Origin of the sequence: Streptomyces sp. RGM 3693 (assembly GCF_050471125.1) — a bacterium.
In the GTDB taxonomy this organism is placed as follows: domain Bacteria; phylum Actinomycetota; class Actinomycetes; order Streptomycetales; family Streptomycetaceae; genus Streptomyces.
The window spans coordinates 801233-858903 of record NZ_JBMPPQ010000003.1 but is presented as its reverse complement, the minus strand read 5'-3'; the positions used below and the strand labels follow the sequence as shown (position 1 = coordinate 858903).

The following is a 57671-nucleotide window of genomic DNA, read 5'->3' as shown; positions in this document are numbered from 1 at the left end:
GCCGACCGGCCCGGCTCCGCGCTCACCGAGGGCGAGATCGGCGGCGCGGGCAAGCTGGCCATGGTCTTCTCCGGGCAGGGCAGCCAGCGCCCCGGCGCGGGCCGTGAACTCGCCGCCCGCTTCCCCGCGTTCGCCCAGGCCCTCGACGAGGTGACCGCCGCCCTCGACCCGCACCTGGAGCGTCCCCTCAAGGACGTCCTGTTCGCCCCGGAGGGCAGCCCCGAGGCCGCGCTGCTGAACCACACCGAGTGGACCCAGCCCGCGCTGTTCGCCGTCGGGGTCGCGCTCCACCGGCTGCTGGGCACCTGGGGCATCCGCCCCGACGTGCTGCTGGGCCACTCCATCGGCGAGATCACCGCCGCGCATGTCGCGGGCGTCCTCTCGCTGTCCGACGCGGCCCGCCTGGTGACCGCCCGGGGACGGCTGATGCAGGCGCTGCCCGCCGGCGGCGCGATGATCTCCCTCCAGGCCACCGAGGACGAGACCGCGCCGCTGCTCGCCGGACGCGAGCACGAGGTCTCCCTCGCCGCCATCAACGGCCCGCACAGCGTCGTGGTCGCCGGAGATCTGGCCGCCGCCGAGGAGATCGCCGCCCACTTCGCCGCCCAGGGCCGCAAGACCAAGCGCCTGACGGTCAGCCACGCCTTCCACTCGCCGCTCATGGAGCCCGCGCTCGACGGGCTGCGCGAGGCCGCGGCCGAGCTCACCTACCACGCGCCGGACGTGACCGTCATCTCCGGCCTGACCGGACGGCCCGCCACCGACGACGAACTGCGCTCCGCCGACTACTGGGTCGCGCACGCCCGCGGCGCCGTCCGCTTCGCCGACACCCTGCGCGCCGCGCACGACCGCGGCGCCGGCACCTTCCTCGAACTCGGCCCCGACAGCGTGCTGTCGGCCGCCGCCCAGGACGCCCTCGGCGACGCGGCGGACGCGCACATCGTCCCGCTGCTGCGCGCCGGGCGCGGCGAGGAGCGCTGTGTGGCCACCGCCCTGGCCCGCCTGCACGTGCGCGGCACGGCCGTCGACTGGCCCGCGTACCTCGCCGGCACCGGAGCACGCCCGGTCGATCTGCCCACCTACGCCTTCCAGCACGAGCGCTACTGGCCCGAGCCGGCCCCGGTCCGCCTCGCGCAGAGTGCCGCCGACCCCGCGGACGCCGAGCTGTGGGGCGCCGTCGAACGCGGCGACGCCGCAGAGCTGGCCACCCTCCTCGGGCTGCGCGACGAACAGCACGCCTCCCTGTACGCGCTGTTGCCCGCACTGTCCTCCTGGCGCCAGCACCGGCACGAGAAGGCGCTGCTGGACTCCACCCGCTACCGCGTCGGCTGGCGCCCCGTGACGGCGGCCGCCGCACCCGTACTCGACGGCACCTGGCTGCTCGTCACCGCCGACGGCATCGACAGCGACGAGATCCTCCGCGCGCTGCGCGGCCACGGCGCCCAGTTCGAGACCCTCACCCTGGACGACGCCTGCCGCGACCGCACCGAACTCACCGCCCGGCTCGACGCCGTACGGGCGCAGGACTGCGCCTTCGCCGGCATCCTGTCCCTGCTCCCGCTCGCCGACCGGCCCGGCACCGAGGTCGGCGCCGAGCTGCCCACCGGACTGGCGCTGAGCCTCGTCCTGACCCAGGCACTGGTCGACATCGACCTCGCCGCCCCGCTGTGGACGCTGACCCGCGGCGCCGTCACCACCGGCTCCGAAGACCCGCTCGCCAACCCCCTCCAGGCCGCGGTCTGGGGACTGGGCCGGGTCGCCGCCCTGGAGCACCCGCAGCTTTGGAGCGGCCTGATCGACCTGCCGGCCGACCTCGACGCCCCCGCCACCCAGCACCTCGTCAGCGCGCTGGCCGCACGGGGCGGCGAGGACCAGATCGCCCTCCGGGCCACCGGGGCGCTCGGCCGGCGCCTGGTGCGCCACCCGCAGGCCGAACTGCCCCCCACCGACGCCTTCACCGCGAGCGGCACCGTGCTCATCACCGGCGGCACCGGAGCGCTCGGCGCCGAGGCGGCCCGCTGGCTCGCCCGCAGCGGCGCCGACCACCTCCTCCTCACCAGCCGCCGCGGCCCCGACGCCCCGGGAGCCGCCGAACTGGCCGTAGAACTAGAGGAGTTGGGGGCCAAGGTCACCATCGCGGCCTGCGACACCGCCGACCGCGGCGCGCTGGCCGCACTCCTGGACTCCGTACCCACGGAGCACCCGCTGACCGGCGTCGTGCACGCCGCCGGCGTCGGCCAGAACGCCTCCCTGGCCGAAACCCCCCTGGACGCCGCGGCCGAGGCGATGGCCGCCAAGATGCTCGGCGCGGCTCACCTCGACAGCCTCCTGGACGGCCACGACCTGGACTTCTTCGTCCTGGTCTCCTCGATCGCCGGAGTGTGGGGTAGCGCCGGACAGAGCGCCTACGCCGCCGCCAACGCCTACCTCGACGCCCTCGCAGAGCACCGCGCGGCCCGCGGCCTGCCCGCCACCTCGGTGGCCTGGGGCCCCTGGGCCGAGGCCGGAATGGCCACCCACGAGGCCGTCACCGACGCACTGCACAAGCGCGGCCTGCGCTTCCTCGCGCCCGCGAACGCCCTCACCGAACTGCGCCGCGCCGTCGTCGACAAGGACGTCACCGTCACGGTCGCCGACATCGACTGGGAGCGCTACCACCCCGTCTTCACCGCCACCCGCCCGAGCGCCCTCTTCGACGAACTGGCCGACGTCCAGGCCCTCGCCCGCACGGAGGACGCGAGCGCCGCGCCCGAATTCGCCGCGCGCCTACGGGGCCTCGACGAGGACGAGCAGACGCGGCTGCTCGCCGACCTGGTACGTGCCGAGGCGGCCATCGCCCTCGGCCACGACTCCGCGGACGCCATCTCGGAGCGGCGGGCCTTCCGCGACGCCGGCTTCGACTCGCTGACCGCCGTGGAACTGCGCAAGCGGCTGGCCGCCCTCACCGGCCTGGCCCTGCCCGCCACCCTCGTCTTCGACTACCCGACCCCCACCGTCCTCGCCCGCCACCTGCGCGCGGAACTCCTGGGCACCGACGGTGACCAGGCCGCTCCGGCAGCCGTGGCCGCATCGGCATCGGGCCGCTTCGACGAGCCCATCGCCATCGTCGGCATGAGCTGCCGCTTCCCCGGCGGCGTCCGTTCCCCGCGGCAGCTGTGGGACCTGGTCAGCGACGGCGTCGACGCCATCACCGACTTCCCCGTCAACCGCGGCTGGAACACCGGCCTCTACCACCCCGACCCGGACAACCCCGGCACGACCTACTCCACCCAGGGCGGATTCCTGCACGACGCGGGCGAGTTCGACGCCTCCTTCTTCGGCATCTCGCCGCGCGAAGCGCTGTCGATGGACCCCCAGCAGCGGCTGCTGCTGGAGACCACCTGGGAGGCGTTCGAGCACGCCGGCATCGACCCCACCCACGTCCACGGCACCGCCACCGGAACGTTCATCGGCTCCACCTACCAGGAGTACGGCCTCGGCGTCGAAGACGGATCCGCCGGCCACCTGGTGACCGGCACCAGCCCCAGCGTGCTCTCCGGGCGCCTGGCCTACCTCTTCGGCCTCGAAGGACCGGCGGTCACCGTCGACACCGCCTGCTCCTCGTCCCTGGTCGCCCTGCACCTGGCCTGCCAGTCCCTGCGCAACGGCGAGAGCTCCCTGGCCCTGGCCGGCGGCGCGACCGTCATGACCAACCCCAACCCGTTCGTCGCGTTCAGCCGGCAGCGGGCCCTGGCCGGCGACGGCCGCTGCAAGGCGTTCTCCGACGGCGCGGACGGCATGACCCTCGCCGAAGGCGTCGGCATCCTCGTACTGGAGCGCCTCTCGGACGCCCAGCGCAACGGACACGAGATCCTCGCCGTCGTCCGCGGCTCGGCCATCAACCAGGACGGCGCGTCCAACGGCCTGTCCGCCCCCAACGGCCCCTCCCAGCAGCGCGTCATCCGCCAGGCCCTGGCCAACTCGGGGCTGGCCCCGAAGGACATCGACGCCGTCGAGGCCCACGGCACCGGCACCGCCCTCGGCGACCCCATCGAGGCGCAGGCCCTGCTCGCCACCTACGGCCAGGACCGCGACCCGCAGAGCCCGCTGCTGCTGGGCTCCGTGAAGTCCAACATCGGCCACACCCAGTCGGCTGCCGGCGTCGCCGGCGTCATCAAGATGGTCCTGGCCCTGCGCCGGGGAGCGCTGCCGCGCACCCTGCACGCGGACACCCCCTCCAGCCACATCGACTGGACCCCCGGCACCGTCGCCCTGCTGCACGAGCCCGCCGACTGGCCCGAGGGCGAGCGCCCGCGCCGCTGCGCGGTCTCCTCCTTCGGCATCAGCGGGACCAACGCCCACACCATCCTCGAAGAAGCCCCCCGCCCGCAGGAGGCGGCCCCCGAGCGGCCGGTGGCCCCGGCCGGCGACGCCATCCCCTGGATGCTGACCGCCCGCACCCCGGGCGCGCTGCGCGCCCAGGCAACCAACCTCGCCGCCCACCTCGACGACGACCAGGCACCCGGCGCCCTCGACGTCGGCCACTCGCTGGTGACCGCGCGGACCCTCTTCGACCACCGCGCCGTCGTCATCGGCACCGACGAGCAGACCCGGCGCGCGGCCCTCGACGCCCTCGCCACCGGCGGCTCCGCGCCCGGCGTCGTCCAGGGCACGGCCGACACCGACGGCAGGACCGTCTTCGTCTTCCCCGGCCAGGGCTCCCAGTGGGTCGGCATGGGAGCGCGACTCCTCGACGAGTCCCCGGTCTTCGCCGAGCGCCTGACCGAATGCGCCACCGCCCTCTCGGAGTTCGTCGACTGGTCCCTGCTCGACGTGCTGCGCCAGGTTGACGGCGCGCCGACGCTGGACCGCGTCGACGTCGTACAACCCGCCTCCTTCGCCGTCATGGTCTCGCTCGCCGCACTGTGGACCTCGCACGGCATCACCCCCGACGCCGTGGTCGGCCACTCGCAGGGCGAGATCGCCGCGGCGGCCGTCGCCGGGGCGCTCTCCCTTCAGGACGCGGCCCGCGTCGTCGCGCTGCGCAGCCAGGCAATCGCCCGTGGACTGGCGGGATCCGGCGGCATGATGTCGGTCCCGCTGCCGGCCACCGACGTCGAACAGCGCCTCGCCGCGTACGAGGACCTGTCGATCGCCGCGGTCAACGGCCCCCGGTCCACCGTCGTCTCCGGCGCCACCGCGCCGCTGGACGCCCTACAGGCCGAGCTGGTCGCCGAGGACATCCGGGCCAAGCGCATCGCCGTGGACTACGCCTCGCACTCCGCGCAGGTCGAGCTGGTGCGCGACGAACTGCACCGCGTCCTCGCGCCGGTGCGCCCGCGCCCCGCGCAGGTGCCCTTCTTCTCGACGGTGACCGGCGACTGGCTGGACACCACCGGCATGGACGCCGACTACTGGTACACCAACCTGCGGCAGACCGTCCGCTTCCAGCCCGCCATCGGCGAACTCCTCGCCCAGGACCACCGTTTCTTCATCGAGGTCAGTTCCCACCCCGTACTCGCCATGGGCATCCAGGCGACCGCCGAGGAAGCCGGCGGCGCGGCCGCGGTGCTCGGCACCCTCCGGCGCGACGTGGGCGGCACCGACCGCTTCCTGACCTCCCTCGCCGAAGCCTTCGTCCGGGGCGCGGGCGTCGACTGGTCCACCGTCTTCGCCGGCACCGGCGCCCGCCGGGTGTCGCTGCCCACGTACGCCTTCCAGCGCGAGCATCTGTGGGCGATACCCGACCGGTCCCAGGACCGACCCGAAGCGGACCCGGTGGACGCGGAGTTCTGGACGGCGGTGGAAGAGGACGACGTCGACTCCCTCGCCTCCCGCCTGCGCCTGGACCGCGCCGCCCTGGAGCCCGTCCTGCCGGCCCTGTCCGACTGGCGCCGACGCCGCCGCGACCTGGCAGCCGTCGACTCCTGGCGCTACCGCGCCACGTGGCAGCCGCTGACCGCCCTCCCCACGGCGGCCCTGACCGGCACCTGGCTCGTCGTCACCACCGCGGACACCGCCGGCGACGACGTCACCGGCGTCCTCACCGCGCACGGCGCCGAGACCCGCACCCTCGTCCTGGACGACGCCTGCCTGGACCGCGCCACGCTGACCGCGCGCCTGGCCGACCTCGACGGCGCGGCGGACCTCGCGGGCGTGGTGTCCCTGCTGGCCGCCGCCGAGGGCGCGAGCCCGCACCAACCGGCGCTCAGCCGCGCGACGGCGCTGTCCGTCACGCTCGTCCAGGCACTCGGCGACGCCGGCATCGACGCGCCGCTGTGGTGCCTGACCCAGGGCGCCGTCTCCACCGGCCGAGCCGACCGGCTCACCCGCCCCGACCAGGCCCAGATCCTCGGCCTCGGCTGGACGGCCGCCCTCGAACACCCACAGCGCTGGGGCGGCCTGGTCGACCTGCCCGAGGAACTGGACCGGCGGGCCGCCGAGCGCCTGGCCGCGGTCCTGACCGGCCGTACCGGCGAGGACCAACTCGCCGTCCGCGCCTCGGGCGTCCTCGCCCGCCGCGTCGTCCGCGCCACCCCCGCGGACCCGGCTCCGGCCCGCCCCTGGACGGCGAGGGGCACCACCCTCGTCACCGGCGGCACCGGCACCCTCGCCCCGCACCTGGCCCGCTGGCTCGCCCAGCAGGGCGCCGAGCACGTCGTGCTCACCAGCCGCCGCGGCCCGGCGGCCCCCGGATCCGGCGAACTCGTCCGGGAACTGGCCGAGCTGGGCTGCGAGGCCAGCGTCGTCGCCTGCGACCTGACCGACCGCGACGCGGTCGCCCGGATGCTGGAGGCGCTCGCCGCCGAGGGCCGCACGGTGCGCACCGTCGTGCACACCGCCGTCACCATCGAGCTGGCGACGCTGGACGAGACGACTCTCGACGACTTCGCGAAGGTCATGGACGCCAAGGTCAACGGCGCCCGGCACCTGGACGAACTCCTCGGCGACGACCTCGACGCCTTCGTCCTGTACTCCTCCACCGCCGGCATGTGGGGCAGCGGCGCCCACGCCGCCTACGTCGCCGGCAACGCCTACCTCAACGCCCTGGCCGAACACCGCCGCGCCCGCGGCGCCCGGGCCACCGCCGTCTCCTGGGGCATCTGGGCCGACGACCTCAAGCTCGGCCGCGTCGACCCCGGCCAGATCCGCCGCAGCGGACTGGTCTTCATGGACCCCGACATGGCCCTGACCGGCCTGCGGCAGGCCCTCGACGACGACGAGACGCACCTGGCCGTCGCCGACGTGGACTGGGAGCGCTACTACCCCGTCTACACCTCCGCGCGCCCCACCCGGCTCTTCGACGACGTGCCGGAGGTCCGGCGGCTCGTGGACAACACCGACCAGGCCGCCGCATCCGGCAGCGAGTTCGCCGACCGGCTGCGCGGGCTGGCCCCCGTCGAGCAGGAGCGGCTCCTGCTGGACCTGGTCCGCGGCGAGGCCGCCACCGCGCTCGGCCACGCCTCGCCCGACGTGCTCTCCGAGCAACGCGCCTTCCGCGACGTCGGCTTCGACTCGCTGACCGCCGTCGACCTGCGCAACCGGATCGCCACCGTCACCGGTCTCGCCCTGCCGAGCACCATGGTCTTCGACCACCCCAACCCGCGCGCCCTCGTCGCCTTCCTGCGCGAGTCCCTCGCCGGGTCCGCGACCGGCACCGGCGCCCCGACCGCGTACACCGCCACCGTCGACGACGAGCCCCTGGCCATCATCGGCATGAGCTGCCGCTACCCCGGCGGCGTCGGATCGCCGGAGGACCTGTGGCGGCTGGTCGTCGAGGGCGGCGACGCCATCGGTGAGTTCCCCACGGACCGTGGCTGGGACGCCGAGGGCCTCTACGACCCCGACCCGGACCGGGCCGGCCACACCTACTCGACCCGGGGCGGCTTCCTGCACGACGCCCCCGAGTTCGACGCCGGCTTCTTCGGCATCTCGCCCCGCGAGGCCCTCGCCATGGACCCCCAGCAGCGCCTGCTGCTGGAGACCTCCTGGGAGGCCATGGAGGCCGCCGGCATCGACCCGGCCACCCTGCGCGGCAGCAGCACCGGCACCTTCATCGGCGCCAGCTACCAGGACTACGGGGCCTCCGGCGCGAGCCCGGAGAGCGCCGAGGGACACCTGATCACCGGCACCATCTCCAGCGTCCTGTCCGGCCGCCTCTCCTACACCTACGGCTTCGAGGGCCCGGCCGTCTCCCTCGACACCGCCTGCTCCTCCTCCCTCGTCGCCCTGCACCTGGCCTGCCAGTCGTTGCGCAACGGCGAGAGCTCCCTGGCGCTGGCCGGCGGCGTCAGCATCATGTCCACGCCCGCCGCGTTCGTCGGCTTCAGCCGCCAGCGCGCGATGGCGCCCGACGGCCGCTGCAAGGCGTACTCCGACCAGGCCGACGGCATGAGCCTGGCCGAAGGCGTCGGGCTGGTCCTCGTCGAACGGCTCTCCGACGCCCGCCGCAACGGGCACCAGGTCCTGGCCGTCATCCGCGGCTCCGCCGTCAACCAGGACGGCGCCTCCAACGGCCTGACCGCCCCCAACGGCCCGTCCCAGCAGCGCGTCATCGGCCAGGCACTGGCCAACGCCAAGGTGGACCCCGACGGCATCGACGTCGTCGACGGCCACGGCACCGGCACCGCGCTCGGCGACCCCATCGAGGCGCAGGCCCTGCTCGCCACCTACGGCCAGGGCCGCGACCCCGAACACCCGCTGCTGCTGGGCTCGGTGAAGTCCAACATCGGCCACACCCAGATGGCGTCCGGCGTCGCCAGCGTCATCAAGATGGTCATGGCCATGCGCCACGGCACCGTGCCGCACAGCCTGCACATCGACCGGCCCTCCTCGCACGTCGACTGGAGCACCGGCGCCCTGCACCTGCTCACCGAGCCGGTGCCCTGGCCGAGCACCGGGCACCCGCGCCGCGCGGGCGTCTCCTCCTTCGGCCTGAGCGGCACCAACGTCCACACCATCCTCGAACAGGCCCCGGAGGAGCAGCCCGAGGAGACCACCGACACCGCACCCGCCCGCCCCCTCGACGCCACCGCCGTTCCGCTGGTCCTGTCCGGACACACCGAAGCGGCCGTGCGCGCCCAGGCCGGCCGACTGCTGTCGCACCTCGCCGACCACCCCGACCTGCCGCTCACCGACCTCGCCCGCTCCCTCGCCACCACCCGGTCCGCGCTGGAGCACCGCGCGGCCGTCGTCACCGACGACCCCGACGCGCTCGTCCGGGCGCTGACCGCGCTGCGCGACGCGACCACCGACGGCGGGCTGCTCACCGGCCGCCCCGACCACGGCCGGCTGGCCTTCCTCTTCACCGGCCAGGGCAGCCAGCGCCCCGGAACGGGCCGCGAGCTCTACGACCACCACCCGGTCTACGCCGAGGCGCTGGACGCCGTCCTGGCCCGCTTCGACCTCGAACTCGACCGTCCGCTGCGGGAGATCCTCTTCGCCGCCCCGGACACCCCCGAGGCCGCGCTGCTGGACGACACCCGCTACACCCAGCCCGCGCTCTTCGCCCTCGAAGTGGCGCTGTTCCGCCTCGCCGAGTCCTGGGGCCTGCGCCCCGACTACGTCGCGGGCCACTCCATCGGCGAGTTCGCCGCCGCGCACGCCGCCGGCGTCCTCTCCCTGGAGGACGCCTGCACCCTGGTGGCGGCCCGCGGCCGGCTGATGGCCGAACTGCCCGCCGGCGGCGCCATGACCTCCGTCGAAGCCACCGAGGACGAGGTGACCGCCGCGCTCGCCCCCTACGAGGGCCGGGCCACCATCGCCGCCGTCAACACCCCGACCTCCCTGGTCGTCTCGGGCGACGAGGACGCGGTGGGCGCCGTCGCGACGCACTTCGAGGAGCAGGGCCGGCGCACCAAGCGGCTGCGCGTCAGCCACGCCTTCCACTCGCCGCACATGGACCCGATGCTGGCGGACTTCGCCCGCGTCGTCCGCGGCGTCACCTGCCACGAACCGACCGTGCCGCTGGTGTCCACCGTCACTGGCACCCTCCTCACGCACGACGAGCTCGCCGCGCCGGAGTACTGGACCGGGCAGGTCCGCGGCACCGTCCGCTTCGCCGACGCCGTGCGGTACCTCACCGACCACGGCGTGACGACCTTCTTCGAGCTCGGCCCGGACGCGGTGCTCAGCGGCGCGGTCCGAGAGGGCACCGACGAGGAGACCCGCGCCACCGCCGTCCCGGCCCTGCGCCGGGACCGGCCCGAGGCCCCGACCCTGGCCACGGCAGTGGCCCAGCTGCACCTGCACGGGGTACGGGTCGACTGGGACGCCTTCTTCGCGGGCCGCGCAGCCGGCCGGATCGACCTGCCCACCTACGCCTTCCAGCGCGAGCGCTACTGGCCCGAGGCGCACGCCGCAACCACCGCAGCCGGCCAGCCCGCCGACGCGGCGGACACCGAGTTCTGGTCGGCGGTGGAGCGCGCGGACCTCGCGTCCCTGGGGTCCGCACTGGACCTGGACGACGACACCCTCACCACCGTCGTGCCCGCCCTCTCCGCCTGGCGGCGCCGCAGCCGGGAGCGTTCCACCGTCGACGGCTGGCGCTACCGCACCACCTGGAAGCGCCTGACCGTCCCGGCGGCCGCCGCACGTCCCACCGGGACCTGGCTGGTGCTCGCACCGGCCGATGGCGAGTCGGCCTGGCTCGACCCGATCGCCGACGTCCTCGGCGCCGACGCCGTACGCCTCGTCGTCGCCGCCCCGGACCGCCGGGACCTGGCCGGACGACTGGCCGAACTCGGCTCGGAACACGGCGAGTTCACCGGCGTGCTGTCGCTGCTGGCCACGGCCGGCGACGGGGCCGCCGCCGACGCTGCCGACGCCACGACCGCCGGCCTGCTGCTGACGACGACCGCGGTCCAGGCCCTGGGCGACGCGGGCATCGAGGCCCCGCTGTGGTGCGTGACCCGCACCGCCGTGGCCGTGGACCGGGCCGAACACCCGGCCCGCCCCGTCCAGTCCGCCGTCTGGGGCCTGGGCCGGGTCGCCGCCCTGGAGCACCCGCAGCGTTGGGGCGGTCTGATCGACCTGCCCGACGCGCTCGACGCCAGCACCCTGCGCCGCTTGGCCGCCGTCCTCGCCGACAACGGCGGCGAGGACCAGCTCGCGCTGCGTACCACCGCGGCCTTCGGCCGTCGCCTGGCCCAGCACCGGGCCGAACCAGCCCCCGACGCGGGCACCTTCAGCCCCACCGGCACCGTGCTCGTCACCGGCGGCACCGGCGCCCTGGGCGGCCACGTCGCCCGCTGGCTGGCCGCGGCGGGCGCCCCGCACCTGCTGCTGGTCAGCCGCCGCGGCGCGGACGCCCCCGGCGCCGCGGAACTCGCCGCGGAGGTCGAGGAACTCGGCGCCCGGGTCACCCTCGCGGCGTGCGACACCGCCGACCGCGACGCGCTCGCCGCCGTCCTGGCCGCCGTTCCCGAGGACCAGCCGCTGACCGCGGTGTTCCACACCGCCGGCACCGTCGACGACGGCACCCTGGACACGCTCACCCCCGAGCAGTTCACCGCCGTCCTGCGCGCCAAGGTCACCGCCACCCACCACCTCCACGAGGCCACCCGCGAGAGGGAGTTGAGCGCGTTCGTGCTCTTCTCCTCCGTCGCCGGCACCCTCGGCGCACCCGGCCAGGGCAACTACGCCGCCGCCAACGCCTACCTCGACGCCTTCTCCGAACAGCGCCACGCCCTCGGCCTGCCCGCCACCTCGGTGGCCTGGGGCCCCTGGGCCGAGACCGGCATGGCGGCCGACGGCACCGGCGTCCAGGAGCGGATCCGCCGCGGCGGCTTCACCCCCCTGCCGCCCCGCCTCGCCCTCGCCGCCCTGCGGCGGGCGATCGAGCACGGTGTCCCGACGCTGACCCTCGCGGACATCGACTGGCCGCGCTACACGGAGGTGTTCACCGCCCTGCGGCCCAGCCCCTTCGTCGGCGACCTGCCGGCACTGCGCCGGGCCACGTCGCCGGCCGGGACGTCGCAGGCCGCACTGCCGGAACCGGCCCTGCGCCAGCGGCTGGTCGGACTCTCTCCGACCGCGCGCCCCGGCTTCGTCCTGGACCTGGTGCGCACCCGGGTCGCGGCGGTCCTCGGGCACACCGGCACCTCGGACATCGGCGCCGACCGCGCCTTCAGCGACCTCGGCTTCGACTCGCTGACCACCGTCGAACTGCGCAACACCCTCACGGCCGGCACCGGCCTGAAACTGCCCGCCACCCTCGTCTACGACCACCCGACCCCGACCGCACTCGCCGAGTTCCTGCTCGCCGAACTCCTCGGCACACTGCCGGCTTCGGACCTCGACACCCCCGCGCCGGCCGGCCGTGCCGCGGACGACGACCCCATCGTCGTCGTCGGCATGAACTGCCGCTTCCCCGGCGGCGTCCGGTCGCCGGAAGACCTCTGGCGGCTGCTGAGCGACGGCGAGGACGCCATCGGCGGGTTCCCCGCGGACCGCGGCTGGGACCTCGACGCGCTCGCCCAGGGCGCCTCCGCCACCCTCGAAGGCGGGTTCCTGGAGGGCGTCGGCCTCTTCGACGCCGGCTTCTTCGGCATCTCGCCCCGCGAGGCGCTGGCCATGGACCCGCAGCAGCGGCTGCTGCTGGAAACCTCGTGGGAGGCGTTCGAGCGGGCCGGCATCGACGCGACCGCGCTGCGCGGCAGCCGCACCGGCGTCTTCGTCGGCACCAACGGCCAGGACTACACCGCCCTCCTGCGCCAGGCCAGCGGCACCGCCGACCTGCGCGGCCACGTCGCCACCGGCAACACCGCCAGCGTCATGTCCGGCCGCCTCTCTTACACCTTCGGCCTGGAGGGCCCGGCCGTCACCGTCGACACCGCCTGCTCCTCCGCGCTGGTCGCCCTGCACCTGGCCGCCAACGCGCTGCGCAACGGCGAGTGCACGCTGGCTCTGGCCGGCGGCGTCTCGGTGATGTCCAGCCCCGGCGCCTTCACCGAGTTCACGATGCAGGGCGGACTGGCCCCCGACGGACGGTGCAAGCCCTTCGCCGACGCGGCCGACGGCACCAGCTGGTCCGAGGGCGTGGGTGTCCTCGTCCTGGAACGGCTCTCCGACGCCCGCCGCAACGGCCACGACGTCTGGGGCATCGTGCGCGGCACCGCCGTCAACCAGGACGGCGCCTCCAACGGGCTGACCGCGCCCAACGGACGGGCCCAGCAGCGCGCCATCCGCCAGGCCCTCGCCGACGCCCGCCTCGCCCCCGCCGACGTCGACGTCGTCGAGGCCCACGGCACCGGCACCACCCTCGGCGACCCCATCGAGGCGGGCGCCCTGATCGCCACCTACGGTCCCGACCGGCCGCAGCCGCTGCTGCTCGGTGCCGTGAAGTCGAACCTGGGCCACACCCAGGCGGCCGCCGGCGTCGCCGGCACCATCAAGATGCTCCTGGCGATGCGCCACGGCGTGCTGCCCAAGACCCTGCACGTCGACGCCCCGTCCTCGCACGTCGACTGGACCGACGGCACGGTCGCGCTCGTCACCGAGCAGCAGGACTGGCCCGAGACCGGGCACGCCCGACGGGCCGGCGTCTCCGCCTTCGGCGTCAGCGGCACCAACGCCCACGTCATCCTCGAACAGGCACCGGTCACCGACGTGCCGGTGGCGCCGGAGCCCACCACGACGCCGGGCCTGGTGCCCTGGCCGGTGTCGGGCAAGTCCGCGGCAGCCCTGGCGGCCCAGATCGAGCGGGTCTCGGCACTGACCGACGCCGCACCGCTCGACGTCGGCCACTCCCTGGCCACCGGCCGTACGGCCTTCGCGCACCGCGCGGTCCTCGCGACCGACGGGGCCGAGGTGCGGGAACTCGCCCGCGGCGTCTCCCACGGGAGCGACGGGAAGGTGGCGGTGCTGTTCTCCGGCCAGGGTGCGCAACGGGTCGGCATGGGCCGGGAGTTGTACGACCGGTTCCCGGTGTTCGCGGCGGCGTTGGACGAGGTGCTGGCGCACTTCGACGACGCGCTGCGGGAGGTGATGTTCGGCTCGGCGGACGGCCTGGACGAGACGGGCTTCACCCAGCCGGCGTTGTTCGCCGTCGAGGTGGCGCTGTTCCGCCTGGCGGAGTCGCTCGGCGTGCGGCCGGACTTCGTCGCCGGGCATTCGATCGGTGAGCTCGCGGCGGCGCACGTCGCCGGGGTGCTGTCCCTGGACGACGCCTGTGTGCTGGTCGCGGCCCGTGCGCGGTTGATGCAGGCGCTGCCTGCGGGCGGCGCGATGGTGGCCGTCCGGGCGACCGAGCGCGAGGCCGGTCCGCGGCTGGTGGACGGCGTGTCGATCGCGGCGGTCAACGGCCCCGAGGCGGTCGTCCTCGCCGGCGACGAGAGTGAAGTCCTGTGCGTCGCCGCCGAGTTGGCGGCCGAGGGACACAAGACCCAGCGCCTCGCGGTGAGCCACGCCTTCCACTCGGCGCTGATGGAGCCGATGTTGGCGGACTTCCGCCGGGTGGCCGAGGGGCTGTCGTACGAGGCCCCGCAGATCCCCGTCGTCTCCAACGTGACGGGCGAGGTGGCCACCACGGAGCTGCTGTGCTCGCCGGACTACTGGGTGCGGCACGTGCGCGAGACGGTGCGCTTCGCCGACGGCGTGCGCGCACTCGAAGCCGAAGGCGCCACGGTCTTCCTGGAGTTGGGCCCCGACGGCGTGCTGGCCGCGATGGCCCAGCACACCCTGGACGGCGACGTCACCGTCGTGCCGGCGCTGCGCAAGGACCGGCCGGAGGAGACCGCACTGCTCACCGCGCTCGCCCAGCTGTACGTCGTGGGCGTCGGGGTCGACTGGTCCGGGATCTTCACCGGTACCGGCGCCCGCCGCGTGGACCTGCCCACCTACCCCTTCCAGCCGGAGTGGTTCTGGCCGGAGATCGCGACCGCACAGGAACGACAGGACGTCCCGCAGGACTCCGAGGACGCCGAGTTCTGGGACGCGGTGCAGCGTGCGGACCTCCCGACGCTCGCCGACGACCTCCAACTGGACGACGACGCCCTGTCGACCCTGGTGCCCGCGCTGTCCGCCTGGCGCCGCAAGCGCGTCGAACGCTCGACCGTCGACGGCTGGCGCTACCGGGTCACCTTCACCCCGCTGGCCGGCACCGCGCCCGGCACCCTCACCGGACGGTGGCTGGCGCTCGTCCCGACCGGCGGCACCGACGACGTGTGGACCGCCGCGGTCCTCGCGGCCCTCGGTGAGACGGCCGTCGTCGTCGAGGCGGACCCGAACGACCCGGCCGCACTCACCGAGCCGCTGGCCGAAATCGCCGCTCAGAACGCCGGGTTCGCGGGTGCGCTCTCGCTGCTGGCCGCCCCGTACGTCGACGCCCTGCCCACCGGCCCGGCCTGGCCGACCGAGGCGGTGGCGGCCCTGGCGGACGCCGGGATCGACGCCCCGCTGTGGTGCGTCACCCGCGACGCGGTCACGGTGGGCCGCGCGGAGACCGAGGTCAGCCCCGCCCAGGCGACGGTGTGGGGGATCGGCCGGATCGCCGCCGTGGACCACCCGGACCGCTGGGGCGGCCTGGTCGACGTGCCGCGGGTGCTCGACCGGCGCGCCACCGAACGGCTCCGCACCGCCCTCGCGGGCATCGGTGACGAGGACCAGGTGGCGCTGCGGCCCGCCGGCCTCTTCGGGCGCCGGCTGGTGCGCGTCGCCCCCGACGCCCCGACGGCCCCGTGGCAGCCGACCGGTACGGTCCTGATCGTCGGCCCGGCGGCCGGCACCGGCGGACACTGCGCCCGCTGGCTCGCCGAACAGGGCGCCCAGCACCTGCTGCTGGTCGACCCCACCGCATCGGACCCCGCACCGGCGCGCGCCGCACTCGACGCCCTGAGCGTCCCCGTGACGGTGCTCGACTGCGGCCCGTCCGACGGCGAGGCCCTGCTGACCGCACTCGCCGCGCTGCCGGCCGAGGCACCGCTGACCGCCGTCGTGCACACCGACGAGCCGTCCGACGCCGAGGAGCCCGACGCCGCCCTGGCCGCGCTGCGCGCCGACGTGGCGAGCCTGGCGGAGGTGGCCGAGGCGGCGAGGGGCGACCGTCCCCTGGACGCGTTCGTCCTCTTCTCCTCCATCGCCGCCACCTGGGGCGCCGGCGGTCGGGCCACCGAGGCCGCGGCCGGAACCCAACTCAACGAGATGGCAAGGGTGTTGCGGCAGCGGGGACTGCCCGCCGTGACGGTGGCCTGGAGCGGCTGGGCCGACGTCGCGTCCGACAGCCTGGCCGCCCACCTGCGGGTCAACGGGCTGCCCCCGATGGACTCCGCACGGGCCCTGACCGCGCTCGCCAGCTCGTTCGGCACCGACACCTCCGCGGTGACGATCGCCGACGTCCAGTGGGACCGGTTCGTGCCCGCCTTCACCCGCAACCGGCGCAGCGCCCTCTTCGCGCAGCTGCCGGAGGCCCGGGCCGCGCTGGCGCAGCCGGACGCCGCCGAGGCGGGCCCGGCGGGCACCGCGACCGGCCTCCGGGCCGAACTCGCCGCCCGCCCCAACGCGGAACGGACCGAGGTCCTGCTGGCCCTCGTCCGGGCCCGGGTCGCCGCGGTGCTCGGGTTCGCGGACGCCGACGCCGTACCCACCGGCCAGCCGTTCCGGGACCTCGGCTTCGACTCGCTGACCGGCGTGGACCTGCGCAACCAGCTCGCCACCGCCACCGGTCTGGCGCTGCCCGCGACCCTCGTCTTCGACTACCCCACGGCCGAGGCGCTCGCCGACCACCTGCGGGCCGAACTCCTCGGCGAGGACACGGCGCAGCACGGCGCGGCGCTGCGGGTGGGGTCCGCCGCCACGACCGACGACCCGATCGTCATCGTCGGCATGAGCTGCCGCTACCCGGGCGGGGTCGGCTCGCCCGAGGACCTGTGGAAGCTGGTCACGGACGAAGTCGACGCCATCGGGGGCTTCCCGACGGACCGCGGCTGGGACCTGGAACGGCTGCTGCACGGCGACCGGGACGGCCGCGGCCGGACCGTCACCGGCGAGGGCGGCTTCCTCTACGACGTGGCGGACTTCGACCCCGGGTTCTTCGGGATCGCACCGCGCGAGGCCATGGTGATGGACCCGCAGCAGCGCATCCTCCTGGAAGCCACCTGGGAGGCCCTGGAGCGCGCCGGCGTCGACCCCGCCGGACTGCGCGGCGGCGACACCGGGGTGTTCGTCGGCGGTGGCTCGGGCGACTACCGGCCCGAGGCCGGCCAGTTGGGCCACGCGCAGACCGCGCAGTCGGCGAGCCTGCTCTCCGGCCGGGTGTCCTACACCTTCGGTCTGGAAGGCCCCTCGGTCAGCGTCGACACGGCCTGCTCGTCGTCCCTGGTGGCGCTCCACCTGGCCGCCCAGGCCCTGCGGGCGGGGGAGTGCTCCCTCGCACTGACCGGCGGCGTGACGGTGATGTCCAGCCCGGTGAACTTCGTCGAGTTCGGCGAGATGGGGGCCCTCGCGCCCGACGGCCGCTGCCGGCCCTTCGCCTCCGCGGCGGGCGGCACCGGCTGGTCCGAGGGCGTCGGCGTCCTCGTCCTGGAACGGCTCTCCGACGCCCGGAGCAACGACCACCAGGTCCTCGCGGTGCTGCGCGGCTCGGCCGTCAACCAGGACGGCGCCAGCAACGGCATCACCGCACCCAACGGCCCCTCGCAGCGCCGGGTCATCCAGCGCGCGCTGGCCAACGCGGGTCTGGCGCCGGCCGACGTGGACGCCGTGGAGGCGCACGGCACCGGCACCACCCTGGGCGACCCCATCGAGGCGCAGGCCCTCCTCGCCACCTACGGGCAGGGCCGGGACGCCGAACTCCCGCTCCGACTGGGCTCGTTGAAGTCCAACATCGGCCACACCCAGGCGGCCGCCGGCGTCGCCGGTGTGATCAAGATGGTGCTGGCGATGCAGCACGGCGTGCTGCCCCGGTCCCTGCACATCGACGAGCCCTCGACGCACGTCGACTGGACCACCGGAGCCGTCGAACTGCTGGACCAGGCCGCCGAATGGCCGCGTACCGGACGCCCGCGCCGGGCCGGCATCTCGGCGTTCGGCGCCAGCGGCACCAACTCCCACGTGATCATCGAGGAGCCCGCGGAGGTCGCGGCGGACGCACCCGCGCGCCCCGAGGAGGCCGGCGGCCCGCTGCCGGTCCCGGTGACCGGTGCCGTGCCGGACGCACTGCGCGCCCAGGCCCGACGGCTGCACGCCTACGCGACCGCCCGGCCCGACCTCACCGTCGCCGAGCTCGCGCTGTCCACGGCCACCACCCGGTCGGTCTTCGCCCACCGGGCCGCGGTCCTCGCCGAGGACCGCGAGGGGCTGCTCACCGGCCTGGCCGCGCTCGCCGACGGCCTCGACACGCCCCAGGTCCTGCGCGGCCAGGTGGCGGACCGCCGGGGCAAGCTCGCGGTGCTGTTCTCCGGCCAGGGCGCGCAGCGCGTGGGCATGGGGCGCGAACTCCACGCCCGCTACCCGGTGTTCGCCGAGGCCCTGGACGCCGTGACGGCCCGCCTGGACGGGGAGCTGGACCTGCCGCTGCGGGACGTGATGTTCGGGGAGGCGGAGCTGCTGAACGAGACGCGCTTCACCCAGCCCGCCCTGTTCGCCGTCGAAGTGGCGCTGTTCCGACTGGTCGAGTCGTGGGGCATCCGCCCGGACTTCGCCGCCGGCCACTCCATCGGCGAGATCACCGCCGCGCACGTCGCCGGGGTCCTCTCCCTGGACGACGCCTGCCGACTGGTGGCCGCCCGGGCCCGGTTGATGAACGCCCTGCCCACCGGCGGCGCCATGGTCGCCGTGCAGGCCACCGAGGAGGAGGTCCGGTCGCACCTGGCCGACGGCGTGTCCGTCGCCGCGGTCAACGGACCGCGGTCGGTGGTGCTCTCCGGCGACGAGGCCGCGGTGCTGGGCATCGCGGAGAAGTTCACCGTCGACGGCCGGAAGACTACGCGTTTGCGGGTCAGTCATGCGTTTCACTCCGTGCACATGGATGCCATGCTCCAGGACTTCCGACGCGTCGCCGGAAGCCTCACGTACCACGCCCCGGCGATCCCGCTCGTGTCCAACGTCACCGGTCAGGCGGCCACCGAGCAGCAGGTGTGCGACCCGGACTACTGGGTCCGCCACGTCCGCGAGGCGGTCCGCTTCGGCGACGGGGTGCGCACCCTGGCCGAACGCGGCGTGACCGCCTTCCTGGAACTCGGCCCCGACGGCACGCTCTGCGCCATGGCTCAGGAAACCCTGGAAGCCCTGCCCGGGCAGCCGGTCACCGTCCCGGCGCTGCGCCGGGACCGCGGTGAACAGGAGTCCGTGGTCGGCGCCGTGGCCCGGCTGTACGTCGGGGGAACCGCCCCCGACTGGGCCGCCCTGCTCGGCCCGGCCGCGCCCCGCCGCACCGACCTGCCCACCTACCCCTTCCAGCACCAGCGGTACTGGCCGGCCACCCAGCCGGCCACCGACCCGGCCGCACCGTCCGCCGCGGACGACGGCTTCTGGTCGGCGGTGCGCGAGGCCGACTTCGCCGCGCTGGAGACGACGCTCAACGTCGACGGGGACGCCCTGGCCAAGGTGCTGCCCGCGCTCGCGGACTGGCGCCGCCGGCGGGACGAGGAACACACCGTCGACGGCTGGCGGCAGCAGATCACCTGGCAGCCGCTGACCCCGCAGGCCGCCCCCACCGCGGCCGGCACCTGGCTCGCCGTCCTCCCGGCCGGCCACGCCGACGACCCCTGGGTCGCCGACGCCGTCGCCGCCCTGGGCCCGGACACCGTGCGCCTGGAAGCGCCCGGCCCCGACCGCGCGGACCTCGCCGCGCGACTGCGCGAACTCGGGCAGGAGGGCACCGAGTTCACCCAAGTGGTGTCCCTGCTCGCGCTCGTCGACGCACCCGCACCGGGCGCGGCGGCCCCGGCGGGCCTGGCCCTGACCACCGCCCTGATCCAGGCGCTCGGCGACGCGGACCTCACCGCACCCCTGTGGTGCGTCACCCGCGGCGCGGTCGCCGCCACCCCCGCCGAACCGGTGCCCGGGCTCGCCCAGGCCGCGGTCTGGGGTCTGGGCCGGGTCGCCGCCCTGGAGTACCCGCAGCGCTGGGGCGGTCTGATCGACCTGCCCGACACCCTCGACGGCCGGTCCGCGGCCCGCTTCGCGGAGGTCCTCGCGGCACCGGGCACGGAGGACCAGATCGCGATCCGGCCCTCCGCCGCCCTCGGCCGCCGGCTGGTGCCCGTACCGGCCGGACGCGACGCGCGGGAGTGGGACCCCACCGGCACCGTCCTGATCACCGGCGGCACCGGAGCCCTGGGCGCCCAGGTGGCCCACCGGCTCGCCGCGGCCGGCGCCCGGCACCTGCTGCTGCTCAGCCGCCGGGGCGCCGCCGCGCCCGGCGCGGACGGACTGTGCGCCGAACTGAACGCGCTGGGCGCGGAGGTGACCCTCACCGCCTGCGACGTCGCCGACCGCGACGCGCTCGCCGAGGTCCTCGCCGCGATCCCCGACGAGGCCCCGCTGACCGGTGTGATCCACACTGCGGGCGTCCTGGACGACGGCGTCCTCGACAGCCTCACCCCGGACCGCTACGAGGCCGTGTTCCGCGCCAAGGCCGCCTCGGCCCTGGCCCTGCACGACCTCACCCGGGACCTGGACCTGGCCGCGTTCGTCCTGTTCTCCTCGTCCTCGGGCACGGTCGGCAACGCCGGCCAGGCCAACTACGCGGCCGCCAACGCCTACCTGGACGCGCTCGCCGAACACCGCCGGGCCCAGGGCCTGGCCGCGACCTCGCTCGCCTGGGGCGTGTGGGGCGGCGGGGGCATGGCGGCGGACCACCGGGCCGCCGACGTGGCCCAGCGCACCGGCATCCGTCCCCTCGACCCGGACCTCGCCGTCGTGGCGCTGCGCCGGGCCGTCATGGACGGACGCCCCACCGAGGTCGTCGCCGACCTCGACCGCGACCGGTTCCTGCGCTCCTTCACCGCGGTACGGCCCAGCCCGCTGCTCGGCGAGCCGACCGGCACCGAGCACCGGACGGTGGAGGACGGCGGCGACGACGCCACCGGCGACGCGCTGCGCGCCCAACTGGCCGACCTGCCGCCCGCCAAGCGCGCCCGGGTCGTCCTCGACCTGGTCCGCCGCCGCGCCGCGGCGGTCCTCGGACACCCCACGGTCGACGCCGTGGGCGCCGACCGGGCGTTCCGCGACCTCGGCTTCGACTCGCTCAGCGCCGTCGAACTGCGCAACCAACTCGGCGCCGCGACCGGACTCGCCCTGGCCACCACGCTCGTCTTCGACCACCCCAACCCCAACGAACTGGCGGACCACATCCTGGGCCGGCTCGTCCCCGACGCCGAGCCGGGGCAGGAGACGGCCGACGACGAGGCGGACGCCGCGGGCGTCCGGGCCCTGTTCACCTCCGTCCCCATGAAGCGACTGCGCGAGATCGGCGTGCTCGACCCCCTGCTGAAGCTCGTCGCCGAACAGGCCGCGGCCTCCGACGACGCGGCCGCCACGACGGCGGACGACGCCTACGACGCATCGATCGACGCCATGGACGTCGCCGACCTGGTACAGGCGGCGTTCGACGGCGACTCCTCCCACGAGCGTGGACAGAGCTGAAAGAGCGGACCATGACCACATCCAGTGAAACCGTCGTCGCAGCCCTCCGCGCCTCGCTGAAGGAGGCCGAGCACCTGCGCCGGCAGAACCACAAGCTCGTCGCCGCGGCCACCGAACCGATCGCCATCGTGGCGATGGCCTGCCGGTACCCGGGCGGCGTGGCGTCGCCCGAGGACCTGTGGGAACTGCTGGCCGCGGGCAAGGACGCGATCGGCGCCTTCCCCACGGACCGCGGCTGGGACCTGGGCGCCCTGCGGGACGCCGGCGTTGACGCCCGCGGCAACGCCGTCAGTCAGGAAGGGGGTTTCCTCGACGGCGTGGGGGACTTCGACGCCGACTTCTTCGGCATCTCCCCGCGCGAAGCCGTCACCATGGACCCACAACAGCGGCTGCTGCTGGAAACCTCGTGGGAAGCCATCGAGCGCGCCGGCATCGCCCCCACCACGCTGCGCGGCAGCCGCACCGGCGTGTTCATCGGCACCAACGGCCAAGACTACGCCCACCTGCTGATCCGTTCGCTGACCGACGCCACCGGGGACATCGGCACCGGCATCGCCGCCAGTGCCACGTCCGGCCGGCTGTCCTACACGCTGGGCCTGGAAGGCCCCGCGGTGACCGTCGACACGGCCTGCTCCTCGTCCCTCGTGGCCCTGCACACGGCGGCCCACGCCCTGCGGGCCGGTGAGTGCACGCTGGCCCTGGTCGGCGGCGTGAACGTGATGGCGTCGCCCGGTTCCCTGATGGAGTTCAGCCGGCAGGGCGGCCTGGCGGCGGACGGCCGGTGCAAGGCGTTCGCCGACGCCGCCGACGGCACCGGCTGGTCGGAGGGCGCGGGGGTCCTCCTCGTGGAGCGCCTGAGCGATGCCCGCCGCAACGGGCACCCGGTCCTCGCCGTCGTCCGCGGCTCGGCCGTCAACCAGGACGGCGCCTCCAACGGCTTCACCGCGCCCAGCGGCCCGGCCCAGCAGCGGGTGATCCGGCAGGCCCTGGCCGGCGCCGGGCTGTCGACCGGCGACGTGGACGTGGTCGAGGCGCACGGCACGGGCACCGCCCTGGGGGACCCGATCGAGGCCCAGGCGTTGCTGGCCACCTACGGCCAGGGCCGTGACCCCGAACGCCCCCTGCTGCTGGGCTCGGTGAAGTCCAACCTCGGCCACACGCAGGCGGCCGCGGGGGTGGCTGGGGTCATGAAGGTGGTCCTGGCGATGCGGCACGGCGTGCTGCCCCCGACCCTGCACGTCGACGAGCCGTCGTCGCACGTGGACTGGTCGTCCGGCGCGGTGCAGCTGCTGACGGAGCCCCAGGGGTGGCCGGCCGGCGACCGGCCCTGGCGGGCCGGGGTGTCGTCGTTCGGGATCAGCGGCACCAACGCCCACGTCATCATCGAACGGGCCGTCCCCGACGACGCGCCACGGCCGGAACCCGGCACGGCGCCCACCGACGTGCCGTGGCTGGTGTCGGCCAAGTCCGAGCAGGCACTGGCGGCACAGGTCGAACGGATCACGTCCGGCCGCGGTACGGCGTCGCCGCTGGACGTGGGCTTCTCGCTCGCCTCGGGGCGCTCGCCGTTCGCGCACCGCGCGGTGCTGCTCGCGTCCCCCGACGGCGCGCTGACGGAGGCGGCGCGGGGCCGGGCGGAGGCGGATCGCCCGCTCGCCGTGCTGTTCTCGGGGCAGGGCGCGCAACGCGTCGGGATGGGCCGGGAACTCCACGGCCGGCACCCCGCGTTCGCGGCGGCCCTGGACGCGGTGCTGGCGCAGTTCGCAGACGAACTGCCGGACCTGCGCCCGGTGATGTTCGGGGACGTCGACGGACTGGACGGGACCGGGTTCGCCCAGCCCGCGCTGTTCGCCGTCGAGGTGGCGCTGTTCCGGCTGGTGGAGTCCTGGGGGATCCGCCCGGACTTCGTGGCCGGGCACTCCATCGGGGAGATCACGGCGGCGCACGTGGCCGGGGTGATGTCCCTGGAGGACGCCTGTGCGCTGGTGGCGGCGCGGGCGCGGTTGATGCAGGCGTTGCCGGCCGGCGGGGCCATGGTGGCCGTCCGGGCGTCCGAGGAGGAGGTGCGGCCGCGGCTGGTGGACGAGGTGTCGATCGCGGCGGTCAACGGCCCCGAGGCGGTCGTCCTCGCCGGTGCGGAACCCCAGGTGCTGCGGATCGCCGCGGAGCTGGCGGCCGAGGGACGCAAGACGCAACGCCTCGCGGTGAGCCACGCGTTCCATTCGGCGTTGATGGACCCGATGTTGGCGGACTTCCGGCGGGTGGCCGAGGGGCTGTCGTACCAGGCTCCGCGGATACCCGTGGTGTCCAACGTGACGGGTGAGGTCGCCGCCGCGGAGCTGCTGTCCTCGCCCGACTACTGGGTGCGGCACGTGCGGGAGACGGTCCGCTTCGCGGACGGCCTGCGGACACTGGCGGCCGAAGGCGCTTCGGTCTTCCTGGAGTTGGGCCCGGACGGCGTCCTGACGGCGATGGCGCAGCACAGCCTGGACGAGGCCGCGCTGTGCGTCAGCGCCCTGCGCGCGGACCGGCCCGAGGAACGCGCCCTGCTGACCGCGCTGGGCCGGCTGCACGTCGCGGGCGTGCCGGTGGACTGGGCGGCGTGGTTCGCTGGCACCGGCGCCCGCCGCGTGGACCTGCCCACCTACTCCTTCCAACGCGAGCGCTACTGGCCCGCGCCCGCCGCGTCGGCCGGGGACGTGACCGCCGCCGGCCTGCTCCCCGCCGCACACCCCCTGCTGGGCGCGGCGGTGCCGCTGGGGGGCTCGGGCGGGCTGCTGCTCACCGGCCGGCTGTCCCCGCGCACCCACCCCTGGCTGCTGGACCACGTGGTGGACGGCGCGTGCGTCTTCCCCGCCGCCGGCTTCGTCGATCTCGCCGTCCGCGCGGGCGACCAGATCGGCTGCGACCACGTAAACGCCCTCACCCTCACCGAGCCGCTCGTCCTGGCCGGCGACGACGCCGTGCTCCTCCAAGTGTGGCTCGGCGCCGCCGACCCGGACGGCGGGCGCGAGGTCCGGGTGTCCTCGCGGGCCGCGGGCACGTCCGACCGGCCGTGGACGGACCACGCCCACGGCACGCTGACGCCCGCGGCACCGACCGCCGGACGAACGGCGCACGGGACGGCGGCGTTCGACGCCTCGGCATGGCCGCCGGCCGGCGCCGCAGCGACGGACCACGACGAGGGCGTCGAGCACGGCCCGGTGTTCCGGACCCTCCGCGCCCGGTGGACCCTCGACGACGAGACCTTCGTCGAGGCCGCGCTGCCCGACGAGGTGGCCGACGCGGCGGACTTCGGCCTGCACCCGGCGTTGCTGGAAGCCGTGACGCAGGCGGTCGCGCCCGACGGGGACCTCGCACCGTCGGCCTGGCACGGGGTCGAACTGCACGCCAGTGGGGCCTCGGACGTGCGCATCCGCCTGACGAGGACCGGCCCGGACACCTACGCCGTCGCCGTCGCCGACGCCGCGGGTGCCCCCGTCCTTTCGGCGGACTCCCTGGTCCTGGCCGCCAGGAAGCCCCTCGCGCGACCCGCCGACAGCGGTGCGGAGGAAGGGGCGCTGCTGCGGCTGGACTGGGTACCGGCCGCCCCGACACCCGCCGCCGACGAGGTGCGCAGCGTGACGCTGGGCACCGGCGGACTGGCGTCGCTGGCGGACGTGCCCGAACTCGTCGTCGCCCCGGTGTCGGGCGCCGGCGACGACGTCCCCGGCACCGTCCACGAACGGACCGCGTGGGCGCTGGGGTTGATCCAGGCATGGTTGGCGGACGACCGGTTCGCCGCCGCCCGCCTGGTGTTCGTGACCGACGGCGCGGTGTCCGGTGACGATCTGGTCGCCGCTGCGGTGTGGGGCCTGGTGGCCTCCGCGCAGTCGGAGCACCCGGACCGTTTCGCCCTGGTGGACACCCCGGACGCGGCCCTCCCGGCCGCGCTGCCGGGGCTGCTGGCCGCCGGCGACGCCCAGTTCCTCGTGCGCGACGGCACGGTGCACCTCGCCCGGCTCGCCCGGCTGGCCGCACCCGACGACACCACCCCGCACCTCCCCGCCTGGGACCCGGACGGCACGACGCTGATCACCGGCGGCACGGGCGGCCTGGGCGGCCTCCTCGCCCGGCACCTCGTGGCCGAGCACGGGACCAAGCACCTCGTCCTGGTGAGCCGCAGCGGCGAGAGCGCACCGGGTGCCGCCGCGCTGCGCGCCGAATTGACCGCCCTCGGCGCCGACGTGACGATCGCGGCCTGTGACACCGCCGACCGGGCCGCGCTCGGCCGGGTGCTCGACTCCCTCACCCATCCGCTGGCCGCGGTGATCCACACGGCCGGTGTGCTGGACGACGGCGTGGTCACCGCACTGACCCCGGAACGGCTGTCGGGCGTGCTGCGCCCGAAGGCGGACGCGGCCTGGCACCTGCACGACCTCACGCGGGGGACGGACCTGGGGGCGTTCGTCGTCTTCTCCTCGATCTCCGGCGTGATGGGCGGCGCCGGACAGGCCAACTACGCCGCCGGCAACGTCTTCCTCGACGCCTTGGCCCGGCACCGCGCCGCCCGGGGCCTGCCCGCCCAGTCCCTCGCCTGGGGCGCGTGGGGGCAGGCGAGCGGCATGACGGGGGCACTGTCCGACGCGGACATGCAGCGGATCGCGGCCACCGGCGTGCCGCCGCTCACCGCCGAGCAGGGCCTGGCACTGTTCGACGCCGCCACCGCGACGGACGAACCCCACCTCGTCCCGGTCGGCCCGGTCGCCGCCGGCACCCGGGTGCGCGGCGCCGTTCCGCCGGTCCTCCGGAGCCTGATCAAGGGTGCCCGGCGGACCGCCGCGAACTCCGCCCCCGGCGCCGAGGCCCCCGCCGTGCTCGCCCGGAACCTGGCGCAGGCACGGCCGGAGGACCGGGTCCGGTTGCTGACCGACCTCGTGCGGACCGAGGCCGCCGCCGTGCTCGGGCACGCCTCGGCCAAGGCGGTGGACGCCCGGCGGGAGTTCCACGACCTGGGCTTCGACTCGCTGACCGCCGTCGAACTGCGCAACCGGCTGGCCACCGCGACCGGTCTGCGGCTGACCGCCACCCTCGTCTTCGACTACCCCACCCCCCTCGCCCTCTCCGAACACCTCGTCGCGCAGCTCGTGGACGAAGCCCGGACCGCGGCGGGCCCGGCCCTGCTCACGGAACTCGATCGGCTCGACGCCGCACTCGCGGCCGGCGCGCCCGACTCCCGCACGCGCACCGCCGTCGCCAACCGCCTGTCGCAACTGCTGGACAGGTGGCGGGGGGCCGCGGTGCAGGAGAACGGCTCCGGGGTCACCGAACGTCTCGAATCCGCCAGCGCGGTGGAAATCCTCGCCTTCATCGACAACGAACTCGGGCGTCACAGCGACCGCTGAACCCGGCCCCCATTCACACGGAAGGTTCCTCGTCATGCCGAACGACCACGAGCTCGTTGACTACCTGAAGTGGGTCACCAACGACCTGCACCAGACCCGAGAACGGCTCCGGGAGGCCGAGTCCGCCCAACAGGAGCCGCTCGCCATCGTCGGAATGTCCTGCCGTCTGCCGGGCGGCGTGCGTTCGCCGGAAGACCTCTGGCAGCTGCTCAGCGAGGGGCGCGACGGCATCGCGGAGTTCCCCGCCGACCGCGGCTGGGACCTGAGCTCGCTCACCGGCGGGGGCAGCGGCAGCAGCACGACGGCCGAAGGCGGCTTCGTGGACGCCGCCGCGTTCGACGCCGGCTTCTTCGGCATCTCGCCCCGCGAGGCCATGGCCATGGACCCCCAGCAGCGGATCCTGCTGGAGAGCGCCTGGGAAGCCCTGGAGCGGGCCGGCATCGACCCGGTGTCCCTACGCGGCACCGACACCGGTGTCTTCGTCGGCACGAACGGCGTCGACTACACCAACGTCGTGCTGAACTCCCGTGAGGACGTCGAAGGACACGCCAGCACCGGCCTGGCGGGCAGCGTCCTGTCCGGGCGGCTGTCCTACACCTTCGGTCTGGAGGGCCCGGCCGTCACGGTCGACACGGCCTGTTCCTCCTCGCTCGTCTCCCTGCACCTGGCGGCCCACGCACTGCGCTCCGGCGAGTGCGGGCTCGCCCTCGTCGGTGGCGTGACGGTGCTGTCGTCACCGATGAGCTTCGCCGGGTTCAGCCGACAGGGCGGACTGGCCGCGGACGGCCGGTGCAAGGCGTTCGCCGAGGCGGCCGACGGCACCGGCTGGTCCGAAGGCGTGGGCCTGCTGGTGGTGGAGCGGCTGTCCGACGCCCGCCGGAACGGACACGAGATCCTCGCCGTCGTGCGGGGCTCGGCCGTCAACCAGGACGGCGCCTCCAACGGCCTGACGGCGCCCAACGGCCCCTCCCAACAGCGGGTGATCCAGCAGGCACTGGCCAACGCCGGACTGTCGCCCGACGACGTGGACGCCGTCGAGGCCCACGGCACCGGCACCACCCTCGGCGATCCGATCGAGGCCCAGGCACTCCTGGCGACCTACGGCCAGGGCCGTGACCCCGAACGCCCGCTGCTGCTGGGCTCGGTGAAGTCCAACCTCGGCCACACGCAGGCGGCCGCGGGCGTGGCGGGGATCTTGAAGGTGGTCCTGGCGATGCGGCACGGGGTGCTGCCGTCGACCCTGCACGTGGACGCACCGTCGTCGCACGTCGACTGGTCGTCCGGCGCGGTGCAGTTGCTGACGGAGCCTCAGGAGTGGCCCAAGGCCGGCCGGCCGTGGCGGGCGGGCGTGTCGTCGTTCGGGATCAGCGGCACCAACGCCCACGTCATCATCGAGCAGGCACCGGTCGCCGGGGAGGGCGACGACGAGGACGGCGCGGAGCTGCCCGCAGCGCCGGTCCTGGCGCCGTCGACCGTGCCATGGCCGGTCTCCGCGCGCACCGAGGACGCACTGGCCGCGCAGCTGGAGCAGGTCACCGCGCTGACCGATGCCTCCCCGGTCGACCTGGGCTTCTCGCTGGCCACCTCCCGCGCACACCTGGAGCGTCGCGCGGTGCTCCTGGCCGGGGACGACGGGACGTCCGAGGTCGCGCGCGGCCTCGCCCAGGACGTCGACGGGAAGGTGGCGGTGCTGTTCTCCGGCCAGGGTGCGCAACGGGTCGGCATGGGCCGGGAGTTGTACGACCGGTTCCCGGTGTTCGCGGCGGCGTTGGACGAGGTGCTGGCGCACTTCGACGACGCGCTGCGGGAGGTGATGTTCGGCTCGGCGGACGGCCTGGACGAGACGGGCTTCACCCAGCCGGCGTTGTTCGCCGTCGAGGTGGCGCTGTTCCGCCTGGCGGAGTCGCTCGGCGTGCGGCCGGACTTCGTGGCCGGGCATTCGATCGGTGAGGTCGCGGCGGCGCACGTCGCCGGGGTGTTCTCGCTGGCGGACGCGAGTGCGCTGGTCGCGGCCCGGGCGCGGTTGATGCAGGCGCTGCCTGCGGGCGGCGCGATGGTGGCCGTCCAGGCGGCCGAGGCCGAGGTGCGGCCACGGTTGGTGGACGGCGTGTCGATCGCGGCGGTCAACGGCCCCGAGGCGGTCGTCCTAGCCGGCGACGAGAGTGAAGTCCTGTGCATCGCCGCCGAGTTGGCGGCCGAGGGACACAAGACCCAGCGCCTCGCGGTGAGCCACGCCTTCCACTCGCCCTTGATGGAGCCGATGCTGGAGGAGTTCCGGCAGGCGGTTCAGGGGCTGTCGTACGAGGCTCCGCGCATCCCGGTCGTCTCGAACGTGACGGGCGAGGTCGCCGCCGCGGAGCTGCTGTGCTCGCCGGACTACTGGGTGCGGCACGTGCGGGAGACGGTGCGCTTCGCCGACGGCGTGCGCGCACTCGAAGCCGAGGGCGCCACGGTCTTCCTGGAGTTGGGTCCGGACGGCGTGCTGGCCGCGATGGCCCAGCACACTCTCGACGGCGACGTGACCGTCGTGCCGGCGCTGCGCAAGGACCGGCCGGAGGAGACCGCGCTGCTCACCGCGCTCGCCCGCCTGCACGTCACGGGCGTGCCGGTGGACTGGGCCGCGTGGTTCGCCGGCACCGGCGCCCACCGCGTGGACCTGCCCACCTACCCCTTCCAGCACGAGCGGTACTGGCCCCGGCCCGCCGTCTTGGCGGGGGACGTGACCGGTGTCGGGCTGCTCCCGGCGCACCACCCCCTGCTGGGCGCGACGCTCACCCTCGCGGACTCCGACGAGGCCGTGTTCACCGGCCGGTTCTCGCTGCGGACCCACCCCTGGCTGACCGACCACGCCATCGGTGACCACGTCCTCTTCCCGGGCGCCGGCTTCCTGGAGCTGGCCCTGCGTGCGGGAGACCAGGTCGGCTGCGGCCGGGTCGAGGAGTTCGTCCTGCTCGCCCCGCTGGTGCTGACGGCGGAGAACGCCGCCCAGGTCCAGGTGCTGATCGGCGCCCCCGACGAGCGGGGCACCCGGACGATCTCCGTCCACTCGCGCGCCGACGACGCGCCCGACCAGCCGTGGATCCAGCACGCCAACGGCACCCTGACCACCACGGAACGCATCGCGGACTTCGGAGCCCCGGTCTGGCCGCCCCACGACGCGGTCGCCGTCGACCTGGAGGGCTTCTACGACGGCACCGGGTACGGCCCGGCCTTCCAGGGCCTGCGCTCGGTGTGGCGCCGGGAGGACGAGGTGTTCGTCGAGGTCGCACTGCCGGCCCAGGTCGCCGACGACGCGGCGTCCTACGGCATCCACCCGGCGCTGCTGGACGCGGTGCTGCAGACCCACCGGATGGCCGGTGTCGGCGGCGACGACGACCAGCTCCTGCCGTTCGTCTGGCAGGGCGTGTCGCTGCACGCCGGCGGCGCCTCGGTGCTGCGGGCCCACGTGGTGAAGACCGGTGACGACGCGGTGTCCATCGCCGCCGTCGACGTCGAGGGCGCCCCCGTCCTGTCCGCCGAGGCACTGGTACTGCGCGGTCAACTGGCCGGTGCGGCAGCCCCGGTGGCCGCCCGGCGCACCGCGGAGCAGGACGCGCTGCTGTCGCTGGACTGGGTGGCCGCCCCCGAGGTGCAGCCGGCCGCCGTCCGTTGTGTGGCCCTGGGCGCCGACGACCTCGGCGGCGTGGGTGCCTCGGTCGCCTCCCTGGCGGAACTGACCGGCGACGAAGACCTCGTGGTCGTCCCCGTGTCCAGCACGGGCGAGGACGTGCCCGCCGCCGCGCACGCGCTGACCGCCACGGTGCTGGGCCTGCTCCACGAATGGGAGGAGCAGGTCTCCGGCTCCGCCCGCCTGGTGTTCCTCACCCGGGGCGCCGTCTCCACCGCCGAGGGCGAACCCGTGCGGGACGTGGCCGCGGCCGCGGTGTGGGGCCTGGTGCGCTCGGCACAGACGGAGAACCCGGGGCGGATCGCCCTGTTGGACGTCGACGACAGCGACGGGGACCTCGCCACCCTGCTCGCGGAGCTGCCCGGCCTGCTGGCCACCGAGGACGCCCAGTTCGTCCTCCGCGACGGAGCCATCAAGGTGGGGCGGCTGGCACTCCTGGGCAGCGATGCGGGACTGCTGCCGCCCGCCGGGCCGTGGCGCCTGGACAGCGCGGCCCGTGGCAACCTCGCCAACCTGGTGCTCGCGCCGTGCCCGCAGGCCCTGGAACCGCTCACCGAAGGACAGCTCCGCATCCAGGTCCAGGCCGCCGGCGTGAACGCCCGGGACGTGGCCAACGCCCTCGGCGAGCACCGGGACGCGGCCGCGCCGCTGGGCGTCGAGGCCACCGGTGTGGTGACCGAGACCGGACCCGGAACGAGCCGGCTGCGCCCGGGGGACCGGGTGATGGGCCTGGTGCCCGGCGGCCTCGGGCCGGTGGCCGTCGCCGACGAGCGGCTGCTGACCCGCGTTCCCGACGGCTGGACGCCCGAGCAGGCCGCTTCCGCACCACTGGCCTTCCTGACCGCCCACCACGCACTGAAGGACCTCGCCGGGCTGCGGCCGGGCCAGTCGGTCCTCGTGCAGGTGGACGCCGACGGAGTCGGTCCGGCGGCGGTCCAACTGGCACGCCACCTCGGCGCCGAGGTGTTCGCCACCGCCGACGAGGGCCGGGCGACCTCCCTGCGGGAGCTCGGCGTGGCGCCCGACCGGATCGCCCCGGTCCTGACCACCGACGTCGAGCAGCGCTTCCGGGCGGCCACCGCGGACCGCGGCATGGACGTGGTGCTGACCGACCTGACCGGCGAACCCGCTGCCGCCGCACTGCGGTTGACGGCGCCCGACGGCCACTTCCTGCACCTCGGCGCCGACGCCGACGACCCCGGGTCCGACGCCCAGGTGCGCCACCACAGCGTCGACGTGGCCGCAGCGGACCCGGAACGCGTCCAGGCGGCGTTCGACGAGCTGCTGGCCCTGTTCGACCAGGGTGTGCTGCACCCGCTGCCCGTCACCGTCCGGGACGTCCGGCGGGCTGTTGGAACGTTCGACGCGGTGCACCGCGGCGAGCACTCCGGCAAGGCCGTGCTGACCATGCCGCGTGCCTGGGCCCCGGACGGCACCGTCCTGATCACCGGCGGCACCGGCGGCCTGGGCCGCGAACTGGCCCGTCACCTGGTGACCGAGCGAGGCGTGCGCCACTTGCTGCTGCTCAGCCGCAGCGGCCCCGACGCCCCCGGCGTGGACGCCCTGCGCGAGGAGTTGGCCGCCCACGGCGCCGAGGTCGAGGTCCGCGCCTGCGACGTGGCCGACCGCCAGGACCTCGCCGCCGCCGTGGCGTCGGTGCCCGCCGCGCACCCGCTGACCGCCGTGGTCCACACCGCCGGCGTCCTCGACGACGGCGTGGTGACGTCGCTGACGCCCGAGCGGTTGGCGGCCGTGCTGCGTCCGAAGGTGGACGCCGCCTGGCACCTGCACCAGGTCACCGAGGACCTCGACCTGGCCGCGTTCGTGCTGTACTCCTCGATCGCGGGCGTCACCGGCGCCCCCGGCCAGGGCAACTACGCCGCGGGCAACGTCTTCCTCGACGCGCTCGCCCGCCTCCGCACGGCCAACGGCCTGCCCGCACAGTCCCTCGCGTGGGGTGCCTGGGCCCCGGGCAGCGGCATGACCGCCGACCTGACCGAGGCCGACCTCCAGCGGAGCGCCGTGTACGGGGCCAAGCCGCTCACCGTCGAGCAGGGCATGGCGCTGTTCGACGCGGCGGGGGCGTGCGACGCGGCCCACCTCGTCGCACTGGGACGGACCGCCGGCCCGCTGCGCATCGACGGCCCCGTGCCGCCCGTACTGCGCGGCCTGGTCGCCACCCGCCGGCGCGCCGCCGGCCAGCCCGCCGCCGACGCGGCGGGCGGCCTCACCGGGCGGCTCGCGGACCTGGACGAGGACGAGCGGACGGCCACCCTGGTCGACCTGGTGCGGACCGAGGCGGCCGCCGTGCTCGGGCACGCCTCGCCGGAGGGCATAGAGACCCACCGGGAGTTCCTGGAGCTGGGCTTCGACTCGCTGACCTCCGTCGAACTGCGCAACCGGCTCGCGGCGGCCACCGGGCTGCAACTGCCCGCGACCGTGGTCTTCGAGAACAAGACCACCGAGAAGCTCGCGACGTGGCTGGGCGGCGAACTCGGCACCCGGCCGGCCGGGGTCGCCGCACCGGGTGGTGCCGGGGGTGCCCGCTCGGGCGCCGGCGAGCAGGAGGACTGGCTGGTGCAGCGCTTCCTCACCTCCATCAGGGAGGACCGGATCGCCGAGGCCCGGCGCCTGGTGTCGGCCATGGGCGGGGTCGGCCCGTCGTTCGAGAACACCGCGGAACTGGAGGACCTGCCGCTGCCGACCACGCTCGCCGAGGGCTCGGCGTCGCCGCGGCTGATCTGCATCAGCACACCCACCGCCAACGGCGGCGTCCACGAGTACGCCAGGTTCGCCGCCCGCTTCCGCGGCCGACGGAACGTCATCGCCCTGCCGCTGGTCGGCTTCGCCCCGGGGGACCCGCAGCCGGCCACGGCCGAGTGCGCCGCCCGGTCGATCGCGGAGAGCGTGCTGCGCGCCAGCGACGGCGAACCCTTCGTCCTGGTCGGCCACTCCTCCGCCGGCGCGTTCTCCTACGCGGCCGCGGGCGTGCTGGAGAGCACCTGGGGCATCAAGCCCGCCGGCCTGGTGCTGCTGGACACCCTCAGCATCCGGCACGAGGAGAACGAGGACATCGACTACGGCGGTCTGCTGAAGGCGAACTTCCTGGCCGCGGAGGCGACCCAGGTGCGGATCCTCAAGCCCAACCTGTCCGCGATGGGCAGGTGGATGCACCTGCTGAACAGCATCCACGTGCCGCAGATGTCCGCCCCCGTGCTCAGCATCCAGGCGTCGCGGCTCTACCCGGGCATCGCGGCCGGCGGCGAGGGGCTGAGCCAGATGATCCCGTCGGCCGAGATCGTCGAGATCGACGCGGACCACCTGTCCATCGTCCGGGCCGACGCCCCGTCAGCTGCGAAGATCGCGGACGACTGGCTGGCGGCGACCTTCGACGCGTGACGGCGGCGCCGTGACACGGCAACGGCGGGCGGCCCCCTGGGCCGCCCGCCGTTGCCGTGCGCTGACTACCAGGTCACCGGCAGCTCACTGAGCCCGCCGGACAACCGGCCGGCCCGCACCGCCAACTCGTCCTCCGGGTGCGCCAGCCGCAGGCCGGGCAGCCGGGTGAACAACTGCGTGAAGACCGTGTTCAGCTCGATGCGCGCCAGGGGCGCGCCGATGCAGTGCCAGATGCCGTGCGCGAACGTCAGATGCGGGTTGGGGGACCGGGTGACGTCGAACTGCTCCGGCTCGTCGAAGGCCCGCTCGTCGAAGTTGGGGAGGCTGAAGTCGAACAGGACCAGGTCCCCGGCCCGGATCGTCTCCCCGGCGACCGTCAGGTCCTCGGTGGCGTAGCGCGGCAGGATCGAGCCGCCGGCCTTCGCCGCCCGCAGCACCTCCTCGACGGCGCGCGTCATCACGTCCGGGTCCGCCAGCGCCGCCGCCCGCTGCTCGGGGTGGGCCGCCAGCAGCACCACGCCGTGGTCCATGATGGTCACGACGCTGTCCAGCCCCGCGAACAGCAGGCCCACGGCCAGGTGCGTCACGCGCTCGTCGGACAGCCCGCCCGCGATCAGGCGGGTGATGATGTCCTCGCCGGGCTCGACCCGCTTGCCCCCGACCAACTCCGCGACGAACGCGTAGAGGTCGCGCTGCATGCGCCGCACGCCCTCGCGGTCACCGAGCACGGCCGTCTCGGCCAGCAGCGCCGTGAGCGGTTCGCGGCTCTGCGGGGGCACGCCGATGATGTCGCAGAGCACCGTCGTCGCCACCGGCACGGACACGCCGCCGTGCACGTCGGCCGGTGGCGTGCGGCCGGTGAAGTCGTCGAGCACGGCGTCCACGACCGCCGCCACCCGCGGTTCCATCTCGAGCATCCGCCGGGCGGCGAACATCGGGGCCAGGAGCTGGCGGGACTCGGTGTGCGTACGGCGGGCGGACTCGGCGTCGGTGTCGGTGATCATCAGGTCCAGGAACGGGTTGCGCACGTACTGCGCCGCGTTCGCCGGGTCCGGATGCGAGTGGCCGATGCGCTCGTCGTGCAGCAGTTCCTTGAGCAGGGTGTGGCGGGTCACCAGCCACCCCTCGTCCCCGGCGGGGGTGCGCACCCGGCAGAGCGGTCCCTGCTCCTGGAGGTCGCGCAGGAGGGGGCTGACGCGCAGTAAGCCGGGCGGTGCGAGGTCGAGGGACGGCAGATCACGGTGGGGGACTGTCATGAGTGGATCCCTTTCACAGGTGCAGTGGTGCGCCGCGCACGCTGCGTGCGCGCGCGACGCCGCGACGCTAGTGCCCCAGACACCCGGAATCCCTTAGCCCTGTTTTCACCACCGCGGCGCGGACCTGGCGTCCTGCCGGCGAGACTACGGAAACCCGCAGTCCGCCTCGGGTGAGGATGACCGTGAACAGTGGGTCAGACGTGAGTGTCGACGCTCTGGGCCCCAGAACCGGCATTCCACGAGGGGTTGGCATTCTGATGTCGAACGAGGCGAAGCTTCGCGAGTACCTCAAGCGCGCGATCGCGGACCTCCAAGAGACTCGCCAGCAATTGGACGAGACGGAGCAGAGGCAGCGCGAGCCCATCGCGATCGTGTCGATGGCCTGCCGCTTCCCCGGCGGCGTGCGGTCGCCGCAGGAACTGTGGGAGTTGCTCCACGGCGGCGTCGACGCGATGGCCGCCTTCCCCGGGAACCGCGGCTGGGACCTCGACGGGCTCCACGACTCCGATCCGGCCCGCCAGGACACCACGTACGCCCACGAGGGCGGATTCCTCTACGACGCCGGCGAGTTCGACCCCGGCTTCTTCGGGATCGCCCCGCGCGAGGCGCTCGCCATGGACCCGCAGCAGCGGCTGCTGCTGGAGACCGCGTGGGAGGCCGTGGAAAGCGCCGGCATCGCCCCGCAGTCCCTCGCCGGCAGCCACACCGGCGTGTTCGTCGGCACCAATCACGCCGGCTACGACGCGGACAGCACCCGGCGGACGGAGGAGACCGGCGGACACCTGCTGACCGGCAACCTCATCAGCGTCGCCTCCGGCCGGATCTCCTACGTCCTCGGCCTCGAAGGCCCCGCCCTGACCGTGGACACCGCGTGCTCGTCGTCACTGGTGGCGCTGCACCTGGCGGCGCAGTCGCTGCGGCGGGACGAGTGCGACCTGGCGCTCGTCGGCGGCGCGACCGTCATGTCCACCCCGCAGATGTTCGTGGACCTGGCCCGCCAGCGCGGCCTGGCCCCCAACAGCCGCTGCAAGCCGTTCGCGGCGGCCGCCGACGGCACGGCCTGGGGCGAGGGCGTCGGACTGGTGGTCGCCGAGCGGCTCTCCGACGCGGTGCGCAACGGCCACCCCGTGCTCGCGGTGCTGAAGGGCTCCGCCGTCAACCAGGACGGCGCCTCCAACGGGCTCACCGCCCCCAATGGCCCGTCCCAACAGCGCGTCATCCGCCGGGCACTGGCCGACGCCGGGCTCGGCTCCGGCGACGTCGACGCCGTGGAGGCGCACGGCACCGGCACCCGGCTCGGCGACCCCATCGAGGCGCAGGCCCTGCTCGCGACGTACGGACAGCAACGCCCCGCCGACCGCCCCGTGTTGATCGGCTCCATGAAGTCCAACATCGGGCACACCCAGTCGGCCGCCGGCATCGCCGGCGTCATCAAGATGGTGCTGGCGATGCGCCACGGCGTGCTGCCCCAGACCCTGCACACGGACGCGCCCACCCCGCACGCCGACTGGAGCGAGGGCAACGCCAAGCTCCTGGCCGAGCCCGAGCCCTGGCCGACGGTGGACCGCCCGCGGCGCGCCGCCGTCTCCTCCTTCGGCATCAGCGGCACCAACGCGCACGTCGTGCTGGAACAGGCACCCGAGCCCGAGCCGGCGTCCGAGCCCGCGCCGGCGCCGGCCGCCCGGCCCGGCGTGCTGCCCTGGATCCTGTCCGCGCGGACCGGCGAGGCCCTGCGGGCCCAGGCGGCGGTGCTCGGTCGCCACGTCCGCGCCCGCGGCGCCCTCGAACCGGCCGACGTCGCCCACTCCCTGGTCACCACCCGGTCCCTCATGGAGCACCGCGCCGCCGTCGTCGCGGGCGACCGGGACGCCTTCCTCCGCGGCCTGGACGCCCTCGCCGAGGGCCGCACCGCGGCGGGGCTGGTGACCGGCGTCGCCGCCCAGACGCCCGCCGCGTTCCTGTTCACCGGCCAGGGCCCCCAGCGCCTGGACATGGGGCGCGAACTGCACGCCGCGTACCCCGCGTTCGCCGCGGCCTTCGACGCGGTGTGCGCCGAGTGCGACCCGTACCTGGAACGGCCGTTGCGCGACATCGTCTTCGCCGAGGAGGGCACGGACGACGCCGCCCTGCTCGACCGCACCGACTACACCCAGCCCGCGCTCTTCGCCTTCGCCACCGCGCTGTTCCGGCTCCTCGAATCCTGGGGCGTCACGCCGCAGTTCGTCGCCGGCCACTCCGTCGGCGAGCTGACCGCCGCCCACGTCTCCGGCATCCTCTCCCTCCCGGACGCCGCGAAGCTCGTCTCGGCCCGCGGCGCCCTCATGGCGACGCTGCCGCCGGGCGGCGCCATGGTGGCGGTCCAGGCCACCGAGGAGGAGATCTGGGCCTCCCTCGCCGGCAAGGAGGACCGCGCCACCATCGCCGCGGTCAACGGACCCCAGGCCCAGGTCATCGCCGGTGACGAGGATGTCGTCGCCGACGTCGCCGCCCACTGGGAGGGCCAGGGACGCCGGGTCAAGCGGATCAAGGTGCGGGTCGCCGGCCACTGCCCGCGCATGGACAGCATCCTGGAGGACTTCCGGAGCGTCGCCGCGACCCTGGAGTACCACGCCCCGCGCATCCCGGTCGTCTCCACCGTCACCGGGGAACTCGCCGTCGGCGACGACCTGCGCACCCCCGACTACTGGGTCCGGGAGATCAGGGAGGGCGTCCGCTTCTGCAACACCGTGCGCACCCTGGAGGCCGAGGGCGTCACCGCGTTCGTCGAACTCGCCCCCACCAGCGTGCTCACCACGATGGTCCAGGACTCCCTGACCACCCTCGAACGGCCTCTCCTGCTGTCCCTCCTGCGCGGCGGCCACCCCGAGGCCCAGGCACTGACCGAGGGCGTCGCCGCCCTGTCCGCGCACGGCGTCCCCGTCGACTGGACCGCCCTGCTCGGCCCGCTCGGCGGCCACCGCGTCGAGCTGCCGACCTACGCCTTCCAGCGTCGCTGGTTCTGGCTGGACGCCGCCGACGAGGCCGCTGCCGGACCCGACGCCGCCGACGCCCCAGAGGCCGGCGAGGCCGGATTCTGGGAAGCCGTCGAACGCGAGGACCTGGAAGGACTCTCGGCCGTCCTGGCCCTCGACGGCAGCACGGTCGACTCGCTCGGCAGCCTCCTGCCCACGCTCTCGGCGTGGCGCAGGCAGCGCAGGACCCAGGCGGTGGCGGACGGCTGGAGCTACCGGATGGAGTGGACCCCCGTCACCTCCCGCACCGGCTTCACCGCCACCGGCAACTGGCTCGTCGCGCTGCCCGACGGCGTCGCCGACGACCCGTGGACCGGCCGGCTCCTGGACGCGCTGCGCGAACAGGGCCTGCACACCGAGGTGCTGGTGCTCTCCGGCACCGAGGACCCGTCCGAGCCCCTCGCCTGGCCCGACGGCCCCGTCGACGGCGTGCTGTCGCTGCTGGCCCTGGACGAGCGCCCGCACCCCGACCTGACGTCCGTGCCCCGCGGCCTGGCCGCCACCACCGCCCTGCTGCGCGCCGTGGAGAGCTCCGGCAAGCAGATCCCGCTGTGGTGCGCGACCCGCGGCGCCGTCGCCGTCGACGACCGCGACGCGCTCACCAACCCGCTCCAGGCACAGGTGTGGGGCTTCGGCCGGGTGGCCGCGCTGGAGTACCCGCGGATCTGGGGCGGACTCGTCGACCTCCCCGAAACCCCGGACGCCCGGGCCGTCTCCGGCCTCCTCGACGTGCTCGCCGGCGCGGAGGACCAGGTCGCGATCCGCGCCGCCGGGACCTTCGCCCGCCGCCTGGCCCGGATCGCCCCCGGCGGCGACACCGGCGCCGGATGGACCGCCCGCGGCACGGTGCTGATCACCGGTGGCACCGGTGCGCTCGGCACCGAACTCGCGCGCTGGTTCGCCGACGCCGGGGCGGAACACCTGGTGCTCACCAGCCGCCGCGGCCTGGCGGCCCCCGGCGCACCGGAACTCGCGGCCGAACTCACCGACCGGGGAACCCCGGTCACCATCGTCGCCTGCGACGCCGCCGACCGCGACGCGCTGGCGGCCGTCCTCGCGGACATCCCCGCCGAGACGCCCCTCACCGGTGTCGTGCACGCCGCCGGCGTCATGGACGCCGGCATGCTGGACGCGCTGACCCTCGAACGCTTCGAGGCCGTGCTGCGCCCGAAGGCCACCGCCGCCCTGAACCTGCACGAACTCACCCGGGACCTCGACCTGGAGCTGTTCGTCCTGTTCTCCTCGATCGCCGGCTCCCTCGGCAACGCCGGACAGGCCAACTACAGCGCCGCCAACACCTTCCTCGACGCGCTCGCCGAACACCGGCGCGCGCAAGGACTGCCGGCCACCGCGACGGCCTGGGGCGCCTGGGCGGACCTCGGCATGGCGACGCAGAGCAACGTCGCCGACCGGGTGAGCCGCGACGGACTGCTCCCCATGGCCCCGGCCTCCGCGCTCGCCGCCCTCCGCCAGGCACTGGCCCAGGGGCTGACGAACGTGACCGTGGCCGACGTGGACTGGGCGGCGTACGCCCCCGCCCTGACCGCGGTCCGCCCCAGCCCGCTCCTCGCCGACCTGCCGGAGGCGCGCCGCGTCCTGGCCGCCACGCCCGAGGCCGCACGCGCGGACTCCTCCCCGTTGAGCGGCCGGATCGGCGCACTGCCCGCCGCCGAGCGGGAACGGGTGCTGCTCCAGACGGTCCAGGAAGAGGCCGCGAAGACCCTCGGACTGGACACGCCGGACGCCATCGACGCGCGGCGGGCGTTCCGGGACGTGGGCTTCGACTCGCTGATGTCGGTCGAACTGCGCAACCGCCTGGCCACGGCGACCGGCCTCGCCCTGCCCACCACCCTGCTGTTCGACCACCCCACGCCCAGCGCGGTCACCGCGTACCTGCTCGCCGAGATCCTCGGCACGGTACAGACCACGGCCGTCGTGGAACGGACCGTCGCCGCCTTCGACGAGCCGGTGGCGATCGTGAGCATGGCCGGCCGGTTCCCCGGCGGCGTGCAGTCGCCCGAAGACCTCTGGGAGCTGCTGGCGGAGGGCCGGGACGCCATCTCCGTCCTCCCCGACGACCGCGGCTGGAACCTCGACCGGCTCTACCACCCCGACCCCGACCACCCGGGCACGAGCTACGCCCGCGGGGGCGGCTTCCTCTACGGGGCGGCCGACTTCGACGCCGAGTTCTTCGGCATCTCGCCACGTGAGGCCCTCGCCATGGACCCGCAGCAGCGGCTGCTGTTGGAGGCGTCCTGGGAGGTCCTCGAACGGGCCGGCCTCGACCCGGAGACCCTGCGGGGCAGCAGCACCGGCGTCTTCGTGGGCACCAACACCCAGGACTACCGCTCGGTGCTGAACGCCGGTCGGGAGGACGTCACCGGCCACTCGCTCACCGGCAACTCGATGAGCGTGGTCTCCGGCCGGGTGTCGTACACCTACGGCTTCGAAGGCCCGGCGGTCACCGTGGACACGGCGTGCTCGTCGTCGCTGGTGGCCCTGCACATGGCGGTGCAGTCGCTGCGGTCGGGCGAGTGCTCGCTGGCGCTCACCGGCGGCGTGACGGTGATGGCGACGCCGGAGACCTTCGTGGAGTTCTCCCGGCAGCGCGGTCTGTCCGAGGACGGCCGCTGCAAGCCGTTCGCGGCGGCGGCCGACGGCACCGGCTGGGCCGAGGGCGTCGGACTGCTGCTCGTGGAGCGACTCTCGGACGCCCGGCGCAACGGGCACCAGGTGCTCGCCGTCGTCCGCGGCTCGGCGGTCAACCAGGACGGCGCGTCCAACGGGCTGAGCGCCCCCAACGGCCCCTCCCAGCAGCGCGTCATCCGCCAGGCACTCGCCAACGCGGGCGTGGCCGCGTCCGACGTGGACGCCGTCGAGGCGCACGGCACCGGCACCCGGCTCGGCGACCCCATCGAGGCCCAGGCCCTGCTCGCCACCTACGGACAGGACCGGCCGCAGGACCGTCCGCTGCTGCTGGGGACCTTGAAGTCCAACTTCGGACACACCCAGGCCGCCGCCGGCGTGGCCGGCATCATGAAGATGGTCCTGGCCCTCCGCCACGGCGTGCTGCCCCGCACCCTGAACGTCGACGCGCCCACCCCGCACGTCGATTGGACCGCGGGCGCCGTCGACCTGCTCACCGAGCCGCTGCCGTGGCCCGCGGCGGACCGCCCGCGGCGCGCCGGCGTCTCCGCGTTCGGCGTCAGCGGCACCAACGCGCACGTGATCCTGGAAGAGGCCGAACAAGCCGAAGAGGCCGAAGCCGAGGCACCGTCCGTCGCCCCCGCGACGGCGGTACCCCTGCTGCTCTCCGGCAAGTCCGACGCCGCGCTGCGCGGCCAGGCGGCTCGGCTGCTGGCCCACCTCGACCGCGCGCCCGAAGCACGGCTCGCGGACCTCGCGTTCACGCTGGCCGGACGCACGGCCTTCGCGCACCGCGCGGCCGTCGCCACCGACAGCCACGAGACCGCGGTGCGCGCCCTGGCCGCCCTCGCCGAAGGCACCGACGACGGCGCGCTGACCACGGGCACCGCGCACGACGGCAAGGATGCCGTGCTCTTCTCCGGCCAGGGCTCGCAACGCCTGGGCATGGGGCGGGAGTTGTACGGCACCCAGCCGGTCTTCACGGAGGCGTTCGACGCGGTGTGCGCCGCCTTGGACGAGCACCTGGAGCGTCCCCTGCGCGACGTCGTCTGGGGCGAGGACGCGGACCTGTTGAACCAGACCGCCTACGCCCAGGCCGCACTGTTCGCCGTCGAGGTGGCGCTGTTCCGCCTGGTGGAGTCCTGGGGCGTGCGGCCGGAGTACGTCGCCGGACACTCGGTCGGGGAGATTGCCGCCGCCCACGTGGCAGGCGTGTTCTCACTGGCCGACGCCTGCGCCCTGGTGGCGGCCCGCGGACGCCTGATGCAGGCGCTGCCGGCCGGCGGCACCATGGCGGCGATCCGGGCCACCGAGGACGAGGTCCGCCCGCGGCTCACCGACGACGTCGCGATCGCGGCCGTCAACGGCCCGTCGTCCGTGGTCGTCTCGGGGACCGAGGACGCCGTCGAGGCGGTCCGCGCGCACTTCGCCGGCGAGGGCCGCAAGACCAGCCTGCTGCGGGTCTCGCACGCGTTCCACTCGCCGTTGATGGACCCGATGCTCGCCGACTTCCGCGCCGTCGCGGAGAACCTGACGTACGACGAGCCGCACCTGACCGTCGTCTCCAACGTGACCGGCGCCCCGGCCACCGCGGACGAGCTGCGCACCCCCGACTACTGGGTCACCCACGTCCGCGAGGCCGTGCGGTTCGCCGACGGCATCCGCGCCCTCCACGACGACGGCGTGACGCGCTTCCTGGAGCTGGGCCCCGACGGCACCCTCGCCGCCATGGCCCGCGAGTCGCTGCCGGACGCGACCACGGTCGTCCCCGCGCTGCGCAAGGACCGCCTCGAGGAGCCGACGCTGCTCGCGGCGCTCTCCCAGCTCCATGCGCAGGGCACGGCGGTCGACTGGGCCGCGCCCTTCACCGGCACCGACGCGCACGCCGTCGACCTGCCTACGTACGCCTTCCAGCACCGGCGCTACTGGCCCGTCCCCGACCGCACCGGTACCGGCGACCTCAGCGCGGCCGGCCTCGACGCGGCCGGGCACCCGCTGCTGAGCGCCGCCGTGGAGCTCTCCGACGGCGCCGGACTGCTGTTCACCTCACGCCTGTCGCTCCAGTCGCACCCGTGGCTGGCCGACCACGCGGTGAACGGTGCGGTGCTGCTGCCCGGAACGGCCTTCGTCGAACTGGCCGTCCGCGCCGCCGACGAGGCGGGCTGCGACCGGATCGAGGAACTCACCCTGGCCGCCCCGCTCGTGCTGCCCGAGCACGGCGGCGTGCAGCTGCAACTGCACGTCGGGCCCGCCGACGAGGCCGGCGGCCGGCCGGTCACCATCCGGTCCCGTCCGGAGGGCGACGGCGACCGGCCGTGGACCCAGCACGCGAGCGGCGTGCTGACGCCCGGCGAGCACGCCGCCCACGCCGGCTACGACTTCCGGGCCGATTCCTGGCCGCCCGCCGACGCCGAACCCGTCGACCTGACCGGCCTCTACCCGCACCTGGCCGCGAGCGGATACGACTACGGACCGCACTTCCAGGGCCTGCGCGCCGCATGGCGCCGGGGCGACGAGGTGTTCGCCGACGTCGCCCTGCCGGACGTCGCCGAGGGCGACGCGTCCGCGTACGGTCTGCACCCGGCCCTCCTGGACGCGACCCTGCACGCCTGGGCCCTCGACGGCCTGGACCGGGGCGTGCTGCCCTTCTCGTGGGAGGGCGTCACGCTGCACGCCTCCGGTGCCGCGGCCGTGCGCGCCCGGATCGTCCAGCACGGCGGCGACACGCTGTCCGTCGAGGTCGCGGACACCTCCGGCGAGCCGGTCGCCTCCATCGGCACCCTCGACCTGCGGGCGCCCGCCGCCGACCAGTTGGCGGGCACCGCGGACCGGATCGGGCGCGACGCGCTGTTCCGGATGGCGTGGAACCCCGTCCGGCTGCCCCCGGCCGGCGCCGCGGAGTCCGTGGCCCTGCTCGGCTCCCTGCCCGGCGCACCGTTCGACGGCTACCCGGACCTGGCAGCCCTGGCCGAGTCCGGTCCGGTGCCGGGCGCGGTGGTGGTGCCGGTGACGGCCGGCGCCGGCGACGTGGCGGAGGCGGCGCACGCCACCGCCGGCCAGGCGCTGGACCTGGTCCGGTCCTGGTTGGCGGACGACCGGTTCGCCACCTCGCGGCTGGTGTTCGTCACGCGCGGTGCGGTGGACGGCACGGACCTCACCCAGGCCACCGTGTGGGGCTTGGTGCGGTCGGCGCAGGCGGAGCACCCGGGCCGGTTCGGCCTGGTGGACCTCGGCCCCGATGCGGACCCGGCGGTGCTGCCGCTGGCCCTGGCCGCGGACGAGCCGCAGCTCCTGCTGCGCGACGGCGCGGTGCTCGCGGCGCGGCTGGAGCGGGCGCCGGCGGCACAGGCGCGGACCGACGCCCCCTGGGACACCGCAGGAACGGTGTTGATCACTGGTGGTACCGGTGGTCTGGGGCGGGTGGTGGCGCGGCATGTGGTTGCCGAGCACGGGGTGCGGAGTCTGCTGTTGGTGAGTCGGCGGGGTCCGGATGCCGAGGGTGTCGAGGAGTTGGTGGCGGAGCTCGGGCGGTTGGGTGCCGAGGTTTCCGTGGTGGCGTGTGACGTGTCTGATCGGGGTGCTGTCGGGGAGTTGGTCTCCGGGCATCGGATCGGTGCGGTGGTGCACACGGCGGGTGTTCTGGACGACGGTGTGGTGGGGTCGTTGACGGCCGAGCGGTTGTCGGCGGTGCTGCGGCCCAAGGTGGATGCCGCATGGCATCTGCACGAGGCCACCAAGGACCTGGACCTCGCGGCGTTCGTCCTCTTCTCGTCCGTCTCCGGTCTCTGGGGTGGCGCCGGTCAGGCCAACTACGCGGCCGGCAACACCTTCTTGGACGCGCTGGCGCACCACCGCCGCGCGGCCGGACTGCCCGCCACGTCCCTGGCATGGGGCCCGTGGTCGCAGGACGGCGGCATGACCGGCACGCTGACCGACGTCGACCTCCAGCGGATCGCCCGTGCGGGCATGCCCGCACTCAGCCCCGCGGAGGGCGCCGCGCTCTTCGACGCCGCACTGGCCGCCGACGACGCGCTCGTCCTGACCGTGCGCCTCGACCTGGCCGCCCTGCGCAAGCAGGGAGACGTGCCGGCGGTGCTGCGCGGCCTGGTCAGGACCCGGGTCCGCTCGACGGTGGCCGGCTCGGCCGCGGTCGCCGGCCTCGTGGAGCGCCTGTCCGCGCTGGGCCCGGCGGAGCGCCGCGAGACCCTGCTGGACCTGGTGCGTGCCCAGGTCGCGGTCGTCCTGGGCCACGCGGGCCCGGAGACGGTCGACCCGGACCGCGCCTTCCAGGACCTCGGTTTCGATTCCCTGACCGCCGTCGAGCTGCGCAACCGGCTCAATGCGGCGACCGGCATGCGCCTTTCGTCCACCACGGTGTTCGACTACCCCTCGGCGGGCGTGCTCGTCGACTTCCTCCTGGACGAGCTGTTCGGCGCGCACGACCAGGACGCACTGGCGCCCGCGGGCCCGAGCCCACGGGCAACGGCCGACGACCCGGTGGTGATCGTCGGCATGAGCTGCCGCTACCCGGGCGGCGTCGCCTCCCCGGAGGACCTGTGGCGCCTGGTGTCCGAGGGCACCGACGCGGTGTCCGACTTCCCGACCGACCGCGGCTGGGACGTGGAGTCCCTCTACAACCCCGACCCCGAGGCCATCGGCACCTCGTACAGCCACTCCGGTGGCTTCCTCCACGAGGCACCGGAGTTCGACCCCGAGTTCTTCGGGATGAGCCCCAGGGAAGCGCTCGCGACGGACTCGCAGCAGCGGTTGCTGCTGGAGACGACCTGGGAGGCCATCGAGCGGGCGGGCATCGACCCGACGTCGCTGCGCGGCAGCCGGACCGGCGTCTTCGCCGGCGTGATGTACGGCGACTACGAGCAACTCCTCGTCGCGGACCAGTTCGAGGGCTACCGCGCCAACGGCAGTGCGGCCAGCGTCGCTTCGGGCCGGGTGTCCTACACCTTCGGTTTCGAGGGCCCGGCGGTGACGGTGGACACGGCGTGCTCGTCGTCGCTGGTGGCGCTGCACCTCGCGGCGCAGGCACTGCGTTCGGGCGAGTGCTCGCTGGCACTGGCCGGCGGCGTGACGGTGCTCTCCACCCCGACGATGTTCGTGGAGTTCTCGCGGCAGCGCGGCCTGGCGGCGGACGGACGGTGCAAGTCGTTCGGCGACGGCGCCGACGGTGTCGGCTGGGGTGAGGGTGTCGGCATGCTCGTCCTGGAGCGGCTGTCCGACGCGCGCCGCAATGGGCACCGGGTGCTGGCGACCGTGCGGGGTTCTGCGGTGAATCAGGACGGTGCGTCGAACGGTTTGACGGCGCCGAACGGTCCGTCGCAACAGCGGGTGATCCGGCAGGCGTTGGCCAGTGCGGGTTTGTCGACTGCGGATGTGGACGCGGTGGAGGCGCACGGTACGGGTACCACGTTGGGCGACCCGATCGAGGCCCAGGCACTGCTGGCCACCTACGGACAGGACCGGTCGGTGGACCGGCCGCTGTGGTTGGGTTCGATCAAGTCCAACATCGGTCACGCGCAGGCGGCCGCCGGTGTGGCGGGCGTCATCAAGATGGTGCTGGCGATGCGGCACGGTGTGCTGCCGAGGACGCTGCACGTCGATGCGCCGTCGTCACACGTGGACTGGGACGCCGGTGCGGTGGAGCTGCTGGCCTCCGAGGTCGAGTGGCCGCAGGGCGAGGGTCCGCGGCGCGCCGGCGTCTCCTCCTTCGGCGTCAGCGGGACGAACGCGCACGTCATCCTGGAGCAGCCCGAGCCGATCGCGGACGACGCCGCACCGGACGTCGCCGAGGAGGAGCCCGGCGCGCTGGCGTGGGTGCTCTCCGGCCGCAGCGAGGCCGCGCTGCGCGGCCAGGCGGCCCGTCTGCTGTCCCACGTCGCCCGTCGCGACGCGCGCTCCGCGCGGGACATCGGCCGCTCACTGGTGAGCGCACGGACGAGCTTCACCCACCGCGCGGTGGTGTGGGGCGAGGACCGCGAGGCGCTGGTGCTCGCCCTGTCCGCCCTCGCGGTCGGCGAGGCCGACGCGGGCCTGGTGGAGGGCGCGTCCGGCCCGGGCAGGACGGCCTTCCTGTTCTCCGGCCAGGGCTCCCAACGCCTGGGGATGGGACGGGGGCTGTACGACCGCCATCCGGTCTTCGCTGCGGCGTTCGACGCGGTGTGCGCCGCCTTGGACGAGCACCTGGAGCGTCCCCTGCGGGACGTCGTCTGGGGCGAGGACGCGGACCTGTTGAACCAGACCGCCTACGCCCAGGCCGGATTGTTCGCGCTGGAGGTGGCGCTGTACCGGCTGACGGAGTCGTGGGGCGTGCGCGCCGACTTCGTGACCGGCCATTCGATCGGTGAGGTCGCCGCGGCGCACGTGGCCGGGGTCTTCTCCCTTCCGGACGCGTGCGCGCTGGTGGCGGCCCGAGGCCGACTGATGCAGCAACTGCCCACGGGCGGGGCGATGGTGGCGATCAGGGCCACGGAACAGGAAATCCGTCCGCACCTGACGCATCAGGTGTCGATCGCGGCGGTCAACGGTCCGTCGTCGGTCGTGGTCTCCGGTGCGGAGGACGACGTGCTGGCCGTCGCCGCGCACTTCGAAGGGGAGGGCCGCAAGACCACCCGACTGCGGGTCTCGCACGCCTTCCACTCGCCGCTCATGGAACCGATGCTCGACGCGTTCCGGGCCGTGGTGGCACGGCTGTCCTTCGGCACGCCGACGATCCCCGTCGTCTCGAACCTGACCGGCCTCCCCGCGGAGCCCGAGCAGCTCGGCCAGGCCGACTACTGGGTCCGGCACGTGCGCGAGGCGGTGCGCTTCGCGGACGGGGTGGCGGCGCTGCACCGAGAAGGCGTGACCCGCTTCCTCGAACTCGGTCCGGACGGCGTGCTGTCGGCGCTGGCCCAGGAGTCGCTGCCGGACGGCGTCGTGCTCGCTCCGGTCCTGCGCAAGGACCGGCCCGAGGAGACGGCGCTGCTGGGCGCCCTGGCGCACCTCCACGTCCACGGCACCGGCGTCGACTGGGCGACGCTGTACGCCGGTACGGGTGCGCGGTGGGTGGACCTGCCGACGTACGCGTTCCAACACGAGCGGTACTGGCCCTCGGGCCGCGTGGGCCGCTCCGGTGACGTGCGGTTCGCGGGCCTGGACTCCCCGGCGCACCCGCTGCTCGGCGCCGCGGTCGAACTCGCCGGTTCCGGCGGCCTGTTGTTCACCGGACGGTTCTCGGTGTCCGCGCATCCGTGGTTGGCGGACCACGTGGTGCTCGGATCGGTGGTGGTGCCCGGAACGGCGCTGGTGGAACTGGTGCTCCGGGCGGCCGACGAGGTCGGCTGCGACCTGCTGGAGGAACTGACGCTGGCCGCCCCGCTGGTGCTGCCCGCCTCGGGCAGCGGCGTGCAGGTGCAGGTGTGGCTGGGCGAACCGGACGGTTCGGGCCGCCGCTCGGCGTCGGTGCACGCGCGGGAGACCGAGGGTCCCTGGACCCTGCACGCCAGCGGTGCGGTGACCTCGGGGGCCCGAGCGGTCGCCTTCGACGTCGCCGCCTGGCCCCCGCCGGGTGCGCAGCCGGTCGACGCGGCGGACTGCTACGACGCACTCGCCGATGCGGGTCTCACGTACGGCCCGGTGTTCCGGGGCCTGCGCGCGGCCTGGCAGCTCGGCGCGGACGTCTACGCCGAGGTCAGCCTCCCGGAGGGCACGGACGGCGGCGCCTACGGACTGCACCCCGCGCTCTTCGACGCCGCCCTGCACGCGGCGGCGGCGCGCGGCGGGGACGTGACCGGCGTCCCCTTCTCGTGGAGCGGAGTCGCCCTGCACGCTTCCGGGGCCTCCCACCTCCGCGTCCGGATCCGCACCACGGAGAACGGGATGTCCGTCGCGCTCGTGGACACCTCCGGTGCCCCGGTCGCCTCCGTGGACTCCCTGGTGGCACGTCCGCTCTCGGCCGCGCAGGTACAGGCCGCCGACCGGGACGCCCTCTTCACGGTCGACTGGGTCCCCGTCCCGCTCACGGGTGAACGCGTCGAGTCGGGCACCGGGCCGCAGGGCGAGCCGTTGCGCACCCTCGCGGACCTGGCGGGCCCGACCGTTCCGTCGACGGTCCTTCTCGCACCCCCCGCCGACGCCGCGGGCGTGGTGGAGTCCGTGCACCGCACCACCGCCTGGGCGCTGGAAACCGTGCAGGCGTGGTTGGCGGAGGAGCGGTTCGCGTCCTCGCGACTGGTGTTCGTGACCCGCGGTGCGGTGTCCGGCGCGGACCTCGCGGCCGCCGCCGTGCACGGCCTGGTGCGCTCGGCGCAGTCGGAGAACCCGCAGCGCTTCGGCCTGGTGGACCTCGACGACGACGCCGACGCGACCGTGCTGGCGCAGGCCCTCGCGACCGACGAGCCGGAACTGCTGGTCCGCGGCACCGAGGTGCTGGCACCGCGGCTGGCCCGTACCCGCTCCACGCACGCGGGCAGCTGGGACACCTCCGGCACGGTCCTCGTCACGGGAGGCACCGGGGGCCTGGGCCGTGCCGTGGCGCGGCACCTGGTGACCGCACACGGGGTACGGAGCCTGCTGCTGGTCAGCCGCCGTGGCCTGACCGCCGAGGGCGCACCCGAGCTCGTGGCCGAACTGGCGCGGGCCGGCGCGACGGCGGCGGTCGAGACCTGCGACGTCTCGGATGCGGCGGCGGTGGCCGACCTGATCCGCCGTCATGAGCCGACGGCCGTGGTGCACACGGCCGGTGTCCTCGACGACGGCGTGGTGGAGTCGTTGACCCCGGAACGCCTGGCGGGGGTGTTGCGGCCGAAGGTGGACGCGGCATGGCACCTGCACGAGGCGACCAGGGACCTCGACCTGAACGCGTTCGTGGTGTTCTCGTCGGTCGCCGGCACGGTCGGCAGCGCCGGCCAGGGCAACTACGCGGCGGCGAACGCCTTCTTGGACGCGTTGGCACGCCACCGACACGCGCAGGGGCTGCCCGCCGTGTCGCTGGGATGGGGGGCGTGGGCCCAGGACAGCGGGATGACCGGCGCCCTCACCGACGTCGACCTCCGGCGCATCACCCGCCAGGGCATGCCGCCGCTGTCGACCGAGGAGGGGCTGGCCCTCTTCGACGCCGCGCTCGGCACCGACGAGCCCGCGCCGCTGCCCGTCCGCCTGGACCTCGCGGCGCTGCGCGCACAGGGCGAGCCCCTGCCGCTGCTGCGCGGCCTGATCCGCACGCGGGCCCGCCGGTCCGGCGCCGTCGCGGCAGCCGGTCTCGCGTCCCGCCTGACCGGGCTGCCCACGGCGGAGCGGCGCGCGGCGCTGCTCGACGTCGTACGCGCCCAGATCGCGGCGGTCCTGGGGCACGTGGGCCCGGAGACGGTCGCTCCGGACCGTGCCTTCCAGGACCTCGGCTTCGACTCGCTGACCGCCATCGAACTCCGCAACGTGCTGGCCGGGGCCACCGGACTGCGACTCCCGGCGACAGCCGTGTTCGACTACCCGACGGCCGACGCCCTGGCGGACCACCTCCTGGGCGAGCTGTTCGGCGCGGACACCGCGGCGCCGCTCGCGGTGTCCGCGCTCCCGTCCCTGACGGACGACCCCGTGGTGATCGTCGGCATGAGCTGCCGCTTCCCGGGCGGCGTCGCCTCGCCGGAGGACCTGTGGCGCCTGGTGTCCGAGGGCACCGACGCGGTGTCCGGATTCCCCACCGACCGAGGCTGGGAGATCGACGACACTCACGACCCCGACGCCGAGGGCACCATCGCCACCCGCTCCGGCGGGTTCCTCAAGGACGCGGCGGAGTTCGACCCGGAGTTCTTCGGGATGAGCCCCCGCGAGGCACTGACCACCGACGCCCAGCAGCGGCTGCTGCTGGAGACGACCTGGGAGGCGCTGGAGCGCGCCGGCATGGACCCGGCCACCCTGCGCGGCAGCCGGACCGGCGTTTTCGCCGGAGTGATGTACCACGACTACTCCACGCTGCTGTCCGGGCGCGAGTTCGAGGGCTACCAGGGCAGCGGCAGCGCGGGCAGTGTCGCCTCGGGCCGGGTGTCCTACACCTTCGGTTTCGAGGGTCCCGCCATCACGGTGGACACGGCGTGCTCGTCGTCGCTGGTGGCGCTGCACCTGGCGGCCCAGTCGCTGCGGCAGGGCGAGTGCGAGTTGGCGCTCGCGGGCGGCGTGACGGTGATGTCGACGCCGTCGACGTTCGTGGAGTTCTCCCGCCAGGGCGGTCTCGCCCAGGACGGCCGCTGCAAGGCGTTCTCCGACGGCGCCGACGGTGTCGGCTGGGGTGAGGGTGTCGGCATCCTGGTCCTGGAGCGGCTGTCCGACGCGCGTCGCAATGGGCACCGGGTGCTGGCGACCGTGCGGGGTTCTGCGGTGAATCAGGACGGTGCGTCGAACGGTTTGACGGCGCCGAACGGTCCGTCGCAACAGCGGGTGATCCGGCAGGCGTTGGCCAGTGCGGGTTTGTCGACTGCGGATGTGGACGCGGTGGAGGCGCACGGTACGGGTACCACGTTGGGCGACCCGATCGAGGCCCAGGCACTCCTGGCCACCTACGGACAGGACCGGCCGGCGGACCGGCCGCTGCTGCTGGGCTCCATCAAGTCCAACATCGGTCACGCGCAGGCGGCCGCCGGTGTGGCGGGCGTCATCAAGATGGTGCTGGCGATGCGGCACGGTGTGCTGCCGAGGACGCTGCACGTCGATGCGCCGTCGTCACACGTGGACTGGGACGCCGGTGCGGTGGAGCTGCTGGCCTCCGAGGTCGAGTGGCCGCAGGGGGACGGTCCGCGGCGCGCCGGCGTCTCCTCCTTCGGGATCAGCGGGACGAACGCGCACGTCATCCTGGAGCAGCCCGAGCCCGTCGCGGACGACGCCGCACCGGAAGCCACCGAGGACGCGGCGGTCGACGCCGCCGGGTCGGTGCCGGTGTTGCTGTCGGCCCGCAGCGAGCCGGCGCTGCGGGCCCAGGCGGCCCGACTGCTGGCCCGTCTGGACGACGCAGGCCCGGGTACCCGGATCACCGACGTCGCCCACGCGCTGGCGACCGGCCGTTCGGCGTTCTCCCACCGCGCGGTGATCCTGGCCGCGGACCGGGCGGACCTGCTGCGCTCGCTGTCGGCCCTGGCCGACGGCCGCACCGAGCCGGCCGTCGTGGCGCACGACCGCACCCGGTCGGGGCGGCTGGCCTTCCTCTTCTCCGGTCAAGGCGCACAACGTCTCGGCATGGGACGGGAGTTGCACCGCACCGAGCCGGCGTTCGCAACGGCGTTCGACGCGGTGTGCACCGCCCTGGACGCGCACCTGGACCGCCCGCTGCGGGAGGTCGTCTGGGGCGAGGAGGCGGAACTGCTGAACCGGACCGGGTACGCCCAGGCCGCGCTGTTCGCGATCGAGGTGGCGCTGTACCGGCTGGTGGAGTCGTGGGGTGTCCGCCCGGACCACCTCCTGGGGCACTCGGTAGGGGAGATCGCCGCCGCGCACGTCGCGGGCGTCCTCTCCCTCTCCGACGCCTGTGCCCTGGTGGCGGCCCGCGGTCGGCTCATGCAGCAACTGCCGTCCGGCGGAGCCATGGTGGCGATCCAGGCGACGGAGGAAGAGGCGTTGCCGCACGTGTCGGAGCAGGTGTCGATCGCGGCGGTCAACGGTCCGTCGTCGGTCGTGGTCTCCGGTGCGGAGGACGACGTGCTGGCCGTCGCCGCGCACTTCGAAGGGGAGGGCCGCAAGACCACCCGACTGCGGGTCTCGCACGCCTTCCACTCACCGCTGATGGAACCCATGCTGGCCGACTTCCGCGCCGTCGCCGAGGGCATGACCTACGCCGCGCCGCGGCTGCCCGTCGTCTCCAACGTCACCGGCGAGCCCGCCACCGCGGAAGAGCTGTGCTCCGCGGAGTACTGGGTCGACCACGTCCGCGCTGCCGTACGGTTCGCCGACGGGGTTGCCGCGCTGAGCGCCCAGGGCGTGACGCGCTTCCTGGAGCTGGGGCCCGACGGCGCCCTCTCCGCGCTCGCCGCGGAGAGTGCCGCGGACGGGTCGGTGCTCGTCCCCGTGCTGCGCAAGGACCGGCCCGAGGCAACGGCACTGCGTACCGCCGTGGCACGACTGCACGCCCACGGCGTGCCCGTCGACTGGTCCGCGGTCTTCGCCGGTTCGGGTGCGCGGTGGGTGGACCTGCCGACGTACGCGTTCCAGCGCGAGCGGTTCTGGCCGGCCGGAGGGGCGGCTCGGGCGGGTGACGTGCGGTCCGCCGGACTGGGCTCGACCGGACATCCGCTGCTGGGTGCGGCGGTCGAACTCGCCAACTCCGGCGGCCAGTTGTTCACCGGCCGCCTGTCGACGACCGCACAGCCGTGGTTGGCGGACCACGTGGTGCTGGGCTCGGTGCTGGTGCCGGGGACGGCGCTGGTGGAACTGGTGCTGCGGGCGGCCGACGAGGTCGGTTGCGCCGCACTGGAGGAACTGACGCTGGCCGCGCCGTTGGTGCTGCCCGCTTCGGGGTCCGCGGTGCAGGTGCAGGTGTGGGTGGGCGAGCCCGAGGACGGGGGACGCCGACCGGTGTCCGTCCATGCCCGCGAGGGCGAGGGCCCCTGGACCCTGCACGCCAGCGGTGCGGTGACCCCGACCGTCGAGGAGGTGGTGGCGTTCGAGGCGGCGGCCTGGCCCCCGCAGGGCGCCGAGCCGCTCGACGTGGCGGACTGCTACGAGCGCTTCGCGGACGCCGGGTTCGCGTACGGCCCGGTGTTCCAGGGCCTGCGGGCCGCCTGGAAGCTCGACGCGGACGTCTACGCCGAGGTCCGGCTTCCCGAAGGGACCGACGGCGCTGCCTACGCGCTGCACCCCGCACTCTTCGACGCCGCCCTGCACGCGGGGCTCCTGGGCGACGGGGGAGCGGCCGAGGCAGCCGTCCCGTTCTCGTGGAGCGGGGTTTCCCTGCACGCTTCCGGCGCGTCGGGAGTGCGGGTCCGGCTCCGCTCCACCGAGGACGGCACGCAGATCGCCCTCGCCGACCCGACCGGTGCGCCGGTGGCGTCGGTCCGGTCGCTGACCGCGCGCCCGATCACCACCGGGCAGTTGCAGACCGGCGACCGTGACGCGCTCTTCCAGGTCGACTGGACCGACGTGCACCTCGCGGACGAGCCGGCCGACTCCTTGGCCGTGCTCGGCAAGGACGCCCACGGCGTCCTCGACGAACTCGCGCTGCAGCCCCACGCGGATCTCGACGACCTGGCGGAGGCCGGTGTCCACGACATCGTGTTCGCCCCGCTGGCCGCCGCGCCCGCCGGGACGGTGGAGTCCGTCCACGCCGTGACCGCCTGGGCCCTGGCGCGGGTGCAGTCATGGTTGGCCGACGAGCGGTTCGCGGACTCGCGGCTGGTCTTCGTCACCCGCGGCGCGGTGTCCGGAGCGGACCTCCCGGGTGCGGCGGTGTGGGGCCTGGTGCGCTCGGCGCAGGCGGAGCACCCGGGCCGCTTCGGCCTGGTGGACGTGGCGGACGAGGCCGAAGTGGCGCTCCTGCCGCGCGCGTTGAAGTCGGACGAACCGCAGTTGCTGGTGCGCGACGACCAGGTCCTCGCCCCGCGGGTGGCCCGGGCCGAACGCCCGGACGCTGTGGAACCCGTCACCGACTGGAACTCCGGGACGGTGTTGATCACTGGTGGTACCGGTGGTCTGGGGCGGGTGGTGGCGCGGCATGTGGTTGCCGAGCACGGGGTGCGGAGTCTGCTGTTGGTGAGTCGGCGGGGTCCGGATGCCGAGGGTGTCGAGGAGTTGGTGGCGGAGCTCGGGCGGTTGGGTGCCGAGGTTTCCGTGGTGGCGTGTGACGTGTCTGATCGGGGTGCTGTCGGGGAGTTGGTCTCCGGGCATCGGATCGGTGCGGTGGTGCACACGGCGGGTGTTCTGGACGACGGTGTGGTGGGGTCGTTGACGGCCGAGCGGTTGTCGGCGGTGCTGCGGCCCAAGGTGGATGCCGCATGGCATCTGCACGAGGCCACCAAGGACCTGGAGCTGGACGCGTTCGTGGTGTTCTCGTCGGTCGCCGGCACGTTCGGCAGCGCGGGTCAGGCGAACTACGCGGCGGGCAACGCCTTCTTGGACGCCTTGGCACAGCTCCGCCGCGCGGCCGGACTGCCCGCCACGTCCCTGGCATGGGGCCCGTGGTCGCAGGACAGCGGCATGACGGGCACGCTCACCGAGGCCGACGTGCAGCGCATGGCCCGCTCGGGCATGCCGCCGCTGTCGACCGAGGAGGGCTTGGCCCTCTTCGACGCGGCGCTCGCCACCGACCGGCCCGCCGCGCTGCCGGTCCGGCTGGACCTCGCGACGCTGCGTCGACGGGGCGAGGTCCCGTCCCTGCTCCGCGGCCTGATCCGGGTCCCGGGACGCCGGGCGGCGGCCACGGCGGACGGAGACGCTGCGGCGGCCTTCGCCCGGCGCCTGGCCGACCGGTCGGCGGCAGAGGGCCGCGAGGTCGTACTGGACGCCGTGCGCGGCCAGGTGGCGGTGGTCCTCGGGCACACCGGAGCAGCGGAGATCGACGAGGACCGTGCCTTCCTGGACCTCGGTTTCGACTCCCTCACCGCGGTCGAACTCCGCAACCGGCTGGGCGCCCTCACCGGGATCCGCCTGCCGGCGACCCTGCTCTTCGACTACCCGACGCCGGCGGAGCTGGTCGACCACCTCCACGTCCGGATCGCACCCGGGGCGGCCTCCGGCCCGGAGGCGCTCCTGGGCGAGCTCGAACGGCTGGAGAAGGCGTTCGGCGGGCTCGCTGTCACGGAGGAGGTCCACGAGCAGGTGGCCGGCCGCCTGGAGGTCCTCCGGTCCAAGTGGGACGCCCTGCGGGACGCCTCCGCGGCGGCCGGGCAGCGTGCTCCCCGGTCGGATGCGGACTTCGACTTCGAGTCCGCGTCCGACGAGGAGGTCTTCGACCTCCTCGACAACGAGATCGGCCTGTCCTAGGGCTCGTTGGGGGCGGGGGCGGTGGCAGCACCACCGCCGCCCCCACCCCCCCGGCATCCCGGTCCGCGGGCGGACCGGGGCCCGCGTCACCACGTTCCCTCGGGGACGGACGAAGGCGGAAGGAGCACGGCGGAACCGCGAAAGAGGAAAGTCCGCTGCTTGGGTGCACCGCACCCAAGCAGCGGACTTTCCGCGCGCACCCGGCGGGACGGAGCTCCGCCGGATGCGTAGTGGTCAGCGGTTGAAGATGGGCATGATCTTCTTGCTGTCGTCGCACCACACCTCGTGGTACCCGTTCGCCTGTGCCAGCGGCAGTTCCGTCGCCTCGCAGACCGCCTTGGAGGGGTACTTCTCGGCCCCGATCGGCACCCAGCCGTCGCCGGGCGGGGGCGCGGCGACGGCGGTGGCGGCGGTCAGCGGAACGGTGACCGCCGCGGCACCGACGGCCAGAGCGACACCGATCCGACTACGCCACGACTTCATACCTGTCTCCTCACTCGTCGATTCCTCGGTACGAGAACCACCCTGCTCGGCGCCGCTACCGCCGGCCTGCCGCTCCGCTAACATCCGCCTAACACGCCCGCGAGCAGGGAAAATGCGCCAAGGAGACCTCGACCCGCCGGGTCGCGGCCGCCGGGTGGGGGAGATCCGCGGCTGCCGGCCGGGAACCACCACGACCACTGCAACCACTGTGCCGACCCGGCACGCTCCACCAAGACGGCCCTCCCGGCAGCGTGCCGAAAGGGGCGTTCTCCGTGCCGTCCCGCTGCCGTCCCGCAGCGATCTGCCTGCGGTCCGTTCGCGGGATCGTGCGTGGTCGTGCCACGGGGTCGGGGCCGGGTCGGTCAGGCGACGAGCAGCGTCTCGCGCAGCCGGTCCAGGTCCTGCTGGCTCAGTCCCAGCCCTTGCCGAAGATAGGTGTCGAAGGTGCCGAAGCGCGCCTTGACCTCGTCGAAGGCCGTGTTGAGGTACCGGAGCCTGGCGTCCAGGATCGGCTTGAGACGGGCGGCCGTGTCCGGCGTCTCCTTGGCGAGGGTCGCGGCGTTCCGCGCCGCCAGGTAGTCGTTGGTGGCCAGGTAGTCCCGCACGACCGTGTCGCGGTCCACCCCCAGGGCCGTGAGCAGCGCGGCGGTGCCCCAGCCCGTACGGTCCTTGCCGCCCGTGCAGTGAAAGGCCAGCGGGGCGGAGCCGGCGGTGTCGGCGAGCCGGAACAGCGTGCGGTAGGCGTCGAGCGCGGAAGGTCTGGAGACGTACCACCGGTAGGTGCCGGCCATCATCCGGGCGGATGCCGCGGCCGTGGCGGGCAGCTCAGGGGTGAAGTCGCCGCCCAGCACGTCGGCGGTGACGTAGCGCGCGCCCGCCGGCACCCGGTCCGGGGCCTCGGCGCGCTCGGCCGGCACGCGCAGGTCCAGGTCCGTGCGGATGCCCAGTCGCTGGAGCACGGCCAGGTCGGCGTTGGAGAGCGAGTGCAGGCCGTCGGTGCGGTACAGCACGCCCATCTTGACCCACCTGCCGTCGGTGGTGCGGATGCCGCCCACGTCGCGGAAGTTGGGCACGCTCCGCAGGTGCAGCGAGCGGTCGGCGAGAGTGAGCGGGTCACCCTGGTCGGGGACGAGGCGGAACCACTGGCGGTCGACGGCGGGCAGACCGCGCACAGTGACGCGGGCCTCGGTGCCGCCGCGCGCCACGACCCGTCCCTCGGCGTAGACGGTCACGGAGGCGACGCCGGGCGCTCTCCAGGCCACGACGAACGAGCCGTCCTCCTGTTGGGTCACCGTGGCGTCGGTGAAGG

General features: G+C 74.7%; 6 protein-coding genes and 1 pseudogene (2 of these 7 running past the window's edge). 4 read left to right on the top strand and 3 right to left on the bottom strand.

All coding sequences use genetic code 11. From position 1 onward, the window contains the following. The 3 genes and pseudogenes from ACO0M4_RS32275 to ACO0M4_RS32265 form a co-directional block, all read left to right on the top strand. Positions 1-21564: the 3' portion of a type I polyketide synthase gene (locus ACO0M4_RS32275; protein WP_430374618.1), read on the top strand. The gene continues 7071 nt to the left of window position 1, outside the view; 21564 of the gene's 28635 nt are visible here — the last part of the coding sequence; its start codon lies off the left edge, out of view; it ends in the stop codon at positions 21562-21564. Positions 21565-21602: 38 nt separating this feature from the next. After that, positions 21603-26948, top strand: a pseudogene (locus ACO0M4_RS32270) (SDR family NAD(P)-dependent oxidoreductase); the annotation flags it as partial. A gap of 34 nt (positions 26949-26982) precedes the next feature. Beyond that, complete coding sequence (locus ACO0M4_RS32265) at positions 26983-34014, top strand: SDR family NAD(P)-dependent oxidoreductase (RefSeq protein ID WP_430374617.1); 7032 nt, start codon at positions 26983-26985, stop codon at positions 34012-34014. A 65-nt stretch (positions 34015-34079) separates the two neighbouring features. On the opposite strand, the gene ACO0M4_RS32260 is transcribed toward ACO0M4_RS32265, so the two are convergent. Next, positions 34080-35270 (bottom strand): cytochrome P450, encoded by a 1191-nt coding sequence (locus ACO0M4_RS32260; RefSeq protein ID WP_430374616.1) that lies wholly within the window; start codon positions 35268-35270, stop codon positions 34080-34082. A gap of 257 nt (positions 35271-35527) precedes the next feature. Between ACO0M4_RS32260 and ACO0M4_RS32255 the strand changes: the two genes are divergently transcribed. Then, entirely contained in the window at positions 35528-55879 is a 20352-nt protein-coding gene (locus ACO0M4_RS32255; RefSeq protein ID WP_430374615.1) for a type I polyketide synthase, read from the top strand. Positions 55880-56113: 234 nt separating this feature from the next. Here the strand turns inward: ACO0M4_RS32255 and ACO0M4_RS32250 are convergent, their stop codons facing one another. Next, positions 56114-56362: a hypothetical protein gene (locus tag ACO0M4_RS32250; protein ID WP_430374614.1), complete on the bottom strand. Its 249-nt coding sequence runs from the start codon at positions 56360-56362 to the stop codon at positions 56114-56116. A 362-nt stretch (positions 56363-56724) separates the two neighbouring features. Beyond that, positions 56725-57671, bottom strand: the 3' portion of a protein-coding gene (locus ACO0M4_RS32245; RefSeq protein WP_430374613.1) for a tyrosine-protein phosphatase. The gene runs 175 nt beyond the window's last position; 947 of the gene's 1122 nt are visible here — the last part of the coding sequence; its start codon lies beyond the right edge, outside the window; the stop codon is at positions 56725-56727.

Bases quoted from the DNA above. Each gene is read 5' to 3' on its own strand.
- ACO0M4_RS32265 (WP_430374617.1), top strand. From the start codon at position 26,983: ATGCCGAACGACCACGAGCTCGTTGACTACCTGAAGTGGGTCACCAAC.
- ACO0M4_RS32255 (WP_430374615.1), top strand. From the start codon at position 35,528: ATGTCGAACGAGGCGAAGCTTCGCGAGTACCTCAAGCGCGCGATCGCG.
- ACO0M4_RS32260 (WP_430374616.1), bottom strand. From the start codon at position 35,270: ATGACAGTCCCCCACCGTGATCTGCCGTCCCTCGACCTCGCACCGCCC.
- ACO0M4_RS32250 (WP_430374614.1), bottom strand. From the start codon at position 56,362: ATGAAGTCGTGGCGTAGTCGGATCGGTGTCGCTCTGGCCGTCGGTGCC.